The organism is Methanothermobacter wolfeii, from assembly GCF_025397995.1.
GTDB classification, from domain to species: Archaea; Methanobacteriota; Methanobacteria; order Methanobacteriales; family Methanothermobacteraceae; genus Methanothermobacter; species Methanothermobacter wolfei.
In genome coordinates this window covers 1,023,759-1,081,429 of record NZ_CP104550.1, presented here as the reverse complement: position 1 = coordinate 1,081,429, position 57,671 = coordinate 1,023,759, and the positions used below count along the sequence as shown (strand labels likewise).

The following is a 57,671-nucleotide window of genomic DNA, read 5'->3' as shown; positions in this document are numbered from 1 at the left end:
TCACTACATGACTGAATCATGGTATTCCTCATAGAAACGATTAAATGATAAATCAGTTTATTTATAATGGAGCGGATTATTATTTATATTTGATTGTTACGGTTAGAGTAGGGTGAACCTGAACCCTGATGGTCCAGGAGGATCATTATTTATATTTGTTACTTGGTGGTGGGATCATGGATGATCACAGATTAGGGGATTCCATCAGAGAATTCCTTAATAAAAGGAGACACCCTGATGGTGGTTATACCCTGTTTGAGGGGCTTCCTGATACAAAGAACACCTATTATGCCCTGAGGTCCTTTGAACTTCTGGGTGATGAACCCGGGGGACTTGAGAAGACCCTTGACTGGCTTGAAGATGTCCACAGCAGGGGGAGCTTCGCGGCCCAGGGACTCTTCTACAGGTGCAGTGTGCTGAGGGATTATGGCAGGGACTTTTCAGTGTCCGATAAATTCATCGACCTCCTGAAGGCATCCTACAGGAAATCGAAACTGGAGATAACATATTATATGGATTCTGTCCTCAGGATGCATGGCGAGTACCTTGAGGAGGTACCTGAATGGGTCCTCTCCCAGCAGAACCCTGATGGCGGTTTTGGCAGGTATGGTTCGGATATAATCAACACGTACTTTGCCGTTGAGGTGCTCAAGGGCCATGAAGTTGATGTACCCGAGGGGGTCCTGGAATTTACTGATGGATGTTTCAGTGGAGGTGTATGGAACTTCACCCCCATCTCCTATCCGCCATACATTGAAACGGTCCATGCAGGATTCCGGATCAATGAGATGCTCAGGGGGTCGGGGCTTGATGTGTCTGATTTCGTCATGGGACTAAGGAACCCCGATGGTGGCTTCAGGAGGTCTGTTTATATGGGGATCTCTGAGCCTGAATACACTTACAGGGCACTCTACATGATAATAAAATCTAAAAAAAGGTTATAAGGGGCTAGGGTTTCATTTCCTTTTCTATGAACCTTTTTATATCATTTACACTTGACATGAACTGGGCTGGGAAGATTATTGTGGAATTTTTTTCAGCGGATATTTCACTGAGCACCTGGAGATTCCTTAGCTGTAATGCTATTGGGTGTTCTGCCATAATATCAGCTGCTTCCCCAAGTTTTGCAGCAGACAGGTATTCACCTTCTGCGGTGATAATCTTAGCTCTCTTCTCCCTTTCAGCCTCTGCCTGTTTAGCCATAGCCCTCTGCATACCTTCAGGTAACTTAATGTCCTTTATTTCAACTGTTGTAACATTTATCCCCCATGGTTCGCTGTGGCTGTCAATGATCTCCTTTATCTTCTCATTAATCCTTGCGGTCTCTGAGAGTACCTCATCAAGGGCGAACTGTCCTATAACATTCCTTACCGTTGTCTGGGATATCTGGTTTACTGCTCCGTAGTAATCCTCAATTGCAACAACGGCCTTGAGGGGATCCATGACCTTAAAGTATGCTACCGCCGCAACATCGATGGAAACATTGTCCTGTGTTATTATCTTCTGTGAGGGTATTGGCATTGTCACAATCCTCAGGGAAACCTTGACAAGCCGGTCTATCAGGGGGATTATAAGACGCAGTCCAGGCTCCCTCACACCTATAACCCTTCCCAGTCTGAATACAACACCCCTCTCATACTGGTTAACTATTTTTATGGATAGTGCAGCTATTAACAGCACTATTCCAGTAATTACTGCAAGCAATATATAGTCCATTATAACAACCTCCCACTTACTGTAATTTCTCTTTTATTATTCTTATACTTAGAGAGGGACCTATCATAATATGGAGAATATTACCGAAACTTTTGGATAGACTTCATGAAGAACTGCTACTACTGTTGAAGGGGGTTAAAATAGGGCGTTCCAGGAGTCTTTAAGTGTTCTGGTTAGCATATTATTACTCCTGCTTAATGTTGTCATGGAATCCCATATGGAATGGCCTCAGAGCATCAGGATAATTATACAGGAGCCATACCTAAATATATGGTCTAGATACTCGGGAGGTTGTGAAGAACGCGCAGGGGGTCATGGAGCCATACTTAAATTAGGTCTTGAATAAAAACAGTGCAACAATTTAATATTTCCTTGTTAATGTAATTTTCTGAATTCAAACTCCGCTTCGGAAAGGAGGACTTATCAATGAAAAAATCCACAAAGTTCATAATAATCCTTGGAATTGTAAGTCTGTTTGCTGATATGACATATGAGGGTGCCAGGGGTATAACGGGCCCCTTCCTGGGCTTTCTCGGCGCCAGCGCATTCATGGTTGGATTTGCAGCCGGCTTCGGGGAGCTATCAGGTTACCTTGTAAGGTTCATTTCAGGCCAGATCTCAGAGAGGACAGGACGTTACTGGCTTATAACCTTCACAGGCTACCTCGTTAACCTCATAGCTGTCCCACTACTTGCACTTGCAGGCAACTGGCAGGTAGCAGTTTTACTGATAATACTTGAAAGGCTGGGTAAGGGCCTCAGAACACCCCCCAGGGATGCCATGCTATCCTATGCAGCCTCTGAGATGGGTCATGGAACAGGCTTCGGAGTACATGAAGCCCTGGACCAGATAGGGGCGGTTGCAGGTCCGCTGGTGGTGTTCGCAGTACTGGCCCTTGGAGGGGACTGCAGGGACGGTTTTTTAGCCCTTGCAGTCCCTGCGGTTATTGCTATTTCTGTCCTGGCCCTCGGCTACCTTACCTTCCCACGTCCACGTGAACTTGAAGCATCAACAGAACTTGAGTACAGGGAATTCAGGGGATCCTACTGGATCTACATGGCGGCGGTATGCTTCATAGCACTGGGATATGCGGACTTTCCACTGGTGGGCTATCATCTCGGGATAACAGGGACAATGGAAGCCTCACTGATACCCCTCATATACTCAACCGCCATGCTCATGGATGCCGTATCAGCAGTTCTTTTTGGCAGATACTTTGACAGGTACGGTTTCAGGGTAATGGCCCTGGCGGTCCTTGTCTCAATGTTTTACGCACCATTATCCTTCCTTGGAGGCCCGGCCCTTGCCTTCACTGGCGCCGTCCTCTGGGGTGTGGGTATGGGTGCCCAGGAGTCAGTTATGCGGGCTGCTGTTTCAAGGTTTTCACCTCCAGAGAGGAGGGGTTCTGCCTACGGCACCTTCAATACGATCTTTGGGGTGGCATGGTTCTCAGGGAGTCTCATTATGGGATACCTCTATGGTCTATATTTGCAGGGACTTGTGATTTTCTCAATCACCATGCAGACCGCAGCAATTATCATCATACTCTCCCTTGAGAGAATAAGGACTTGAAGGCTTTCTTCAGCAATCAGGGGTGTAATGAGCAACTGGAGCTGAATGATGTTAAATTTTTTTATTCTTTCATGAAAGCCTTCAGAACCGAAAGGTTTATATGAGATTTCATAGAAGTAAGATACCTCGAGGTGATGGAGTCCACCTTTAAATGCTCTTTTTTGGCTGATGACTCCTGGAAGAAAATTTAGGAGGATCTTCCATAAAGGAGGCATTAAATGGAATACGTTGCATTTAGCGTAGCTATTATCATACTGCTTGGACTTCTATTCAACAGGATCTTCAGCAAAATCAAACTTCCGGGCATACTGGGGATGCTGATACTGGGTATCATAATAGGTCCCCATGGACTGGACCTTATATCAAAGAGCATAATGGAGATTTCGCCCGACCTGAGGGTTATAGCACTTATAATAATTCTGCTGAGGGCAGGGTTCGGTATAAACCTTGAAAGCCTAAGGAAAGTGGGGATGACTGCGGTCAAGATGAGCTGCATACCTGATATCACCGAGGGTTTTGCGGTGATGCTGGCAGCACACTACCTGCTTGGTCTGCCACTTGTTGAGGCCGGAATTCTGGGCTTTGTTATAGCGGCAGTTTCACCTGCAGTTATAGTCCCCCAGATGCTTTCATTCATTGAAAGGAGAATGGGAACAGCCAAGGGGATACCCACCATCATACTTACAGGGGCTTCAGTGGATGACGTGGTTTCGATAACTCTCTTCTCGGTTTTCCTTGGAATCTACCAGGGACAGCAGGTCAACCTGCTGGTGGAGGCCATTGGTGTACCTTTATCCATACTTATTGGCATAGTCTCTGGTCTGGCCATGGGCCTTTCACTGGTTTACCTCTTCAGAAGGTTCAGCATAAGGAACAGTGAGAAGACCCTTATAATTCTCGGAGCCGCCATTCTACTTAAGAATGCGGGGGACATTATCAGCGCCTACATCCCGGTAGCTGCACTTATAGGTGTAATGGTAGTTGGCCTTGTTATTCTTGAGAGGATGCCGGATACTGGGATGCAGTTATCTAAAAAATTCAACAAGGTCTGGATCTTTGCTGAGATACTGCTCTTTGTCCTGGTTGGTGGACAGGTCGATATCAGGCTTATAATCCAGCTGGGCTTTGCCGGTCTTGCTGTGATAGTCCTTGGACTTGCAGCAAGGAGCATCGGGGTACTGATGTCCCTGAAGGGTTCAGACCTCAACCTTGGAGAGAAAATATTCTGTGTTGCAGCATATATACCAAAGGCAACTGTGCAGGCAGCTGTAGGTGCAATACCCCTTGCAGCGGGAGTCGCGGCAGGTGAAACCATACTGGCAATGGCTGTACTTGCAATAATCTTCACAGCACCCCTGGGGGCCATGGCAACAAGGGTTGCCGGAGAAAAATTCCTGACAGTCGATGAGGACTATGAGAGGCCCTGATTCTCAGCCCCCCTTTTTACTGGAACCTGTCAGGATTTTTCCTGACAATCTCCTGCCTTTCACCTTCAAGTTCCTTCGCACTCTTCATGTAACTGTTTGCCAGTTCTATATTTGAGTTTCCTTCTTCGGTCTGGTTGAGCCTGAACATCTCGATGGCACTTTTAAGTTGAGAAGTCGCGTTTATCTTCGCCTCAAGTTCAGATACAAGGAGTTCAATGTAATTGATTATAACAGGGTCGCCATCGTTCCTGGCATAACCAAGGGCCTCAGACGCGAGGTTCCTTGCAGAATTGTATTCTGAGGCTGCAAGTTCACACTTTGAGAGGGCATCATCAAGTTTAAAATCATTGGCTGCCATGGCTGATTCATTGAAGTAGGAGTCACCATTCTTTATATGCTCGTTTATCTCGGGTATCAGCTGGTTAATGTTACCTTTACCTGAGTCTATACAGCCACTCACACCTACAATGGCAAGAAGCAGTACCAGAATATGGATCCTTTTCATGGAGGAGATTTTTGGTGTTTGGGAAATAAAAGTTTTGGGTTGGAACTCCCACAGGCCTTGGGATTCATCCAGGCCCCTCTGATTCATTAGAAAACTTATAATGCATGGAACAATAGATGATCATGGGGTAGTGCAATGAAAATCAGATACACCACATTAATTGTAAAGGATATGGGGGAGTCAGTCGCCTTTTACACGGGGTCATGGGCTTCAAGGTGGACAGTGAATATGATCTGGGACCTCATGGAAGGATCACCCTCTTAAGGGTGAAGGAGATACCTTCATTGAACTCATAAGCAACCCTGTGCATGAACCCGGCCTGTTTTCAGTGGACATGGAGGTTGATGACCTTGAGGGTACATTAAATGAACTTAAATCAAGGGGTGCAGGGGTTACCATGGAGCCCGTTAAGATAAGCGTGGGATACCTTGCATTTATAGAGGACCCAAATGGAGTCAGAATAGCACTGATTCCAGCACACCGATAGATGAAGAAAAAATTAGGTGGTTTTAGTACCACAGTCCATGTATGTTGCAGTAGGCCCTGACCATGAAGTCTGATTCCGGGTCAACACTGAATTCAGCCTCTGCCCTATCCCCTGGTTTCAGGTCAGCCCTGCAGACACCCTCAGATGTAACCAGTTCTATCCACTGTATATGGTGGTTCTCCTCCATCGGATGGGGTACCTCACCAACCTTTACATGAACACCACTTTCGGTCTTTTCAATGACCGGCACATGCTTCTCAGGTCCAACATCGGTTCTCCTTGCAACCAGGAGTTCCATGGGCTGGTTGCAGCATACAAGCTGTCCATGGCCTGGATTCAGGATCTCAACTATGTTCCCGCATACACTGCAGCGGAATATCTGGTTCCTTTCTGTCATTCACAACCCTTCAGTATTCCTCACATTTAATCTGGAAGTACCTGGCGGGGTGATCACATGATGGACATTTCTCTGGGGGCTCCGTGCCCTCATGGGTGTAACCGCACTTCCTGCACACCCATGTTACGGGTTCATCCTTCCTGTATACCTTTCCTGTTTCAACAAGTTTCAGGAGCTTTCTGTAGCGTTCTTCATGGTGTTTCTCTGCATCAGCTATTGCCCTGAGCCTCTTTGCAATTTCAGGGTACCCCTCCTCCTCTGCAGTATCTGCAAATTCAGGGTACATTTCAGTGTTCTCATAGTGTTCGCCTTCAATGGCGGCTATGAGGTTCTCATCGGTGGTTCCCAGGGTCAGGGGTGCTTCAGCATCCACGACGATTGAGTTAAGATCCTCACCGGCCTCCTTTTTGAGGTCATTTATCATGCGGAACAGCCACTTGGCATGTTCACGTTCATTGTCTGCGGTGGTCAGGAATATTTCTGATATCTGTTCAAATCCTTCCTTCTTAGCAATTTTGGCATAGAAGGTGTACCTGTTCCTTGCCTGACTCTCACCAATAAAGGCCTTTGTAAGGTTCTCAAGGGTCTTTTTCATAGTTTTCACCTATACCTATTTACAGATTAAGATTGTCCCTTATTCTATAAATATTTATCTCATGATTTTTTTATTAAGCAGGGGCATATGGGTTTATTTTAATATTCCTTCGCTCAGGTTCATCTAAAGGGGGAAGTCACCTGGCAGAGCCCCTGAAGGTGAAGGTCCTTGCATTGAGGGCGACTATCACGGTACTTGCCGACATTAGTATGGCCCCCATTGCAGGTGTGAGCAGTATGCCCTGCTGGTAGAGGACCCCGGCTGCTAGGGGCAGTGCTATTGCATTGTAACCCGTTGCCCAGATGATGTTTTCCTTCATCTTACTGTAGGTTGCCCCTGCAAGGTCCATCAGGTCAACGAAGTCCAGGGGGTTGCTCCTTACAAGCACTGTATCAGCACTCTCAATTGCAACATCGGTACCCGCCCCTATTGCAACACCGATATCTGCCTGTGCAAGGGCAGGGGCATCGTTCACACCATCCCCCACCATCGCAACCCTCCTGCCATCCTCCTGCATCCTCCTGATGACCTCATACTTCTCCTGGGGTGTAAGCTCCGCATGGTACTCCTCCAGGCCGAGCTCCCCGGCAACCCATTCGGCAACCCTCTGACGGTCACCCGTTAACATGACGCACTCCACGCCCCTTGATTTAAGTATCCTTATGGCATCGGCTGCCTCAGGCCTTATGATATCTGCAAGTCCAATGCAGCCGACGGGTTCATCGTCAACCGTGACAATTACAAGGGTCTTCGCCTCCTCCATGAGGTCGTTGATGATGGTTTCAGGGATGCTGAAACCCAGCTTCCGGGCGTAAGCGTAACTCAGGACCTTGACCCTGGAATCATTAACGTAACCCATAACACCCCTACCAGGGATTGTGCTGAACCTATCAACAGGGAGTAATTCGTCAACGGCTTCAACTATCCCCCTTGCTATGGGGTGGCTGGACTGGGACTCAACGGCCGCAGCGTAACTCAGCACCTCACCCTCATCGGTTTCAGGGCTGAAGGATATGACGTCTGTTATCCCCAGCTCACCCACCGTAAGGGTGCCTGTTTTATCAAAGACCACTGTATCGACTTCCCTGGCACTCTCAAGGGTCTTTCTGTTTTTTATCAGTATACCCCTCCGCGCTGATATTGCGGTGGATACCGCCACCACCAGGGGCACTGCAAGGCCAAGGGCATGGGGGCAGGCGGTGACCATGAGGGTTACCGCGCGTTCAACAGAAAACAGGGCCCCCATTCCAAGGAGGTACCATACCATGAAGGTTAAAAATCCACCCCCAAGGGCTATTAGGGTCAGCCAGAAGGCAGCCCTGTCTGCAAGGACCTGGGTCCTGGTCCTGCCCTCCTGGGCCATCCCCACAAGTTCAATCATCTGTGAGATGAATGATTCCTCACCCATACGTTCAACTTCAATGGTGAGGGACCCTCCGGTGTTAACCGATCCACCGATGACCCTGTCCCCCCTGGACTTTTTGACGGGAGAGGATTCACCGGTAAGCAGTGATTCATCCACATGGGACTCCCCCTTTATAACGGTCCCGTCTGAGGGCACCCTCTCACCGGACCTTACAAGTACAAGGTCTCCTAGCTTCAGGGATTCGATGGGCACATCAATGACTTTCCCATCACTCAGGAGGTGGGCTTCAGCCGGCAGGAGCCTCGCAAGCCCTGCAATGGTATCTGAAGCCCCCTTGACGGATTTCATTTCAATCCAGTGTCCCAGGAGCATCACATCAATAAGGGTTACAAGTTCAATGAAGAAGACCATACCCTCAACACCAGCTGCAACAGCGAGGCTGTAGATGTATGCAACAGTCACTGCAACCGCAATGAGGGTCATCATACCCGGGCTTTCTCTCATTAACTCCTCCAAAGACCCCCTGAGGAAGGGGTAGCCCCCGTAGAAGAATATGATTGATGAGAGTACAGTTACAGCCAGTTCGCTACCGGGAAAACTCAGGATAACGGTCCCTGTTGGAAGCTCACCAAGGAGGATTACGGGCACGGTGAGGATAAGGCATACTATGAATCTTTTCCTGTAGTCCATGGCATGGTGATGGTGCATATCCATATTCAAACTCCCCTTATGTATTCAAGTATCTCATTATCATCCGTGGATGGTGGATAACATTTTTCAGGGTCACAGAGGTAGTAGGTGCATTTACCATTAACCATCCCCTTGCTCCTGAGGTGCCCTGGTGCAAAGGACCAGTCAGAGGCCTCATCCTTCAGGGTGATGGTGAAGTCAGGGATCAGCTCCCTCCTGAGACCCTCAAGGATCCCTGGGGTATGGGGGCAGATCACGGTGAGGGATCTTCCACCCTTCAGGGCCCATTCCAGGTGGCTCAGGAGGAAGGTGTGGGCTGATGGCGCTGACTTAATCCTTGATGCGAAGGCCGATACTATTCCACGAGCCATCCCGGTTAATTCATCATCCTCCAGTATTGAACCAAGCCTGAGGAGGTTTAACATATGCACCGAGTTACCTGAGGGGATTGCACCCTCAAGGCTGTCCTTCCTCCTCACAATAAGGCCGCAGGAGTCATTGGTAAAGTAGAAGCCCCCGTCAGGGGCCATGAAGTTTTCCTTAAGGACTTCTGAGAGCTCCAGCGCCATTTTAAGGTACTTCTCTTTGAACGTTGCATCGTACATCTCAAGGAGTCCCCATATAAGGAAGGCATGGTCATCAAGGCTGCCCCCTATGGCTGCTTCACCTTCACGGTAACGGTGCATAAGCCTCCCATCAACCCACAGATTATTTCTTATGAACCCGAGGCACTTCCTACTGGATTTCAGGGCTTCAGGGCTTCCGGTGATCCTGTGGCACCTCGCAAGGGCCCCTATCATGAGGCCGTTCCAGTCGGTAAGCACCTTATCATCCCTTGAGGGCGGGGTGCGCTCAAGCCTCCTTTCAAGGAGGACCCTTCTTGCATTATCTATCCTCTCCCTGAGTTCATCGGTGGTGATCCCATACTCCTCAGCCACCTTCTCAGGGGATCTTACGTGTAATATGTTCTCACCCCTCAGCTCCCCTGCACAGTTCCCGTCCTCAAGGACATTGAAGTAGCTCATCACCAGGGGCGCCTCATCACCGAGGAGTTCCCTTATCTCGGAAGCCCTCCAGAGGTAGTATTTGCCCTCAACACCCTCACTTTCAGCGTCCTCTGCAGAATAAAAGCCCCCTGCGGGTGACTGCATATCCCTTAACACGTATTCAGTTATTTCAAGGGATGTGTCCCTGTAGAGTTCTCTCCCTGTAACCGAGAAGGCGTCGAGGTATGCTGTGAGGATCAGGGCCTGGTCATAGAGCATCTTCTCAAAATGGGGTATGGTCCATGATGGTTCAACCGCATACCTGTGGAATCCATAACCGAGATGGTCGTATATGCCACCGTACCTCATCCTCTCAAGGGTCAGGTTCACCATTTCAAGGGCCACTTCATCCTTCCTTTTAATATGGTGCCTCAGGAGGAAGTGGATGTGCTGGGGCACCGGGAACTTCTGATCGGAACCAAAACCTCCATGTGTCCTGTCAAACCCCCTTTTCAGAGCTTCGAAGGCCCTTTCAACGATTTCCAATCCCACATCCCCGGGCCTGGATTGTTTCTTAAGGGCCCTCACAACGTCCCCTGCAGTTTCAATTACGGTTCCTGGATCCCTCTCCCACAAGAGGGCCACCCTCTCAAGTATGGTTTTAAGTCCGGGCATCCCTGCCCGGTCCTCGGCTGGAAAGTAGGTCCCTGCAAAGAATGGTTCGCCTTCAGGTGTTGTGATAACGGTGAGGGGCCATCCCCCTGTCCCTGTCATCATCTGACAGGCCTCCATGTATACGGCGTCGATGTCAGGGCGCTCCTCCCTGTCAACCTTAACCGCAACAAATTTTTCATTAAGCATATCGGCGATTTCAGGGTCCTCAAAGGACTCCCTTGCCATCACATGGCACCAGTGGCATGTTGAATAACCTATGGATAGAAAAACTGGTTTATTATGTTTCCTGGCAGTTTCAAACGCCTCTTCACCCCATGGATACCAGTTAACAGGGTTATGGGCGTGCTGCAGGAGATACGGACTTTTCTCATGGATCAGGCGGTTTGTGAATTTATCATCCTTCATGGGTTCCCCCCTCAGGTTCATTTATGTTTATCAAGGGTTATTAATATTAACATGGCCCTCCCATAATCCATTTACCAGTCAGTAAAATCCCCCTTCTTTTCGAATCATTTATTTATCCGTCCGGTCAAAACATCCTTAGATAATGGATGCAGGTGATCCTATGAGTCTCATAGTAACCTATATAAGCACCAGGGGATGCGTTATAATCGGAGATAAACGCAGAATAGCCTACTTCGGTGACAGGTCAGCCAGGGAAAAACTTGAGGAGGAACTGTACAGCGGCAGGATAAAGAGTGATGAGGAACTTCAGAGGAGGGCATCCGAGCTCGGCCTCAACATAAAGGTCACTGACGATGCATGCAAGGTGAGGAGCATAGGGGATGTTGTTGTTGGTGAGATAAGCCAGAAGACACCCTTCGAGACAAAGAGGAGGAGGATCTATGCAACAACAGGCGCCTACCAGATAATCGAACTTACAGGGTCAAGGATAACCAGCATGGAGAAGGGTGATACAGCCATAATAGTCTTCGGAAATAGGATAGCCAAGGAGATCACAAACGGTTTCCTCAAAAAGAGGTGGAAGACCAGGACAACCCTCAAGGAAGTTTCAGAGCTTCTCACCGAGCTCATGGAGCATGTTTCATCAAGGACACCATCGGTCGGAAGCGAATATGACCTTTTCATGAAAAGCCCTGCCCTGGATAAGAAGAGCGCCCACAGAATCCTCAGCGAGACCATCGTAAGGGACGTGAAGGTGCTTCAAAAGTGGAGGGCTAAACTCAGACAGGAAATGCTTGAAAGGAGCGAGGAAATCAGACTTGCATCTAGGATACTTACCGAGGGCGAGGTTGGAAGGGTTACCGGCCAGGATGGCAGACACATTGAGGTTAAACTTTCAGAGGGTGTTGAGGCCTATGACACCCGCTGGAAGCATGTTGCAGGTGCCGGTGAAAAGGTACTCATGAGAATTCCTGGTGAGGGCAACGTGGATGTGGGAGACAGGGTCGTTGTGAAGGATGAAAACCTCTGCGTTGACGGGAAGGACCTGAGCCTTGAATGTGATGTTATAATCTGCAGGAAAGAGTCATAATAGCCCTCTGATGTCCCTCAATGGCTGATGGGTCCTCTGAACCGGTTTGCGGTCTCAGCCCCCCAGGGAGAAACCTTTATAGATGCTTTTACAGAATTAAAGGAAGGTGATCAGATGAAGTTAACATTTCTTGGAAGTGGTGGTGGACGATTTCGCCACCATAACACAGAAGAGGATGACCGGCGGATTAAGGCTTGATGATATTGCCGGGATGAACATCCACATCGACCCCGGCCCAGGAGCCCTTGTAAGGTCCTACCAGTTCGGCCTTGACCCCAGGAAGCTTGATGCTGTGATGGTATCACATTCACACACAGACCACTACACCGATGCAGAGGTGCTGATAGAGGCCATGACCCGCGGGATGACACGCCACAGGGGTGCCATGATCGGGAGCCTGAGCGTCATGGAGGGCTACCGGAGCTGGGGGCCGTGCATATCAGATTACCATAAGGGAAGATCTGAATGCCTGACCCTTGCCCCTGATGAGACCCTCAGACTGGGCGGACTTGAGATCAGGGGTACCGAAACGGTCCATGGCGACCCCACAGGGGTAGGTTTCCAGCTGAAGACAGAGGAGCTTACGGTCTCATACACATCGGATACAGAGTACTTTGATGGTCTTCCAGAGGAGCACATGGGTGCTGATGTCCTTATCTCAAGCGTGATAAGACCTGAAAATGAGCATATAAGGGGACACATGTGCACGGATGACTTCATAAAACTCGTGGAGGAAGTGAGTCCAAGGGTTGCCGTAATGACCCACCTTGGGATGAAGATGATACTTGATAACCCGGAAGGGGAGGCGATGAGGGTTCAGGAGGCCACGAAGACGCGCGTACTTGCAGCCAGGGATGGTATGTCCCTTAAATTTGATGATGGAGACCTGGTGGATGTCCATGTTAAACTGTAGTATTTATCCTTTTCATTGTGACGTGGACCCCCCGGTCCCCATCCAGGGGAAAATTTTATTAAACAGAAACTATACTGATTCAATCATGCCTCGATAGCTTAGGTGGTAGAGCGCGGGATTCGTAATCCCGAGGTCGCGGGTTCAATCCCCGCTCGGGGCTCTATTTTTTTCATGCAGCGGCTCTGTTAAAAGGGCTCCTACCAGTAACCCAAGGGCTATTGCAACAACTGTCATTGCAAATAGGCCAATCTCTGCGATAGATGTCAGATAATTCTTTCCAATCAGATTTGCAAGTCCTATGAACCCTATTGATCCGGGTGCAAGGAACCAGAACGCCGGGTAAAGGGTGACAAAGTGGGATGTTTTACTAAACGAGCCGCGGGGGGCTCTCCTGGATGAGAACGTGGTAAAGGGTGACAAAGTGGGATGTTTTACCCGCAATTTCAATGCCCCTTGCAGTGACCGTCATTGACAGGGCGCCAAGGAAGGCCCCCAGGAGCCCCCCAGCAATAAGGTTACCTATCTGCTGTCCCAGGAGAGCTGTGTAGAGCACAAGGAGAATCCAGGGGAAGTCACTCCTCCTGACTGACAGGAACAGGTATATGCCTGTTGCAAAGAGGACAGCTCCCAGGTAGGGGCTGTAGATGAATGAACTGGTGATTTTGATTGCTGTAAATTCCTGCTGGGGGAACCCGTTCAGCTGCATCCCCATCAAAACTCCAAAGAGTAAAAGAAGAAGCAGCATACACGCATATATAACCCTGCTTGACCCTGAAACCAGTTCCTGGCTTGCAAGTTCATACATACCCGTGGTGATGGTAACCCCCGGGATGAAGTATATGAGGGGAGGTACAAGGAGGCTCAGGTTGCCTGTCATGAGGCCCTCACAGATCATGAAGAACGCAACACTGGACACTGTAAATGATGCAAGGACAGGCATTATAAGGGATAGCCTCTCGTTACCATAGCTCATGACTATGAGAAAACCTGCAATCAAACTCAGGAATGATGAATAGGTTATCAGGCTGAGGTCAGGCTGTATAAGGAATGCTATCCCCACCGAGAGGAGTATGTAGCCTGAAAACATCCCCAGCCTTCCAGAGCGGTGAGGACTTCTTCTTATACTAACCAGTTTATCCAGGGCAGATTCAGGGTCAACATGTCCCTCCTTAACGTCATCGATGAGCCTGTAGATCTCCGTGACCTGGTGCAGGGGAATGAAACCAGGGGACTGGGCCGCCAGGCTCATCCTTGAGACATCCCCTCCCATCTTTATTATCAGCATGGTGGGGAGGACAGAGACCTCCACCATGACACCCAGGGACCCTGCAATGGACCTCAATATCCTCTCTGTCTCGGTCACAGAGTTCCCTGATGCTATAAGGGCTCTGCTGAGCTCTTCAAGGAACTCCATCAGCTTCCCGGTCATTCTATCCATCGTACCCTATCTGTTTATGTCTGTGGGGTGTATGTAGCCGGCCCTTATCATGTGGTCAGCAAGGACCATTGCAACGGATGCCTCGGCCACCGGGACAACCCTGGGACATATGCATGGGTCATGTCTGCCATGGATTTCAATCTCGGTCTCTTCCATGGTTTCAAGGTCCACCGTCCTCTGGGGGAGTGATATTGATGGTGTCGGCTTTACGGCTATCCTTGCAGTTACAGGCATCCCGCTGGATATGCCTCCCAGTATACCGCCTGAGGTGTTCGTGTTCGTCTTTATGGTTTCACCGTCAAGGTAGTACTCATCGTTTATTTCACTTCCACGGTGCTCCGCAACCCTGAATCCCATCCCTATTTCAACACCCTTAACGCTCCCTATTCCCATGAGGATGCGGGCAAGGTCAGCGTCTAGTTTGCCAAAGACAGGATCCCCGAGGCCAGGCGGCACACCCGTTGCAACCACCTCAACCACGCCTCCAACAGAGTCACCCCTCTCCCGAGCCTCAAGGATAAGTTCCTCCATTAGCCTGGCTGCCTTCGGGTCAGCGCAGCGCACAGGGTTCTTCTCGGCGTATTCACCTATGAGTTTAAGGTTAACCCTGCTGGCCCTTATATTCCCTATCTGGATTACATGGGCATTTACACGGACACCCCACCTTTCGATGAGCTTCTTTGCAACGGCTCCACCGATCACATGGCCCACTGTAACCCTTCCACTGCCACGGCCACCCCCACGGTAGTCGTAGTGTCCGAACCTGGCCTTCCATGTGTAATCACCGTGCCCGGGTCTCGGCCGGTTTTTCAGGTCAGTGTAGGCTGATGAGTCAACGTCCCTGTTTCGCACGATACCTGTTATGGGGCTTCCGTCGGTTTTACCCTCGAACACGCCGGACAGTATCTCCACCCTGTCAGTTTCACCCCTGGGAGTTGTTATGCTGCTTGTACCGGGCCTTCTCCTGTCAAGTTCCCTCTGGATGTCCTTTTCAGACAGTTCAAGACCGGCGGGGCAGCCGTCAATAACGGCTCCAAGGGCAGGGCCATGGCTGGATCCAAAGGTGGTCACCCTGAAGATTTCACCTGTACTGTTCCCTGCCAACAGGAAGCACCCCTAATTTCTTGATGGCAGCATGGGTATTAACCAGCCAACAAAGCTGTCAACACTCCTTGTCTGCATGTAAACGGTTCCGGTACCCTCAAACTCAGCAACAAGGCCCTCGCCACTCAGGAGGGTGCTCTTAAGTCCGCCGACCTTCCTGATTTTGAAGTCAAGACCTTCTGTGAATGCAACTATATGTCCTGTGTCAACCACGAACCTTTCATTGTTCAGTTCACGGTTATAGATGGCACCGAAACTTGAAAGGAAGACCGTACCCCTGGCTGTGAGTTTAAGAAGGAAAAGTCCTTCCCTTCCAAGCAGTGTTTTAACTCCACCGAACTTTGTATCGATATCCATGTCCTCCGGTCCCGCAAGGAAGGAGCCGCTCTGGGCATAGATTGTCCCGTTCACATCAAGGGCCTCTATGTCACCGGGGTAGGATGGGGCCAGCTGTATGCTCCCATCACCCCTGGACCTGAAGGTGTTGAGGAATATGCTTTCCCCTCCAAGCAGGGATCTTTTAGCAGCCCCGAAGAGGCCCCCTGTCTCTGTCTGGATCTCTATGCTAGGGCTCATACTAACCATTGCACCTGCCTCGGCCTTTATGGCCTCCCCATCCGAGAGTTCAACATCCACCATACTGAAACTGGGTCTATCTGTGATTTCATATCTCATAGAGTTATCTCTGTCTCTGCTGGTTAATATAACCTATTAATGTTCTATGGAGATGAACGCTTCCATGTCCTGTCTCTGGATTTTATGGAAAGCTTTAATTTGCTGTTCGTATCTACCGGTATAATATGAGGATTATATGGAAGGTCTATTCCTGGCTCCTTGACCATTATGGACCCCAGGGGTGGTGGCCCCTCCTTGACAGGGATACCATGACACTAAGGTACCATCCAGGGGACTACACTCCACCCTCAAACCCTGATGAGGTCTTCCAGGTGATGGCAGGGGCTGTCCTGACCCAGAACACATCATGGAATTCTGCGGCAATGGCACTCATCAGACTGGCTGATAGGGGTGCCCTTGATGCCCGATCCATCCTTGAAATGGATGACCATGAACTTCAGGAGGCCGTTAGATGCGCAGGATTCTACAGGCAGAAGTCCTCCTACCTCAGGGGGGTCGCGGAGTTCTTCCTCTCCCTTGATGGATCATCACCCACAAGGAAGGAGCTCCTGGGTGTGAGGGGTGTTGGGGAGGAGACCGCTGATTCAATCCTCCTCTACGGATACAGGAAGCCGGAATTTGTTGTTGACGCCTACACCAGGAGGATATTCTCCCGCCTCGGAGTTATAGATGGGGATGAGAGATACTCCAGGATAAAGGAACTCTTTGAGGGATCACTTGAAGCTGACTTCAGGGTCTTCCAGGAGTACCATGCACTCATTGTCAGGCACGGGAAGACCCATTACAGAAATAAACCCTACGGCGAGGGAGACAGACTCCCCCTGCAGTTAAAGGGGGTAGAAGCCCCTGATTCAGGGGTCCGGGGTGATTAACCTGATTGACTTCACTGACATCAGCGTGGCCATCATAAAGAGAACATTCAAGGGCAGGTTCCGGCTTGCAGCACTCACAGGAAGGTCAGGGATCTTCAGACGGATCGTAGACAGGCTCTTCTTTGAAGGTGATGATATACAGGTCATACCGAGGAACGCCTCCATTGAGATAAACAGGAGTATCCCGGGGGCTCAGGGCACGGTTGTTCCTTCCGATGTCCTCAGGGAGATGATAGGGCGCTCAAAGTACATATTCAGGATGGACTTCTGCATCTGCAGGGAATCCTCTGGCTGCAGCAGGTACCCCCGGGACCTTGGGTGCATCTTCCTTGGCAGGGGAGCTGCAAGGATATCCGATAAGGTTGGAAGCCTTATTTCAGCCAGGGAGGCCCTTGAACATATAGACAGGTGTCAGGAGGCGGGCCTGGTCCACATCATAGGCAGGAACAGGATAGACTCGGTATGGCTTAACACGGGCCCTCATGATGAGCTCCTCTCCATCTGTAACTGCTGTGAATGCTGCTGCCTCTGGAGGATGACACCCTACCTGCATGAAGACATCACATCCATCACACCAATGGAGGGCGCGAGGATGCTTGTTGACGGTGAGAGGTGCACCGGCTGCGGTGCCTGTGAAGAAATCTGCTTCACGGGCGCCATAAGAGCGGGTGATGGAATTGAACATGACCGGGACAGATGCCTTGTATGCGGGCGCTGCGCTGAGAGATGTCCTGGAAAGGCCCTCAGGGTGGTTGTTGACCCTGAAGCGGTTGATGAAGCCATAGGGAGGGTGGAGGTCCTTGTTGATGTTGAGTCGTAGAAGGGGTATGTTTTTTTACCGGGATGTCGTAATAAAGAATAGGTCTAACAGATCCCGGCCATAATTATACCTGTGAGTGATAGTATGGAGTTTCCCAGAAAGAGGATGCGAAGGTTGCGAAGAAGTCCGCAGATAAGAGAAATCATTAGAGAGACCCGTATTCATCCATCAGACCTTATCTACCCCCTCTTTGTGAGTGAAAGGCTGAAAAGGGGTGAGCTTGAAGAGATAGGGACAATGCCAGGACAGTACAGGTACTCTGTGGATGACGCAGTTGCCGAGGCATCCCGACTTGAGGACATGGGCCTCTCATCCGTCCTTATATTTGGAATGCCTGCAGTTAAGGATGAACTCGCATCATCGGCCCATGAACCGGATGGTGTTGTTCAGAGGACCGTGAGGAGACTGAAGGAAGAAACAGACCTTGTTGTCATGACGGATGTGTGCCTCTGCCAGTACACAAGCCACGGGCACTGCGGGGTTGTGGTTGATGGAGAGATAGTTAACGATGAAACCCTTGAAATAATCTCAAGGATAGCCCTCTCCCATGCAGAGGCCGGGGCGGATGTCGTGGCACCATCGGACATGATGGACGGACGGGTTGCCGTCATAAGGAAGACCCTTGATGACGCAGGATTCCAGGACACCCTGATAATGTCATATGCGGTTAAGTATGCATCATCATTCTATGCACCCTTCCGTGATGCAGTGTCATCGGCACCTTCCTTCGGTGACAGGAAGTCCTATCAGATGGACCCTGCGAACCTTGAAGAGGCTGTCGTCGAGGCCGAACTGGACCTGAAGGAGGGCGCTGATATAATCATGGTGAAACCGGCCCTTCCCTACCTTGACGTGATAAGGACCCTCAGGGATAACTTCAGGGCCCCCATCGCAGCCTACAATGTCAGCGGGGAATATTCGATGCTCAGGGCAGCCATAAGCATGGGCTACCTTACCGATGAATCAATACATGAGGTGCTCCTGTCAATAAAACGTGCAGGGGCGGGTCTTATCATTTCCCACTTCGCACCGGACGTGCTGGAGGTGATCTAGATGGACCCCCTCTATGTTTCAAGGATCGCCCAGCTTGCAGCTGTACTGGAGGTGAGCGGATACCCCAAGCCCGGAAACGTCCACAGGACCCGTGACTTTGATGACATGGTCTTCGAGGACTTCCTTGTAAGCGGGGTAATCATTGGGGATACCATGAGACTTGCAGCAGAGAGGGGTGAGGACCTCAGTGACCTAACAGACCTTTCAGTGGCAGGCATTGGAGAGCTGATACTCAGGGCTGTTGAGGAGACCCGCAGCTGGGTTTCCACCAACACGAACCTGGGTATAGTCATGCTGCTCACACCGCTCTCTGTCGCCGCAGGAATGGTTGATGACAGGGACCTCCAGGGTTTAAGGGAACACGTTAACAGGATAATCCTCCAGACCACCTCTGAAGACGCTGTTAACCTCTACAGGGCCATTTCAATTGCAGACGCCGGTGGCATGGGTGAACATGAGACCCTTGACGTCAATGACCCGGAGTCACAGGAGAGGATACTTAAGGAGGGGATAACCCTCTTTGACACCCTGAAGATGTCGGCCCCATGGGACCTCATCGCAAGGGAATTAACATCCTCCATGCCCGTAACATTTAATGTAGGGTTCCCTGTATTCAGGGAAACAGTAGGGGAGTATGGGATGAACCTGGCCGTTGTCCAGACATTCATGACCATACTCTCAAGGTTCCCTGACACGCTCATAGCAAGAAAGTACGGTGAGGATGTTGCAGAGGAGGTCAGGGAGGAGGCCTCTGATATTGTTGAAAGGGGAGGCGCTCTTACAGATGCAGGCCTCAGGAGGGTTGAAAGGTTTGACAGGAAGCTCCACAAGAACGGCTGGAACCCGGGGACAACAGCCGATTTAACGGCATCATCCCTGATGGTGGGGCTGCTTGACTATTATTCGGATCAGTGAATGTATCACCTGAATTCAGATGATGAAGGCGTATGTAAATTAGATCGTTGAAAGGAGTAGAGGGATTGTATGGATACTGACAGGATCATTGACCAGCTACACATCTATGAAAAAAAGGTCTTGAAGGCATTTGAAGACTCAGACAGGCCATTAAAACCTGAAGAGATAGCAGAAAGTCAGGAAATGGATATAAAATCTGTTATGAGTGCAGTGGGGGCCCTTGAATCGCGTGGATTTGTGAGGGTCATCAAGGATGTCCAGGAATACGTATCACTCACCGATGATGGGCGGGTCTATGCAGAGGAGGGCCTTCCCGAGAGAAGACTCATTGAGGTTCTTGCAGGGGAGGGTGAGCTTGATGTGTCAGAGCTTGCTGAAAGGGCGGGCCTTGACAGAAAGGAGTCAGGGATTGGTATTGGCTGGCTCATGAGGAAGGGGTGGGCAAAGATAGATGATGGCAGGGTTTCCCCGGTCCAGGAAGGGACCCCAGGGAGGGGTGCTGATGAGGAGCTCCTCCAGATTCTCCTCAGGGGGCCGGTAAGACCCGATGAACTTGATGACAGATTAAGGGCGGCCTACAGGGACCTTGCAGGAAGGAAGGGGATAATTGATATCCGGAAGGTCAAAAGTCACACCATAGAACTCACACCCGAGGGCAGGAGGCTCCTTGAGAGGGGTGTTGAGATTGTTGAAGAGGCAACACAGCTCACCCATGAGCACCTGAAGACAGGGAAATGGAGGGAACTCCACTACAGGGGATATAACGTTGATGCAGAGTATCCTATGGTCTATCCGGGCAAGATACATCCCCTGAGGCGTATAATCAATGAGATCAGGTCAATATTCCTGGCCCTTGGATTCACGGAGTCACGCGGACCCGTGGTTGAATCCGCCTTCTGGAACTTTGACTGTCTCTTCCAGCCCCAGGACCATGCTGCAAGGGAGATGCAGGACACCTTCTATGTGAAGAACCCACCATTCGCCCAGCTCCCCACTGATGACCTTGTAGGGAGGGTTCAGAGCGTCCATGAGGATGGTGGATCAACCGGTTCCGAGGGATGGCAGTATGAATGGGACGTTGACGTTGCAAGGCAGAGCGTCCTCAGGACCCACACAACATGCGTATCTGCAAGGTTCCTCACTGAAAACAGGCCGCCCCTCAAGATGTTCTCTGTGGGAAGGGTCTTCAGGAGGGAGACCATAACCTACAAGCACCTGCCAGAGTTCCACCAGGTTGAGGGAATCGTTGCAGGTGAGGATGTGAACTTCAGGAACCTCCTGGGCATCCTGCGAGAGTTCTACAGAAAACTTGGATTCAGGGTGAGGTTCAGGCCGGCTTACTTCCCCTACACTTACCTCTCCACTGAATGTGAGATCTACCTGCCTGATAAGAAGAGCTGGATAGAACTCGGCGGAGCAGGAATGTTCAGACCCGAGGTGCTGGAACCCCTGGGGGTTGAAACACCTGTGGCTGCCTTTGGCCTAGGCATAGAGAGGCTTGCAATGATAAGGCTGGACATAAGGGATATAAGGCAGCTATATCAGAGCGACCTTGGATGGCTGAGGAAACTCCCGGTCACAGGGGATCTCCAGCTATAATAAATTTATTTATTAAATGGGTTTCTGATGATCCCGGCGACCTCAATTGTATTCATTTTGATGCCTGTGGCTCACTGATAAGGTAGTACTCCCCATCATCACGGAGAGTCCTCCTGATTAGTCCTTTGTTCTCAAGGGATACTATGATACTGTACATCCTCCTGGTGCTGAGCTTAAGGGGCCCGTAGAGGAGGTGGCCCTCAAGGATGTATCTTGGAACGGCCCCGTCTGCTGAGATTTCTTCTATTAGCCTGAGGGCTTCCTCCTCGACGTGGTTCAGCTCGGCTTCCCTGACCTCACTCTGGGTCTCCATCACCTTTATCTCTTCATCCAGGTTCTCCGCCTGAATCTTACCATTATCCCTTGAAACGAGCCCCTTCCTTTCAAGGTTAAGGGCTATTTCATGGTATTCATGTTCAGGGAGGTCAAGGTTCCTTCTGAGCATCTCCTCGGATACGGCCGTGTTCATGTCCATTTGCATGTACTTTAGTTCCCTGTAAACCATGTTCTCCTTTCTTGTTATGATCTTCAACTGGAGCCTCCCTTAAGGGTTGTCACGTAGGGGGGATTATGCCGGTACGAGTATCTCCGCTGCCACCAGCCTGCAGATGTCGGTCTTTGTTATTACACCCACGGGTTTATCATCTTCCATCACCAGCAGGCCTGAAATATCCGCCCGCAGCATGAGGTTTGCAGCATCCTCTATGTTGTCGTCTGCTGAGATGGTTATGACCTCGTCAACCATTATGTCCCGGACCTTCAGGTCCCTCTCAGGGTGTTCGCTGTCAGGTTTTATGGATCCAAGCACCCCTATAAGGTCAGTGTAGGATACGACACCAGCAGGGTTACCTTCATCATCAAGGACAAAGAGTCTGCGGACCCCATGTTTGTACATCTTCTCAAAGGCTTCAAGGGGCCTTGTATGGAGGCTTATCGTTATAACCTCAGGGTTCATTGCTTCTTTAATCTTCATTATCATCCCTCAAAAGTTCGGATGTAATTAATATGTTGTCGTGTATTCATATGTTTTGTGATGTTGCCTCCATGACCAGAGCAGACAGGCGCCACCGGAAGTCTATTCGTATGTTTTGTCATGTACACCTCCAGTAGATTTGGAGTTCCATCCGGTCACCGGCTGGCAGCGCCATACCATTATAAATAAAGGAGACATATTAAGGTAATAATCTGTTGTTTTCTGAAGACAATATTGCATGATAACAAAAGTTTAAATATGACTTTAGATTATTAATATAATAAGTTAATATAAATCTAATCAGAGGGTAATATTATGATGAGAATAAGCATGTCTCTACCAAAGAAGTTGCTGAACGAGTTTGATGAGGTTCTAAGGGACCGCGGATACCAGTCAAGGTCAAAGGGTATAAGGGACGCCCTTAAAGACTACATCGTCAGGTATCAGTGGATGAATGAAATGGAAGGAGAAAGGATAGGTATCATTGCAGTCATCTATGACCACCACTACACGGGGGTCATGGAGGACCTTGCAGACATACAGCACGACTACCGGGAATACATCAACGCAGTCATGCACGTCCACATGACCGAGAAGCACTGCCTTGAAGTCATCGTGGTCAAGGGTGATGTTGCAAAGATCAGGGAACTCACAGAAAAGATGATGAGGCTCAAGGGCGTAGAACACGTGAGGCTCACCAGCACATCAACAGAACAGAAGATAGAACACGAGCACTAGTATCAATGAGATTCAGGGTCACACCCTACCATCATAACCTTCTAATGGACCACCAGCGCCTCTCAGCCTTTTATGAAGCAATATCCTCCAGTGCACGGGGAGTGACATATGACCTTGGCGCTGGAAGCGGGGTCCTTTCATACTTTGCAGCGGGAGTCTCGGAGAAGGTCATAGCGGTTGAAAAGGATCCGAAGATAGCAGCCTGTGCATCAGAGAACCTCTCCCATCTTGAGAATGTCAGGGTTGTCAACCAGGACGCCCTGGAATTTGAGTTCACCGAACCTGCAGATACCATAATCTGTGAGATGCTTGACACGGCACTCATAGATGAAGAACAGGTGCCGGTCCTTCAGAGGGCCATGGATTTCCTTAAACCTGACGGTAGGGTTATACCATTAGGGATCCTAAATGCAGCTGAACCCGTCCTGATGAATTCTGATAACATAATCTATGATGAGCGGGGATCTGATTCCAGGTCTGCTGGTCCACTGAGGGTCTACAGCCGTGTTAACTTTAAGGGGAACCTGGATGACAGGTTCAGGGGACGGTTGAAGCTCAGGGCAACAGGACCCTTCAACGGTATCAGGATAACAACCTTCACCATCCTCCAGGATGATATAATCTGCGGACCAACACCCATGATGAACCCACCCCTCATGATACCCCTGGGTTCGGCTGAAGAACCTGGAGAGGCTGAAATAGAACTCTCATACAGGATGGGCGGGGGTCTAGGTTCCATCAGGGCCGAGGTCCTCTGAGTGCCGGGTTATAGGTTGGAGTAACGGCTGGCTGAAGGGGACTCTGAGTTGGAAGCCGAGACCCCTTCATGGGGATGTTCACAGACAGGTTCCGGTAATCCCATGCCCGTGACAGCCTATTATAAAGAGTTCGGGGTTATTTCCGCAGCTTGTCCAGATAAGATTCCAGTTTATGATGGCGGTCTTTTCCATGTTAAAGAAGAAGCTTGATGATTTCCTCACAGACTGCAGAAGGCTCCTTGTACTTACAGTCGGGAATGAACTGAGGGGAGACGATGGTCTCGGACCCTACCTCGCATCCCTCCTCAGGGAGCCCCTCACAGGGATGGGCCATGTACTCATAGATGCAGGCACCGTCCCTGAAAACTTCACAGGGAGCATAAGGAAGGAGAAACCCAGCCACATCCTCATCGTCGACGCGGTTCAGATGGAGGCTGAACCAGGAACATCAGGCTTCATTGAAAGGGAACGTATCTCAGAGTACAGCATCTCAACCCATGCCATGCCCATCTCATTCCTTGTAAAGTACCTTGAGGAGCAGGGAGATTACAGGATAGCCCTCATAGGAATACAGCCAGAGAACCTTGAATTCGGGAGGGGACTATCCCCACGGGTTGAAGGAGCCGTCCATGAGCTCGCATCCCTAATCCTGAAGGCCCTCGAATCATAACTTCAGGGCCTTTACTCATAAATTAACTTTTTATGGGATCCCCCATAATAGATAATTAGTTTCAGGGATTAACCTCCTATAGGTTGGTAAGTGATAGTTTATTTACGTGATAACATGAAGATCCTCTTTATCGGTTCAAGGCTGTTCAATGATGTTGCCGGCTACGCATCAGGGATGGGTGTCACGACCATACTTTCAGAGTCAAATCCCAGGGCACCGAACCTGGAACTTGCAGATGAATTTTTCATACTCCCCAGGGGAATGGAGGCCCCCATGGAACTTGCAATCCATGAGGATGTTGATGCGGTCATCCCCCTCATCGGGGTTGACGGCCCCCTCAGGGAGGTTGCCTGGATGAAACAGGAACTTGAGGGTGAATACGGGATCCCTGTGGTGGCATCGGGTCCAGAGGCAGCCTCCATATCAACAGATAAACTGAAAACCAAGGAATTCTTCACAGAGAATGATATAAGGACCCCTGAATACAGGTTCATATCATCCCCCCATGTGAAGGCTTTACCTGCAGTCCTGAAACAGAGGGAGGGCCAGGGAGGATCGGATATAAGGATAATAAGCAGTGAAGCGGAACTTGAGGACTACCTCAGGGTCCATGGATCTGCAATCATGGAGGAATACATACAGGGCCATGAAATCTCTGTGGAGGTGCTCCGCTGGAAAGGCAGGTCCCTCCCCCTGGTGGCCGTGGACAAGGGACTGACAAGCACTGAGGGAATACATCCCCTCAGGAAGATAAAGAGGGCCCCTGCAGCCATCAGGGGATTTGATAATTCAGCCGCCCTTGAAATGGCCTGCAGGATAACCGACCTCTTGGGTGCAGAGGGGAACACGGATGTTGACATGATACTCTCAGACGACGGTGAACTCCATGCAATAGAGGTCAACACAAGGCCCAACGGTACAAGGTACATTTCAGGGGCTGCAACAGGGATAAACCCGATGCACAGCCTTGTTGACATGGCCATTGGCAACTGGGCCCCTGAAAGGCTGGAGAGGAAGGCCTACCATGCCGTGGAGATACCTCTGGGCAGCCCTGACACAGAACGCGTATCCAGGATCCTGGGGGATGCTTCATGGACACTCCATGGCCCTGAAAATCACAGAAGGATAACAGTATGGGATAGGAGACCGGAGAGACTTGAAGAGGTTGTTGAAGAACTCAGGGTGATATCATGAAGACGGAGTTAATGGTACTCATTGTAAGCGCCGTTGCATCGGCCTTTTTCACGCTTTTCATACGGAATGTTCTGAGGAGTGCAGGTATAGGGGATAAGCCCATCGTCACTGAACACAGCCACAAGGCAGGCACACCCACAATGGGTGGACTTGGAATGCTCATGGGACTTCTCCTTGCAGCCATATTATACCGCGGAAACCAGTACCTGGTCATAACAGCATTCATAATGCTCACGGCAGCAATAATCGGCCTCCTCGACGACCTCCTGGGACTGAAGGTTAAGGAGTTCCAGAAGATCGTCAGGAACGTTTCAAAGAAACCCGTGGAGATAGGGCAGCTTGTTCTTGGACCTGGAGAGGAGGCGAGGGCCGCCACCAGGAAGGCAAGGTCAGATCTTAAGGCGCTGCTCTCAGAGGGCCTCGTGGAGGTTGTTGGGGAGGCACCCATAAAGAATGAGGTCAGTGAGGGTGAGAAGATACTGGCCCAGTTAATGATAGCACTCTTCCTGGTCATCTCAGGCACCATTACAGAGCTTGGAGGGTTCTACCTGGGCATTGCCGCTGTTCCCTTCATCATAGGGGGTATTGTGGGGGCCATAAACGCGGTTAACCTCATCGATGGCATGGATGGAATGGCTGCAGGCATCATACTCATTGCATCAGCATCATGCGCAGCATTCATTGGGATTTCAGGGGGCTCCGCCGGGACGGTTCCCTTCATGGTCCTTGCAGGCATATCACTGGGATTCCTTGTATTCAACAGGTACCCTGCAAGCATATTCATGGGTGACACTGGTTCATTTGCACTGGGGGCAGGATACGCCACCGCAGTCATGCTGACAGACACGGTATACTTTGGTGTTCTTGCACTGTCAGTCCCCATAGTCTCGGTAATCGTGAGCCTCCTTCACAGGGCAGGGGTAATAAGGCTTCCGGTTGAACCGCTCCACCACACACTCCACTACAGGGGGATGTCCGAGAAGAAAATCGTCCTCCTCTACTGGCTCATAACCCTCTGTGTATGTGCACTGGGCCTTTACTTCCATGGAGCGTTCCCTGCATGAAGTTTCTGAATGGCGTGGGCCCTTGAGGGTTTGAGATGGTTATGGGCTGAAGTGCCCTGAGACTGAGAATGGCAGGGCTGGAGATTGTTATAGGCTAGGGTGTCTGGAGGGGCCGTGAAAGACTTAATAAGGTTGGAGATGGTTATGCGTCTTGGGGAACTTGCAGAGAAGGTTTCAGGGAAACTCATAGGGGATGACGCCGAGTTCAGGGGTAGGTTCACCACCCTTGGAGGCGCCAGAGAGGGGGACGTGGTCATAAGGCACTGGATTGACGATAAAGGAGTTAAAATTGCCTCAGAGAAGGGAGTCTCTGCAATAATAACCCAGTACCCCAGGGGAGAGGCTTCTGAACTCCATGAAGTCCCTTTGATACTCGTGGACCGTATTGAAGTTGCCAATGCCTTCGCCCTCTCCTGGTCTGTGAAGAACTTTGCACCTTCATCACGCAGAGTGATCGTAACGGGTACCAACGGTAAATCAACAACCACCCACATGATCACCCATATACTGAGAGAATCCGGGAGATCCGCCTACACAAACACGGATTCAAGATCAGAATTCAACACCCTCATAGACCCCGTGGTTTCACAGCAGATATCCGAATCAGGAAGCCCTGAATTCCTCATAATAGAGGTTTCAGAGGTCCAGGGATGGCTTGGAAGGGTTATGAGGGACCATGCATACATGATGGCCTCTGCAGTTGAACCCGAGATGGCGGTCATCACCAACGTTGCAATGGACCATATAGGACTCGTTGACTCTCTGGATGATGTTTTCAGGGAGGTATCAGGAGCTGTTAGGGCCCTGAAGGAGGGAGTGGCTGTTCTGAACGCCGATGATCCAAGGGTCCGGGAGATGGCGGACATCAACCCCCACGCCAGGGCCGTGTTCTATGGTTCGGGCACGGAGGTGAGGTACGATGAAGGTATCTACTGCGGGGATGAACTACTGGTGTCTCCCCATGAACTCCCCCTAAGGGGTGAGCACTTCATACAGAACACCCTGGCAGCGGTTGCAGCATGCAGGGGACTCCGGTTATCCCTTGATGATATCAGGGATGGTGTAAGGACCTACAGGCCGCTTAAGAGGAGGTTCTCGGTTCTGATGGAGAAACCACTTGTCATCGATGACTTCGCCCACAACCCGGATGGTATAAGGTCAACGGTAAGGAGCGCCCTGAAAACCCTGAAGGGGAGGCTCTGGGTTGTTAATGCCATAAGGGGGTCGAGGGGTGAGGAGATCAACCTCCTGAATGCAGGGGCCCTTGCAGAGTCATTGAAGGGTGCCGGGGCAGAGCTCATAGTAACCGCAAGCAGCGACCTTGTGGACAGGCAGAACACGGTGCTTGAAAATGAGAGGAGGGCTTTCCTGGGCGTCCTTGAGGATAACGGAATAGAATACAAGTATATTGAAACACTCAGGGAATCCCTCAAAACGGTTCTTGATGCAGCATCACCGTCTGACACGGTACTTCTCCTTGGAGCCCAGGGTATGGACCCGGCATCCAAGGTTCTGAAGGAAATAATGGGAAATTCATGATCTGAATCCATCTCCCATGAATCATTTTTTATTCATGATTCAGGTCGATCCCACCATAAGTTTATAATGAATGTTCATACTTGCAGACATAACTAAAGTTCCTATAAGAGTCTGCCACCATAAGTTTATAATGAATGTTCCTAAATAACTAGTCTCCAGAGCTCAAACATAATACAAGGAACCATAAAACAAAGGTGAAGCCGATGTTCATAAAGATCAGAAGGGATACCCTTGTGATACTCCTGCTGGCATTCATCCTCATCCTATCGGGTCGTGTGATGACCTACCTTGCCTATGCATCATCAACAGAGGATGTGAACGGCGTGCCCATAGCAGGCATAATCGTTAAGGGTAATGATATAGTCCCTCTATCATCAATAAAGGCCAATATATATGAATCAGGACTCAGGCCTGGAAGCTACATCAAGGGAGATGTGCTTGTAACTTCAAAGAGAAAGATCCCTCTCAGTGAAGCCATTGAGAATGCTGAAAAGTTTGTCAAGAAAACAACCATACCCGGTACGCGCGTGACCCCGATAGCCGCTGCAGATGTTAAGGTGGATACGAAAACAGGCATAGTAACGGTTAATGTTATTGAAGACTTTGCAACAGTAAAGATTACCAACAGAACCGGAGGTAGTGGTTAATGCAGAAATTTAGCAAGTTACTGCTGCTTCTAATCATATTCAACCTGCTCATAGGGCCGGTGTCTGCAACGATGAACGTCATAGTTATAACCGATCCTACAGGCGCCGACCCCAATGGCGCGGCTGCAGGGAGTATGTCCTTTGCCCAGAACATGTTCCAGTCAACCTTCCTCATGTCAAAGGAGAAGAGATTCGCTGTTCTCTCAGGGGGTGAGGGTGCCTCCACTCCAAGGCTCATGGCCATCATGGATGTTATAAATCGACTTGAGAATGGTGCAACAGCAGCAGAGGCAGCATCCGCAGCCAACAGTTATCCCGGTATAAGGGTCATGTGCGGAGGTCCGGGCATAGGGGCGGCAGTCGGTGGTTCCTTCGATGCCTACGTCGTGATTGTGGAGGATGATGGCACCATAACCGTCACACCCTACTCAGGGGGCCTTGCAGTGCTGCCGCCTGGAAAGAAGGGTGCCATCATACACCTCAGGAACACCCATGGCAACCCCAAGTACGGTACGGCCACCCGTGTAAGGCAGGAGACAGCCATTAACATCGGTAAGATGATAAGGGATGGTTACTCCGCCACCTACATTGTCGGTAAGGTCTTTGAGGAGGTTGCCAAGGATGCGGGTGAGAAGTATGGTGGTGGTGCGGTTAACCTGGCCTCCGGTGTATCAACAGGGGACATGTTCACACCCGAAAACCTCAATGAGACAGGTTACCCCATGGATGAACCCTATGTGAAGGTCTGTGATGAGTGCGGCTGGAGTGTGGGGTACCCTGCAGCCGAAAACTATCAGGTATGTCCGGTGGATGGAAGCAAACTCAAGGTAATATACGCATATGAGGCCCTCAAGAACGCCATAACGGTAACCAATGGATCAGTCTCGGTTTCTGTTTATGGAACCGACGAGGCGGGAGTGGTGCAGACGACACAGGAGATTGTAAGGGCATCGGTGAGGAAGAACGGTTACAGCTCAGAGGCAATAGCACGCTCGATAAACAGGGCCATAAAAAACGGGTTCCTTGTGGGGGTGAATTATGTTGAACCAAAGGACATCAATGTGAAGCCCAGCTCAAGGGCCGTGGGGGTTTACTACACGCCACTTCCCGGTGAAAGGACCTCACCGCCCATGGAGCTTCCTGTAAGCTCGTCTCTCCTTGAGGCGCTGGGGAACATACAGACAGCCCTCGGTTTCATCATGGTGCTCCTTGTGCTCTTCAGGAGCAGCCTTATAAGTTCATTCAGGAGGAGCTAGGGATGTCTCTTATAATCATAAGGGCTGACAGCAATGAGAAGATCCTCAACGCCATAGCTGACCTTGAACGTCATGGCGGACTCAAGGTCATCGGAAAACCCCGCCTGATGCGGAGGGAGCTGGCTGACAGGCTGGCATCCTCCATACTTGGAGGTCCGTTAAGGAGCAGGGCCTCTGCCGCTGCAGTTGTGGAGGTTGAGGAGGATGATACAGAGAGTATAATGGCCGTCAGGAGGATACATCCCCCGGCGCATCTGATCGTTGTAAGCAGTGAGTACGATGAGTACGGTGAGCTCAGGGATATATTCAGAAACCTCAGGGTTATGAGGGGGTATTATTCCCATAAGGGGTAGAATAAGTTGTTTTTTGATAGTGTTGTTCCCTGAGGACGAGTTCATCTTGTAGGGGATAAAATGAGGGGGGTTATCAGCTCCTCTTTATCCTGGCAATATCACCTATGGTGGCTCCCCTGAAGCCTCCAGCCTCAATTTTATCGGTTTCATCCCCTTCGAACTTCTCAAGTAACTGGATATTAAGGAGCCTTTCAAGTTTCTTTGCGAGTTTAATATCAGGTTCCATCCTCTCGGATTCGATCCTGTTTATAACGGATACCTTTTCATTTATCCTTTCTGCGAGATCCTCCCTTGACCATCCCCTTGACTCACGCTCTGCCCTTATGATCTTCCCATAATCCTCAACAACTTCATAGATGGGTTCAGGTCCTCTTGAACGTGCGGGTCTTCTTTTCACAGGACTCTTTCTGGGTTTACGTGGTTCTCTCTGGACTTTACCGAACCTTGAGCATTCCTTGCAGACATCCATAACTGAGCTATCGATTTTTGTCTTTATAGGTTTTCCAACAATTCTTTTACCGCAAATCTCGCATCTCATGAAGATCCCTTTTTATTTTATTCTAGATTTATTCCACCCCAATATTTAAATATTACTAGGGACAAGATAGTATACAACAAAATTTAAATAGGAGTGTTCTAAAATCATGGAAAATAACTCCCAGAATGTAATGAAAAAGATTGAAGACCTCAAAAAAGAAATTAGAATGCTTAAAGAGGAAAATTCCAAGACAAAAAGGAATCTGATGTGGAAAATCAGAAAACTTGAGAAGGATAAACTTTTAATTGAAAATGAGAAGACAAGGCTTGACAGGGAAGTTAAATCCCTGCGTGGTGAGATAGAAAGGTTCAGGACACCACCACTGGTCATAGCCACAATCACAGAAGTACTTGATGATCACAGGGTCGCAGTAAAGAGCAGTACCGGCCCCCACTTTGTAATAAATTATTCAAGATTCATTGACAGAAAACAGCTCGAGCCAGGTGCAAGGGTTGCATTAAACCAGCAGACCTTCAGCATAGTTGATGTGCTGCCATCAGAGAAGGACCCTGTTGTAACTGGCATGGAAGTTGAAGAAAAACCAGAAGTCTCCTACGATCAGATAGGCGGCCTTGAAGAGCAGGTCAGGGAAGTCAAGGAGACGGTGGAGCTTCCACTTAAAAAACCAGAACTCTTCGAGAAGATAGGTATAGAGCCACCTAAAGGCGTGCTTCTCTACGGCCCGCCGGGTACGGGTAAAACACTCCTTGCAAAGGCGGTTGCACATGAAACCAACGCCACATTCATAAAGATAGTTGCATCTGAATTCGTGAGGAAATACATCGGTGAAGGTGCAAGACTCGTCAGGGGAGTCTTTGAACTTGCAAAGGAGAAGGCTCCGAGCATCATATTCATAGATGAGATTGATGCAGTGGCAGCTAAGAGGCTTAAGAGTTCAACAAGTGGCGACAGGGAGGTTCAGAGGACCCTCATGCAGCTCCTTGCAGAGCTTGACGGGTTTGAGTCAAGGGGTAACGTCGGTATTGTCGCTGCAACCAACAGACCTGACATCCTTGACCCTGCCCTCCTGAGACCTGGAAGGTTTGATAGGTTCATAGAGGTCCCGCTTCCAAATGAGGATGCCAGGAGGGAGATCCTCAAGATACACACATCTGGGATGGCCCTTGCAGAGGAGGTCGACATAGAACTCCTTTCAAGGATCACTGACGGAGCATCAGGCGCTGACCTCAAGGCGATATGTACCGAGGCAGGTATGTTTGCAATAAGGGAGGAGCGCGATGAGGTCACAATGGCCGACTTCATGGACGCCGTTGACAAGATAATGGGTGTTGAGAAGGAAGAGGAATACAAACAGGAAACCGGAGTAATGTTCGGTTAATCACCGATTATGGCCTGTGATGAACCCTATGAGCTCTGAAAAGTGATGATTGATGGGCGATCTGAGGCTGTAATCATAAAACACCTTTTTTCCTGATAAATTCTGACATGGAACATCCTTTTTTTGATATTCTTTTTGATCAAGTTAAATTCTGAAGTTAATCTGATTTCATTCGCAGATTCGTTCCGAGTCTCTAATTATGAGCTTGTTTTCAGGAATTCAGACTTCCTCCCAGAGGCTTCCAAGGACGGCTTTCTTCCTGGTTTTAACTAGTTTAGGGATCCTTCCAGCAGTCCCTGCATGCTCCCCAACCACAACCATAACCCCCCGGAAGTGCTCACGGAAGTCATCAGCCCTTTCAAGGGCAGACTCAACAGCAGACCTCTCATCAGGACCCCCTGCACTGTTCGCTATTGATGTGGCCAGGGCATCTGCTACGCTGGCTTCAGATGCAAAAACCGTCACAGAATCCGCCCTCCCGAAACTTATCGAGTGACCCACTGTTCCCGATGAGGTGCAGATCCCCCGCGCCTTTCCGGGCTTTATAAGGAAGCCCACCTCACCTGAAAGGGATGAAGAACCCGCATAGAGACCCACGGTAACCTTACGGTCATTTATAAGGGCTATGTCGCCTCCGTTATCAACTATCGTGCATCTTGAGCCGAGCTTCATGGTGTGCATCAGTGAGAGCTGTGATATGGTCCCTGCAACTGCAGCCATCGGGCCGACCTCAGCCTTCCTCGCAGCCCGGGACATCATCCTCACAATAAGGGGGCCCTCCTCAACATGCACCGGCTCAAGGGAGGTTAGAAATTCCGGATCCCTCCTTATGTATTCCTTGAGGAGCATCCTCTCCCCCAGAATAAACCCGGCAAGACCATGGTCAGTAACGTCTGTTACAAGTTTTATCCTTGTCTCATCAATATTTATCTTCTCACTGATCATCATATCAACCAGCATATTAATTGAGGCTGTTTCATCATCAAAGAGTCGGGGTACACCAGCATAATTTCAAGACCCCAGCATCCGCCCATACCAGTAAATATAAAAAGATGAACCACATACCTAATCTTAGTCAGCTAACTGTTTTACAGAATATCTTGGCTTCACTGTGATTAATATGTTTGGCAGAGACAGATTCTATCCTGGTGAAAGGATCCTCTACGAGGCACATCCAAGGTTCATTCTAAACTCCAGATCAACGCTTATTAAGGTGATACTCTCACTCATAATAGTCTACTACTTCCAGAGGACGGTTGAATTCGCAGGGAGCCTCTCAAGGGTATTCCTTGAAAGATACGGGTTCAACTTCGCCAGCACTGCGGTGATCATCCTCCTATCACTGCTGTTCATATTACTTATCAGTATAATGTGGGACGTGCTCTCTTGGAGGAACAGGAGATACCTGGTGACGGACCAGAGGGTTATTGTTGAATCAGGCGTCATCAGGAAGAAAAGGTTTTACATCCATCACGATAAAATAGTTGACGTCGTATTTTCACAGGGCCTCACCGAGAGGCTGCTTAACTCCGCTGACGTTGAGGTCTACGGGGGCCATGAGGGGACGCACATAGTCCTTCAGGATGCACCATCACCCTCAAGGATAGAGAATTATATCAACAGATCCACCGGAGGAGGGGCAGCGGACCATGCAGCCGAGATAATAAGGGAGCTCTCAGATGAGACTCCGGATAAACCAGGGTTCTCAGACCCATCCTTCTGGGAGTCCGATGAGGAAGAGGAACAGGAAGAGGAGTACGCAGGTAACATGGGTTCCGTTATGGAGAGACATTCAAGGAAATTTAAAAGGTTAAGGGAAGAGGATGGTGAAGAATGAGGGACTATGATGTTATCATAATGGGGGCAGGACCGGCCGGATCAACCCTTGCAAGGCACCTGGTAGAGAGGGGATTCAGGGTATGCATCCTTGAAAAGAAGAAAATAATAGGGGTGCCCCTCCAGTGCGCGGGCCTGGTCTCACACAGGATAAGGGAGGTTAACATGCTCCCCGATGAAGTCATAATAAACAGTGTAAGGGGTGCGTTCCTCCATTCACCCTCCGGGGTAACCCTTAAGGTTTCAAAGGACAGGCCGGAGGCACACGTCATTGACAGGACAGCATACGACCAGTACCTTGCAGACCTGGCCCGTGAAGCAGGGGCAGAGATCAAACTCAAAACATCTGTCAGGGGCTTCAAGGAGAAAACAGGAACGGTATACGTGAAAGGCCAGGAGTTCAGTGCAGGCGTAATAGTGGATGCCAGGGGGTCCAGGGTAGCCAGAGGGAAGTACCATGCACTGCAGTGCCTTGTAAGGTTCAATGACCATGAAATGGACACTGACTTCGTTAACCTGAAGGTGGACTCCAGACTCTCACCGGGTTTCATCTGGAGGATACCCCTGGATGAGAGAACCGCAAGGGTGGGGCTTTTCGGACCCCTCAGGGATGCAGGAGACATCCTCAGGGATTTCCTCTCAGGTATCAGTTCGGACTTCCAGGTCCTTGAACGGTACCATGGCTTCATACCCCTCCATGATAATAAAATGGAAACCCTAAGGGACAGGCTCCTAGTCATAGGTGACGCCGCAGGACAGGTTAAACCCACAACCGGCGGCGGCATAGTCCTCAGTTCAAGGGCGGCCCTTGCCGCTGCAGACGCCATCCAGATGGCCCTTGAGGATGACATAAAGCTACTTGAAACCTACAGGGAGGGGTGCAGGAGAATCTACAGTGAGGAGATAAAGAACCAGTTAAGGGTCCAGAAGACCTTCGCCATGCTCTCAGATGATGACCTGGACCACATATTCAGGAAGATGAAGGAGTACGGTGCAGAGGATATAATATCAAGGTACGGTGACATGGACATACAGACACCCCTCATAAAGGAGTTCATAAGGAGGGGGCTCCTCTTCAGGATCATTCCATCATTCCTTCTTAAAAGGGTGGCCGGCATATGGAAATACTAGTGATACTCTCACAGGAACACCCCAGCCTCCCCCTGGCAGAACTCAGGGCAGTCCTTGAGGCAGAAAAGATCAGCTTCAGCATAAAGGAGGCAGGGAAGGGCCACGCAATTATAGATGCACCCTCCCCGGCCCACAGGATCCTTAAGGAGAGACTTGCATATGCACATGAGGTATGCCAGCTCCTCACATCCTCAGGGGTCGATGATATTGAGGACGCCTTCAGATCAATTGAATGGAAGGACATCATCGAGGGCAGCTTCGCGGTGAGAATAAGGAAACTTGACGGGGAAATCGATTCGCAGGAACTTGAAAGAAGACTCGGAGCCATCATTAAGGAGGATACCGGTGCAGCCGTTGACCTTGAGGATCCATGGACACTCATAAGGCCAGTGCTTGCAGGTGAAAGGTTCCTGATAACAAGGAGACTTGCAGAGATCACCAAGGACCACTTCAACCAGGCAAAACCCCATCTGAGGCCATTCTTCTACCCCGGCTCCATGAGCCCCAAGCTTGCAAGGTGCATGGTTAACCTCTCAGGTGTCAGGGCCGGTGACAGGGTGCTCGACCCCTTCTGCGGCACCGGAGGCATCCTCATAGAGGCAGGGCTCATGGGAATCTACGTCATCGGGGCGGATATAGACTGGAAGATGGTTGAGGGGACAGAGCAGAACCTCAGACACTACGGGATAACAGACTTCGAGGTTATAAGGTCCGATGCAAGGGACCTGAAACTCCAGGAACCTGTAAATGCCATAGTAACAGACCCTCCCTACGGCATATCCGCTTCAACAGCAGGCGAGGAGAGCGAAAAACTCTACAGGGAGTTCCTTGACTCGGCACACCCACTTCTAAAGGATGATGGGACCATATGCATGGCGGCCCCCCACTACATAGACCTTGAGGCCCTCATGGATGAAAGGTTCCATGTAAGGGAAAAATACAGTATAAGGATGCACAGGAGCCTCACACGGGTTATAAGGGTTATTGAGAAGATCTGAACACACAGTTACCCTGCCCGGGAAGCTGTGAATGGATGATATCTACATTTATATAGACTTAGAAACTAAGAGATCCCATGGAAACATTTATGAAAACTTGAAAGGGGATGCAATTGCAGGTTAGAGTACTTGACACCACACTGAGGGATGGAGAGCAGACACCGGGGGTATCCCTGACCCCCGAGGAGAAACTTAGAATAGCACTTAAGCTCGACTCACTGGGCGTGGACATCATCGAGGCAGGCTCAGCCATCACATCAGAGGGTGAAAGGGAGGGCATCAGGATGATCACCTCCGAGGGCCTTAATGCAGAGATATGCAGCTTCGCAAGGGCTGTCCAGGATGACATAGACGCGGCCATCTCATGCGACGTTGACAGCGTGCACCTGGTGGTACCAACCTCTGACCTGCACCTCCAGCACAAGCTCAGGAAGACCGAGGAGGAGGTCCTTGAACAGGCAGTGCAGTGCACGGAGTACGCTGCAGAACATGGCCTCACTGTGGAGCTCTCTGCAGAGGACTCAACAAGGAGCAGGATGGAATTCCTCAGGAGGATATTCACCGAGGGGATCCAGGCAGGGGCAGATAGGATATGTGCCTGCGACACCGTCGGCATGCTGACACCCGAACGCTCCTATGAATTCTACGGTGAACTCTCAGGACTCGGAGCACCCCTCAGCATCCACTGCCACAACGACTTCGGACTGGCGGTTGCAAACTCCCTTGCAGGGCTGAGGGCCGGCGCCTCAGAGGTCCATGTAACCATAAACGGTATAGGTGAAAGGGCAGGGAACGCAGCCCTCGAGGAGGTGGTGGTGGCCCTCTACTCACTCTATAATGTGAAAACAAACATCAACATAGAGATGCTCTATGAAACATCAAGGATGGTTGCAAGGATGACAGGGGTCTACCTCCAGCCAAACAAGGCAATAGTCGGGGAGAACGCCTTCGCACATGAATCAGGGATACACGCCGATGGAGTGCTTAAAAAGGCCGAAACCTATGAGCCCATAACACCCGAACTGGTAGGGCACAGGAGAAGGTTCGTCATGGGCAAACACATAGGCAAACATGCCCTGAGGAAACGCCTCCATGAGCTCGGCCTCAAGGTGAGCGATGAAAAGCTCATGGAGATATTCAGGAGGGTGAAGGCCCTGGGGGATATGGGTAAATGCGTCACCGACGTGGACCTCCAGGCAATAACCGAGGACGTGCTCGGCCTGATGGAGGACAAGGTGGTTGACCTTGAGGAGGTCACCATAGTCTCGGGTAACAGGGTTACGCCGACTGCATCCGTTAAACTGAAGGTTGATGGTAATGAGGTCCTTGAGGCAGGCACAGGTGTTGGACCTGTGGACGCCGCCATAGTGGCCATAAAGAAGAGCCTCGCTGACTTTGCAGATATAACCCTTGAAGAGTACCACGTGGATGCCATAACAGGGGGTACCGACGCCCTCATCGATGTTATCATAAAACTTAGACGCGGGGACAGGATAATAAGTGCCAGGAGCACACAGCCAGACATCATCATGGCAAGTGTGGAGGCATTCCTCAGCGGGGTTAACCGTCTCCTTGCCTATGAGGACTGAGACCATTCATGGTGATTGAGGGTGAAGATAGAAGTTGCAGGTTACAGGGGGAGAATAGGGAGTGTTGAAGGCATACTATCTGAACTGAGGAAGTTCAGGGGCACCATCCAGCTCCTTGATGCCAGGGCAGTGGCAGGGAGGGACCACGCCCTACATGGAGCCCTCCATGCAGTAAGGGCCTTTGAGAGGGGTAACAACATATCCTCTGACACCGGTATTGAGGTCTGCCTCAGGATAGCCGGGATGAGGCAGATAAGCAGGGCCCTTGAACTCCTCGGTATACGTGAAGGTGAAATGGAGATCTGCGCGGTCCTCATTGACTGCGATGAGGGATTGGAGTTCCTTGATTCAAGATTCCAGAGGGATGACGGTGTCCTTGAACCCGATGAAGAGTACCTCAGGAGGCTCTACGGCCTTGGCACTGAGGCGGATCTTCTTGGAGTTGAGGACGCCCTCATCGAGAGGACAACCATGCTGATTATTGATTCATAGGTCCTCTTTCCATGGTCTTATGTGGATTCTCATGCTACGGGTTCAGTATCCATGAGATAGTCTAAGATTACTTTTCATGATTTTCAATATGGATTTTCATGCTGATTATTTATTCATCTGGGTCATGCTGAGTAGCTGTATGGGATGTTATGATGGTTCCGGGATGACGCCCCTGATTATCTCAACAAGCCCTTCAAGGTTTTCATCTGTAAGGCACCTGACATCAAGGTTTTTAACCTCAACCGCAACCGCATCCTCAAGAACCCTGTCATAGAGGGGGCAGGCAGTGAATATGCTTCTGCCATCAGCATTCACAAGGCCCCTTAGCACCCTGGCATCCCTCCTCGGATCCTCCGAGGGGATGATAACATTCACACCCCTCCTTTCAGGGTGCAGGGCCCCTTCAAGGTTCTTCTTAAGGTAACTGCACGCCCTCAGGGTCTCCCTGAGGTTGACCCCGGCACTTTCAAGTTCAAGGGCGACGGCAGCCCTCACATAGGGGTCTGCCCTGAGGCATGAGACAAGGGCGTCCCTCTCAAGGAAGCCGGGGATGGATGTTGATACGAATCCGCCGCCACCAGCATTGACGGTCTTCGGGGAACCCGTTGATGCAAGGATGATGTCACTGTACCTCCCGTTGCACAGCCTCCCCTCAGGGTCCGAGACGCTGCCTGAGGCATCCTCCACGAGGATGGCGCCATGGGACCTGCACACCTCCCCCAGTTCCTTGATGGGCTGTTCAGCGGTGTAACCTGCGAAGCTTGTTACAAGGAGTGCCGAGGCCCCTGTCTCTTCAAGGGCCGATTCAAGGGTCTCGGGGCTGATCAGACCCCTTTCTGTCTTAAGGGGGATGGTTTTCCTTCCAGGTATCGGCGGAATCCTCCTGAAGCCACGCCACCCACCCTGGTCCGGTATAAGTATGGAACCCTCGAGGCGTGATGCAACAAGGAGTATGGTTGCGCTGCCACTGTTCACCAGGAGGGCAGCCTCATGTCCGGTGATCTCCTTTATCCTCTCTTCAGGGTTGGGTATATCATCGTAGAGCGCTGCCCTGCAGACAGCCCTCCTTGTTTCAGGGGATGGTCTTCTGAATCTAAGTTTCATGTTCATCACATTCTTTATCAAATTTCTGGATCCTTAATACATGAAGTGAGGTCTAATTTTCCTTTGAATCATGGGGGTCCCGTCGGGGTCAGCTGAAGAATGAGTCCAGCGTGGTCTGCCTTGAAGCCCCCAGGTCCTTAAGGAGGCTGCTCCTCTTCATGAAGCTTTCAAGTCCAAGTCGCAGTTTACTGTCCATGACCTTAAGGGCGTCTTTAAGGTCATTGAATATGAGCGGCTCCTCCTTCATGGCATTCTTGACGTTCTCCCTGACGTTGAAGACACCCAGCGGCACGTATCCAGGGTATGCCTCCCTGAGTATGAATGCGCCTGCCTGTCTCCCGATCCTGTCAAGGGCCTCAAGGACAGCCATCTTTGCACTGTAGTAGCAGCCACCCACCCTTGAGTACTCCCTCTTACCGGGTCCTGTTTCATGGTCCGAGAAGATCATTGCATGTTTATCAGACTTCATGAAGGCCTCCATCCACTCGTACTGCCATTCTGATGGTGTCAGGAGTACCAGGTAATGGTTCTGGAGGCTTTCAAACTCGTAGAGGTGATATGCATCCAGGACTTCATATTCGACCACCCTTTTCATGAAGTGGTCTGCCAGTGTGCTGTCACAGGCGGTTATGGACCACCTTGTGGGGACCAGCCTCCTTCTCCTGCCATCACCGAGGGCACCCACCGAGAGGGCCTTCTGGACGGCTGAAAATGGTACCTCCCTGCTGTGGAGTTCTATTATGGCTTCCGAGGCCTTCAGGTCGGTGTCATAGTAGGCCCTTTCAAGCTCACGGTCCCAGCGGACGTTATCTATCTCGAAGTTTTCTATGACTGCGCTTGGACCGTGGGGGGTCTGTTCCTCACTGAAGAATAGTCCCCTGGGTTTTTTCCTGAATCTTGCTTCGCTTTCAATAGCCCCTGATGAGAGGGATATCTCCTGGAGCTTCTCGACGAGTTTAGTGTCAAGGTCCCTTACCCCCACAAGCTGTTTTCCCCTTACAAGGTTGAGTCGGTAGTCTATGATCTCCTCCTGGGTCTTCTCTTCAGGTATCCATCGTTCAGGGGAGTCGAATATCTCCACTTCCCCCTGGAGAGGGGCTATCATGGGTCCGGCGTATACCTTCGGGTAGTTCCAGCTTCCTATGAACACCGATGGAGGTGTTGCACCCTCCAGTTCCTCACCCACACTGGTTGATTTCATCTTAAGGTCCCTTGTTAGCCTCTGGAGGAATGCGTACTTTGATTTTATCATCATATGAAGGTTTCAGCTGAGGGGTTATATCTTTTATGATGCGCTTCCCTCCTTTTATCTGTCCTGAGTTTAAGGGAGTTCACCATTAACTGATGGTCATGTAAGTCCTGATAACCCCCAGGGAAGCCTATGAATGCTCAGGGCTCTGGATGATGCGGATTCAGATTATCTGATTGACCTTCAGGGGTTACTGGATGACTTTGATGATAATCTGAGCTATTAAAAATGCATAATTGATTTAAATATCCCCTTGCACGTTTTAATTCTTTTATTTTTATTTTAAGGTGTTATTGACTGTTTATTGGTTATTTTAAGGTCTCTGGTTCAGTCGTCTATCCCATGAAAATTCACAGGAAAATTTTAATAACAATAAGTTATTTTAACTCCTTTTTAACTGTAAAAGTTTGAACAGGCACCAGAGATTATTTATCTTGTCATAATTGTTTTAAAATTGTTTTAGATTATTTTTGTGTCTTATTTTTTTATTTGGAGATGTTTTGTTGAGTCGTCTTCCTTTATAAATGGAGTGCATTATTGGGGGTCGACAAATTTATATATCTGAAAGGAGAAATTTCATAGCGTTAAGGGTCAAACAGAGAAAAAATCCGCCCTGTTAAAATCAGACCAAAATGGGATTGAAATTCTCATATGGATCCCCGTAGAGGTCCTCAAAGACCTGTTAAAATCAGACCAAAATGGGATTGAAATCATGCACTATATGCACCTCTAGTATTCCTTGCGCAGAGTTAAAATCAGACCAAAATGGGATTGAAATAAAACGGAACACAAGGTACTGGGCATTGGGGTTCTGTTAAAATCAGACCAAAATGGGATTGAAATAGGTCTTACGCAGCCTGCTGAACAGGAAAAGGTACTGGTTAAAATCAGACCAAAATGGGATTGAAATTCAATGAAGGCCTCCACTGACTCCCTGGGGTGTTCGGTTAAAATCAGACCAAAATGGGATTGAAATGTTCTTCAACCGTTTTCTCTCTCATTCTTTCACCTAGTTAAAATCAGACCAAAATGGGATTGAAATCTGATTCAGGAGAGGCGTGGATCATACACTCCACCGCGTTAAAATCAGACCAAAATGGGATTGAAATCTCTATTATTTCTGTTCTCTTCATTCATATCACTTCGTTAAAATCAGACCAAAATGGGATTGAAATCTGAGAGGATATCATCTACTGTATGTAAATAACCCTGTTAAAATCAGACCAAAATGGGATTGAAATCTAGGAAGGGCGGTGAGGCTCTTGATTGGCTCGCTGGTTAAAATCAGACCAAAATGGGATTGAAATTAGAATTTCAAGTGTCTCTTCTAGGACTGTTTCTGGTTAAAATCAGACCAAAATGGGATTGAAATGGTGGGTTATTCTGAGGATGATGCTGGCTATGGTGGGTTAAAATCAGACCAAAATGGGATTGAAATGTTGTCACCACCTTCTGGAAACCATCAGGTGCGTAGAGTTAAAATCAGACCAAAATGGGATTGAAATCAGAAGGATAGAATCAGAGGCAGGAATCGAATTCGAGAGTTAAAATCAGACCAAAATGGGATTGAAATCTGGGTTCATGCAGGTGAACTCCACTACAGGTTCTGGTTAAAATCAGACCAAAATGGGATTGAAATAAGGGTGCATAATTATATGCTATCATGTAGTGTTTACGTTAAAATCAGACCAAAATGGGATTGAAATGCCAATAACCATATTTTTTTTATCAGTTTAAATGAGTTAAAATCAGACCAAAATGGGATTGAAATAATCCGCTTATGAGGTTTCAAAGGCCTCATTGGAGGGTTAAAATCAGACCAAAATGGGATTGAAATACCCCTACTTCCGGAAAAGACGTTGTTTCTATTCGTTTCCGTTAAAATCAGACCAAAATGGGATTGAAATTTCCACCTCCTTGGTTTTCTGGAGGTCGTGGAGGGTTAAAATCAGACCAAAATGGGATTGAAACAGCTCAACTTCTACGGGTTCCTCCATGGCGGGGAACCGTTAAAATCAGACCAAAATGGGATTGAAACTAGAATGTGGCGGTCTCCTCCACCATCCTGTGAAGGTTAAAATCAGACCAAAATGGGATTGAAACAAGCCAGATGCTCCTGTCTCCCTTTGCCTCGGCGTCGTTAAAATCAGACCAAAATGGGATTGAAACTATCTGAAGTCAATATCTGTCCATATCTGTCTGTATCAAGGTTAAAATCAGACCAAAATGGGATTGAAACTTCAAGGATTTCACTGTCATCATCGCGTAACTTGAGGTTAAAATCAGACCAAAATGGGATTGAAACTATCGTGATCCGTATCGTGGTCCGTATCAGAAGTCCGTGTTAAAATCAGACCAAAATGGGATTGAAACGAGATCCGTCCGCATACCCCTGAGGGCTTCATGTTAAAATCAGACCAAAATGGGATTGAAACTTAGGTCATGTGGGTCTGAAGGAAGATAATGACGTCAGGTTAAAATCAGACCAAAATGGGATTGAAACAATTTCTCGTTTCTCATTATCTCACCTCCATCTGGTTAAAATCAGACCAAAATGGGATTGAAACACCTGCACCTGTACTTCTGTGTGGGTGTGGGTGGTGTTAAAATCAGACCAAAATGGGATTGAAACGCGAAGGTCATTGAAGTAGCCGCCGTAGGAGAAGAGGTTAAAATCAGACCAAAATGGGATTGAAACACGTCCCCCATTATCCATCAAGATCACCTGTACATATCTCGTTAAAATCAGACCAAAATGGGATTGAAACCAAGAAACTAGACTACGTTGTATACCCCGTCACTGATTCGTTAAAATCAGACCAAAATGGGATTGAAACTCGCCTGGGGCCCAGAACCTGAAGACCATTTCATCCGTTAAAATCAGACCAAAATGGGATTGAAACATCAATACTTCCCACTACCTCGAAGAACATTTCGAGGGTTAAAATCAGACCAAAATGGGATTGAAACGGTATTCATCCGCATTCATCTTCCTCTGGATGGGTTAAAATCAGACCAAAATGGGATTGAAACTCGAAACCCCCATCCACCAGTCTCTCTATGGTTTTCAGTTAAAATCAGACCAAAATGGGATTGAAACGCATCCATTATTTTCTCTACCACATTCATTTTGTGTCAGTTAAAATCAGACCAAAATGGGATTGAAACAAACCCACCAAGAAAACACGTGCTCTCAGAAAATGAGTTAAAATCAGACCAAAATGGGATTGAAACCTCATCACTCCACGAACATTCATCCTCATCATGTCAGTTAAAATCAGACCAAAATGGGATTGAAACATCAATACTTCCCACTACCTCGAAGAACATTTCGAGGGTTAAAATCAGACCAAAATGGGATTGAAACGGTATTCATCCGCATTCATCTTCCTCTGGATGGGTTAAAATCAGACCAAAATGGGATTGAAACTCGAAACCCCCATCCACCAGTCTCTCTATGGTTTTCAGTTAAAATCAGACCAAAATGGGATTGAAACTAGACTCTCCAGAATTGGCCTGTCTTTCCAAGGTTAAAATCAGACCAAAATGGGATTGAAACGGTCTCCTTCCAGGGCTGTCTGAACCATGTTCTCATGGTTAAAATCAGACCAAAATGGGATTGAAACCAAGCTCCGCGTTGAACTTGAGAATCCGATCCTGAGGTTAAAATCAGACCAAAATGGGATTGAAACGGTCTCCTTCCAGGGCTGTCTGAACCATGTTCTCATGGTTAAAATCAGACCAAAATGGGATTGAAACCAAGCTCCGCGTTGAACTTGAGAATCCGATCCTGAGGTTAAAATCAGACCAAAATGGGATTGAAACGCCCGATCTGCAGGAGAAGGTACAAGTTCGGTGAGTTAAAATCAGACCAAAATGGGATTGAAACTCGAATAGGATGACCCTATCGGCCACCTCTTCGAAAAAGTTAAAATCAGACCAAAATGGGATTGAAACCTTCTTCCCATACCCTGTCAAGTCTTTCTTTTGTTTCGTTAAAATCAGACCAAAATGGGATTGAAACGCAGCTTGAACGGGCGCCAGGTAAGGATCACGAAGGTTAAAATCAGACCAAAATGGGATTGAAACGGTCTGTGAGTATGAGTTGTTCTGCGTGTGCTCCGATTTGTTAAAATCAGACCAAAATGGGATTGAAACTGGGTTTTTTCTATTCTTGTGATCCAATTTTCATAGGTTAAAATCAGACCAAAATGGGATTGAAATTTAGTTCGCTATACCGTTCTATTACGAACATATGGTCCGAATAAACACTATTTGTAATAAGATATTTAAGAGGGAGTATTAAATAATATTTTTGGAGGATGTCGTATGAAGTTCGGAGATTCGGACCAGATAGTCTTTGAGACCTGGGTACTTCGCCAGGGCCTGGAGAAGTCCACCTTCAAGACCTACCTCCAGTGCCTCAAGAAGTACTGTGAGGTCACCGGCATGACACCTGTAGAACTCATAACCGAGGCAGAGGCCGAGGAGGAATCTGGCATCAGGATGAGAAACCGCAGAATAAACCTGCACCTCCTGAAGTTCAGGAAGGCCCTTGAGGATGAGAACAAGGCCCCCTCCACCATCAACCTCTACTACTATGCCATAAGATCATTCTATGATGCGATGGACATAGAACTCCCCAGGATCAGACGGCCCTCAGGTGATATCTGCCTGGAGCAGAACTACGGGAGGCTAATCACCAGGAAGGAACTCAGGGCACTTGTGAGCATGGCACCCCCCAGGGAGAAGGCCCTTATCTACCTTATGGCACTCTCAGGGATGGCCCAGGCAGAGGCCAGGAGGCTCACCATCAGGAAGTTCCTGGACGCTGCAGGCGATGCAATCGGCCGTGAACTGAAGACGGTGGAGGACCTCTTCGAGGCCGAGGATGAACTCAGGGAAGAGATCATCACCCTGGACATCGTGAGGAAGAAGGTGAACTACCGCTACATGACATTCATACCCCCTGAGGCCACCAGGGAGATCATAAACTACCTCAAGGAGAGGATGTACGGACGCAATGAGAAGATCAGGGTCAGGGACTATGAGAGGGCCCTCTTTGTTAAGAGGAACGGAGAGGACATTGACAGGGACATCATAGTAACAAACTTCAGGCGCATAGGCCTCGAGGCTGGTTTCAAGAAGAGGGATGGTGCCTACAGTTTCTGGCGGGCCCATGCACTGAGGAAGTACTTCATATCCACCATCATAAACAAGATCGGGGACAAGATCCTTGCTGACTTCCTTGCAGGTCATAAGATATCTGATGTGGACAGGGCCTACTGGTACATGGACCCTGAGGACCTCAAGAGGAGGTACATGAAGGCCCTCCCCTACCTCTCCATTGATGGCGTTGAGGTCAGGACGATTGAGGACAGGGATTACAGGCGTCTGAGGGAGGTTGAGCGGATCTATAACCAGATGAAGGATGAGATCCGGAAGACCGAAAAGCTGATCCAGCTATTCAGGGACCATCCCGAGTTCAAGGAGATTCTCAGTAAGAGGACCAGCGGCTGATTTTTCCACCTTAACAGATTCCCTTTTCTTCAGATTCCCTTTTCTTTTTTTCACAACCCTTGATAATATTTATATATAATAAATTAATACTAATTATAGTAATAATTTCGGAGGTGTACATTATGAGCGATGTCTGTGAAGAGGATATAATGGAGGCGATAGACGCATTCGAGAGGCTTGTCAAACTCCTGAACGACGCCGAAACACTTCTGAGGGAGTGAACATGCAGATGGTGAAGGTTCTGGTTTCTGCGAGGTGTAAACCAGAGTCAAAGGTGATCATAAAGAACAGCAACTACACCTACGGCGATGCAATCGACTACTTTGCCAGGAAGATCAGCAACGAGAACACGAAGATCCTTGTTGAGATTGAGACCCTCAGGGAGAGGATCATGGAACTTGAGGACGAACTCAAAACCACGAAGAGGAGGATCGAAAGGAAAAAGGAATACCTGCAGCTCCTCGAATCAAGGTACTCAGACGAGGTACAGGTTGATGAGATGGTCATGGAGTCAATCAGGACCATAAGGAGTATAGCTGAAACATTCGACTGCGAACCGACTGAGATCGATAGGTTCACCGGCGCCGATACCCTTGAATTCCATGCCAAGAAATGTGGTATCACACGACTTGAACTTGAAGAGCTCCTGAAAATGGACCTTTAAACCCAACTTATTTTTTTATTCACAGCCCATAACCTCCATGTCCCTGGTTCTCTGAATCCATTCTGCAGTCCTCCTATTCTGGCTTTCTGCAGCAGGAATGGGGGCGGAGGGAAATTGGCGATAAATTATAAATTTTTATAAGTTCCATGTGGCAAAGGTTATGCAGAGGTGTTATCAGTATGGTTAACAGGAGACCGAAAGGAGGACTTATAAACATGGAACCTCTTGTTGTCAGACTCTACTCTGATGAAATTGAGGCCATTAAAAGCAGAGTCCCGCCAAATACAAGCATGAGCGCCTACATACGGAAAATAATCCTCAAACACCTGGAAGATGATTAGAATCAAGTTATGGGCCTTATGATAAATCCAGAATAGTGAAAAAGTTTTTTGATAGATCCTCACTCTTGTTCTACATGTTTTGAACTATGTCATGATATGTATATCCGATATAGGTTATTGTATATAACTCTGCGAGGGTGCCCTTAAGGGCGGCGTGATATAATATATGCGATATATACATCCGCTATATACATATATATGATATGTATATCAGGCGGCCCAAAGAGTAGCGCCAGCGGGCCCATCATTTCTCCAAATAATCCTCAAACACCTAGAAGATGATTAGGATCCAGGTTCATGGACATGATGATAAATCCAAAAGGCTACGAAAATTTTGACATGAAATGAAGTCTACATTACAGTTTTAGTAGGTGCAAAAAATGAAAAATCCCAAATTCACAGAAAACCAAAAAGAAATTGAAAAAGAAGAATTTGAATTTCTACAAAAGCTAAACTTTATAATAAAAGAAAGTTTGGAATTATTTAATACAAATCTAAAGAATTCAATGAAGTTTATTAATTATATAACATTGCCTATAATCATGGCAAGCATAGAATCAAAATCTTTTAATCCATTCTCTGAGATTATAGAAAAACATATAGCATTCATTTTAAATTCTAAAATGAATTCACTTGGTTATAAATTTTTACCATTAGGTTATTCTTCTGATTTAACATATGAAAATGATAATAGTATTATTCATATAGATATCAAAACTGCTAATCTTGAAAACCCTTCAGATTTTAAAGACACTGTACCTCTTGGAATTAACCAATCAAGTTATCCGGGAGTTTTAGATTGCAAAATAAGAGGTAAGAATATAAAGGCTGATTGTAAAAAAATAAAGGTATACCCAAATATTCCCACCACTTATAATAATAAGCTTACAATCACGAATGCTCTTCTATTCATCTATCCCGACTATAAAGAAATAATTGATGAGATAAGGGAAGATTATATTGCTATAAGAGAGTTAATTAGTATCAATTTAAAAGACATTCTTACTCCAATAGAAGGCTCTTTAGAAGAATTTTTGAATTATAAACCATCTAATGAAAAAAAGAGATTAGAACCTATTTTGGATAATATAGTGAGAGGGTATTTTATACATGATAAACTACGTCATGAATTCTCAGAAAACGTTGAAAAGGACTTGGAAGAATTTGAGAAAAAGATTATTGGAATAGCAAAAAAGTTAAAGGAACGAGAAATAAAACCCGTTGCCATATTATCCATTTCTATTCCCAATGGAGAATTAGCGCCTCATTATGATGATGAAATAGTGAGTGGCAAGAGCTGGGGATCTTCCTTCAGATATCATTACAAGAAAAGCGGTAACTCAGTTTTCAAAGGATTAGATAACAAGGCATCCCGTGCCGTGTTCCTACACATCAACAAAGAATACTTACCTGTTTTAAAAAAATATTTTGATCCCATTACCGTATATGAGCTAACAGAGAAAAGGTTATAGTGGTAGTATGGTTAAAGGAAAGATTTTATTTGGGGATGTTTTTAGTGCATTAAGATGTTTAGAGGATAATAGTATTTCTGTTGCATTAACTTCTCCTCCCTACTGGAGACAAAGAGATTATGGGTTTAAAGGACAAATTGGTAGAGAAAAGACTCCGGAAGAGTATATAGGGAGATTAATCGTTATATTCAGGGAGTTAAGGGCTAAGCTAAAGGATGATGGAGTGTTCTTCCTAAATATAGGTGATAAGTATAAGAATAGGTATGGTAAATCCCATCTTCTTCAGATCCCTTATAGGCTTGCAGCACATATGATCAAAGATGGTTGGAAGCTTTTAGATATAATTATATGGTATAAACCCAACCATATGCCTTCATCAGTTAAAGACAGATTCACAAACACTTATGAACCCGTCCTAGTTTTCGGGAAATCCGATGAAAACATTTACACAAAAAAACACCCAGTCCTCAAAATACCACTGCAGCAAACAAAATGGAAGCATACAGCAGTTTTTCCTGAGAAACTGGTTTCATCTTTACTCTCAAGGTGCAACCTTAAAGATGGTGATTACATTTTAGACCCTTTCGCAGGGACAGGAACCACAGGGGCAGTGGTAAAAAAAATGAAGTATCAGCTGTATCCCAAAGATTTGAATGTTATACTAATCGAGAAGGGAAAAAAATTTTTAGATATTATCACTGAAAGAACTGGTATCAAGGAAATTAAAGAGCTTAAATCTTCTGAATATACATGGGAACCAGTTAATGATAAATTAGCCTTTTCAGAGGATAAACCTCTTATAATCATCGAGGATACTCATGGTGAAACATTCATCGCTAAAAACAGTGAAGAGTTCTCCCGTATAATAATGGGAATGCTTTCAGAAGAATTCCAGGATTTTCATAGAGAGGATGCTGTCTACTTTTTCGGTGTAAAAAACTGGAAATTATCAGACCTTGTTTTACCAGGATTATTAATAGACCATGGCTTTATACTTCGAAATATGATAATAATTGAAGACGGCTCTTCATGGTATCCTGTCTTTATGCTGGTAAAAGACACAACAAGGGTCAACTACAAATTTTATATAGACAGGATTAGAAAGAAACCAAAAACCGTACTACCAGAAAAATGGAACCAAGAAGACTTTATAGGCCTCATCGTAAATGATAACCTCTCTAAAAAACCCAGGAAAGGAGAAGTTGTTGACATAATATCAACATACAGCCAGGATAATTTCCCTAAAATAGTCGCTGTATCCTGGGAGGACGACAATATTTCTCTTGAATTATGCCTAAATCCCCGAAAAGATGAATTCATCATGGAATCACTACAATTTACATGTCCTCACTGTGGGACACAACTTATAGACACCTATGACCCCTTAGGGGATAACATCTGTTATAACTGCCAAAAAGAGATATACGGAAAAAACTCCCTCCCCATCCTAAAAGAATCAAAAGAAATCATAGAATCCCTAGAATCAGTTGAAAATGGAGAATATCAAGTCGGAGAAAACATAAAACCACAGTATCAAAAAAGATGCAAGGAAAGTAAAAGTAAATTCGCAGGCATGGAACGAATGAATTGGGGCGCTTCACCAGGAGCAAGAAAAACCATAATAGGCGACTCGTTCTCCAAGATGAGATTATATCGATTAGATCAACCAACCATAGCCAGATACCTTAATATTTATATGAAAAAGAATGACCTGAGAATTAAAGACATTACCCAAGCCTTACCACCAGAATACAAACATACAGTAGGGCATTGGTTCAGAAAAGATTTTGGGGGATCCATACCACTCCCAGAGGACGTGACCCTATTAGAGGAAATCCTCAAACTGGACAAAGAATTCGCCAGAATCCTAAAAAGAAGTGTCCTCAAATTACAGACAGTAAAACATTCCCTGAAGGGTAAAAATCCAGGAGATTTCCTTGAACTTGAAGAAAACAAACTTAAGGAATATTTAACAAAAACATACATGCCACCTTCTTATTACATAAAAAAATGAAAAGGTTCTTTTTTCTTTAATTAAATCTTATTTAAATGTCCTTTTAAGTATTGCCTCTTTTTCTGGAGTTTTATTGATCTTCTAGCATGATATTTCATCCACAGTACAGTATTTAATCCGTCTACTATGCTCAGGATGGTGTAAATATCCATTCTCCTTTTTCTGGCGGCTCTACTGCACTAGGACTGTGTAATCATGGAGTTGTCTTTGTATTATTATATTGTATGGGTATGTATAATTCAATATAAATTCAATATAGATTATTGTATATAACTCTGCGAGGGTGCCCTTAAGGGCGGCGTGATATAATATATGCGATATATACATCCGCTATATACATATATATGATATGTATATCAGGCGGCCCAAAGAGTAGCGCCAGCGGGCCCATCATTTCTCCGGGATGGATATCCATGCCCCGTATATCATCCCCTGTATTACGATATATGTATATCAGCTTCACCCAAAATTTTGGGGTGCCTCCGGAGGATTATATACACAGATGTGTATCCTATATCGGCTGATGTGTATCAGACCCCTCATTTCCATCTCCTGAAAAACAGTTTTAGGGCCGCTGGAGTAAATTGTACATCCCACCCGCCCACCCCTTACCACCCCCAATACAACAATGCCATAAGGCGGGTGCGGGAGTCAGTTAAAATCAGACAAAAATGGGATTGAAATAAGAAGATACTTTACTCTTTGATTTTGAGTGTTTTCCCAATGTATTTCGACTTTGTTTTTCCGTTTTCTTTCCAGTAGGCATACCAGTAGGGGCCGTGAGGGCATTTCTTGCAGCCTTTCTTCCCGCACCTAACCTTCTCGAGCCTGTAGGTTACTGAGGCCACGACCTCCCTTTTTCCTGAAGGTTCATCCTCAGGTTGCTGGGATTCCAGGGCTCTGATCCTGGCATCTATGTATTCCTTCATCTCCTGCAGCCTTTCAATATCCCCCTGACGGTCTATTATTGCTGTGAAGGTCTTTAACATGTCACCACCAATTAATCTTATGTAACTTTTTACATATAAAATTTTGTTAATGGTTACATAAGAAACATGGCAAAGTTAGAGCCACTCGCAGGCTTTCAGTGATTCCCTACCCTGTCATTCTCTGATGATATGCTGGTCAACCTGACGTGTTCAACACCCTTGAGTCCCATCATCTTCTCTGCGAGTCCCTGGATCTTCATGATGTCTCCCCTCACCACCAGGACCTCAAGGAATCTGGCCCCTGTCAGGGGAACCCTCATCACGGCATCTATGTATTCAGTGTATTTGTGCTGTATGTCACCTATCTCGTCTATTACTCCTGTTTGGTAGTCATAGATCACTGAAACCGTACCTGTACGTTCTCCTTCCATTTCATTCATCCACTGGTACCTTACAATGTAGTCCTTAATGGCGTCCCTTACACCCTTTGATCTTGACTGGTAGCCACGATACCTTAAAACTTCATCAAACTCCTTCAAAAGCTCTTTTGGTAGAGACATGCTTATCCTTGTCACTTTACTCATGTTAACACCCCTTGTTTCCGACTTAATTGTTTAATATAAATTTAAATTAACTTACTACCAGATAGTATTATTTTAGAGATGGTTAATAAGATTAGTGCTCCTGCAGCAGGACCCTTCGCACCACTGGAGCAAGAGGGCCCGGCACAGGATGTGAAACTGAAGGGTGATGGGTATCACCGGGAAGAGGGTGTAAATAAGTTGATAATATTGATACTGCTGCCTGAAATGACACCACCCCAAGAATAAGTTAGAAACCTTTTCCATCCACAAACACCCTCTCTGAGGGTCTCTGTCAGAAAAACAAAAAATCCACCCCCTTATCCATACTTGACTCGTTTAAAGGGCTTTGGTAATTCAGGGTGTCAGGGGGTGTCAAAGCCATTACCACCATTGACCACTGCAAATAAATAATAATTTCAAGTGCAACTCCTCATAAAATATTAATATGGGATGTAATTATATTATCATCACCGGGAGGTGATAGTGATTGAAGACAGGATTATAGATGCATTGAATGACGGTAAAAGCGTTGCAGTCCAGTACCGCGACGTTAATGAGTACATGGAGCTTGACACAGGCCATGAGAAGATATACCTCGAGAATGTAAACCCTGCGAAGGAGGTGGCAACAGAAATCCTCATGGAATTTTCCACAGCATCGAGGAACACCATATACAAGAAATACACCACAAACGAAATCGTGCAGGAGATAAGAAAGAAGACAAAGAACAGGAATATCCTCCTGGTCTTCAATGACCTGCAGCAGGCCTCGAAGAGCAGTGTGAGGGTCCTCCTGGACATCATGGAAACACTGCAGATCCTCTGCAGCATCAGGGGCGGGACAAAGAAGCACCAGAGCAGGCTTCTGAAGAAACTTGTGATCCTAAAGGACCCCGGGGATGAAGTGATAGACATAACACTCCCCATGGTAATCTTCGCAGGTTCAGTCGCATTCATGGTCTACCTGAAGATAGCCCTGAGCCTTTCGGGCTTTATGGCTTATATAGTGCTTGCATCGATATGGTTCGGGACCATAATAGCCAGGACGCTTCTCTGGATTAAGAAGTGAGGAGGATCTCCGGTGAGTGATTTTGCATACCTCTTTCTATTCGGCCCCGCAGTGGTTTTCGTCCTCTTCTGTGGGTGGTATTTTCTCTGGCTTTACATGGCAGGGATAACGTGAAGTGGTATACACACGCAGTCTTTGCAGTGTTTCTGGGTGCAATACTGGGCTACATACTTGGATCGGAACTCACGGTCAGGTTCTTTATCATCACCATCACAGCGAGTATCCTCCCTGATTTTGCAGAGAAATCTGTCTACGAGACACATAAAAGGCAGCTCCACAGTGTGTTCTCTATTGTCCCCTGCATCCTGATGTATATCTTCCTCGACCTGACGGTGGGGGCGGCCCTCACGGCAGGTATGGTTTCACACCTCCTTCTTGACTGTCTCACACCTGCAGGCTGCCCTCTCCTGATGCCCCTGAGCAGGAGGAGGTACAGTGTGATGTGGAGGTACAGTGACAGCAGGGCCAGGGAGAAGAGGATAGTCGCAACGGCTGTGCTACTGGCGCTCATAACGGTCCTGACGGTTGCAGCAAGCGGCACATTCACTTCAGCCATCTCAGCATGGGCGAACAGGGACGCCCAGGGTAAAGTCAACTCAACGAATTCCACAAACCCAAGCCTCCATCTCACCATCACCAACCCACAGAGGGACACCTGGGTCCACCCTTTCCCCAACGGCAGCTACTTCATTGACGTGAGCGACTCCCCAGGGACTGATAGAACAGTTTATCACAGGTACTGCACTAAGCCGGGGCCGGAGCGTAAGGTTAGGTCCTCTGAGGGCCAGGGCAATGGGAGTGCTGGAGAAAACGGTACGGGGTGATTGTTCTGTCGGGATCTGATATCGATGATGTGGTGAAGTTCATATCGAAGCTGGATTATGATCACGGCAAGAAGATATTCCTCCAGAGGGTTTACCTTGACCTCAACACTGCCTGTAAACTGCATATACTCAGCTTCATTGAGGAGAGGTCCAGGAGTGACATCTCGCGGAGGGCTATTCAGATGATGATAGATGATTATGAGAGGGAATACGGGAACCTCATTAACCTTGTGAAGAGGGACATCCTCATGTGGATATAGGTGCAGCGGTTCCATCCCCATTTATTTTTTCTTATGTAACTTGTCCACTGATCAGCATCTACATGGTTACATAAGAATGTACCCAAAGGCATGCTTTAAAGCCCCACCCGAGTTTCCAGTGTGAATAACATAGGAGGTGAAACATGCGAAGTGCTAAATTCGTTCTTGCAGCTCTCATGGCCATCTTTGTTCTTGCAGGTTCATCGGCTGCAGCGGATGTAGGCATTGAACTTGACAAGAACATGACCGACGGGAGCGCAATAAAGCCGACGTACAATTCGACGATGAAAATCAAGGCCATAGTTAAGGCTGGTAACCAGGACGTTCAGAATGTGACTGCAACGGTACGACTGCCTGAGGGCCTCGTACTCCAGGACTACTACATGAGCCAGGGATACTATGACCTCGAGACAGGTACCTGGGAGGTTGGTTACATCCCTGCCTATGAGGAGAGGTCCCTGACATTCGTTTGCCTGCTGAACAGGACTGGCAGCATTACTGTGAACGCCAGTGTAACAGCTGATGGGGATGATAACAGTGCAAACAACAATGCAGAGTTAGGCTTCAAGGTGTTTGGTATATCAGACCTTCAGCTTAACGTCACGAGCAATAAACAGACCCCACGGCTCGGCGAAACTGTGAGACTGACGGTTAAACTTAAAAACAATGGCCCCCATGACGCGAACAATGTCAAGGTAGGTAACTTCCTCTCAGGCGGACTCGTCGTGCAGAGTTTCAGCTATGATGCCGGCTACTTCGATGACCTGACAAAGGAGTGGGTCTTTGACACCCTTGCAGCGGGTGAAGAGGCGACCCTCACACTTGATTGCCTTGTCAACAGGACAGGTGAACTCTCAGACTATGTTTCAGTAAGGGAGGTCGATGAGGGCGACGCCAACGTTTATAACAACATGGCCCGCGCCACCCTCTCGGTGAGGGGCACTGACCTTGACCTCGACGTTTCAGCGAGTAAGACAAGGGCCTATCATGGTGATGTGATCAATGTTATCTGCCGCGTGAAGAACAATGGCCCTGAGAATGCCCAGAACGTGATTGTCAACCTGCAGCTACCCGTGAACCTACAGGTCCAGAACGTCCAGGTGGACAGGGGTACTTACAGTAACGGCAACTGGTCCATCGGTGATCTTGCAGACAATGAAACAGCGCTTCTCAACATCACTGCAAGGATTGTGTCTGCAGGTAACTTCACAGTGAACGCCTCTGCAGTCTCATCTGCGGTTGATGACAGTAACTCCGTGAACAACGATGATACAGCGATGATATCTGCAGCAGTCCCCAAGAGGGCCCTCAAACTCAAGATAAAGAACAACTCTGCAGTGACGATCAGAGTACTCCTATATGTTACAGTCAATGATCACGACAAAATCACCAGGAAGACCTACAACTTCTACCTCAAGAAGGGCCTGACCAGAGAACTCAACCTTGGGTACTTCCAGATCGGTACAAGCGCCCTCTTCAAGCAGTACACCTATAATACTAACTACAGGTCAAGGACAGTGGCCTATGAGAACACCTACAACTCCACCGGTGTCAGGACACAGAGGGTGAGCGTCAGTGGTGTGAAAGGAAGGCAGAAGGCACCTGTGGTGAGGCTAACAACCTTAACGTTCGACGAAAACAGTTCAAGCATACAATAAACAACTTTCAATTTATTTTTTTGGGAGGTAAATTATGGATATAGAAGATGCTAAAAAGATGGCTTCCCTGCTGGAAATTAAAAATGAGCTAAAGGAATATGATTTTGAAATGAGGATCTTAAAGGATGAAGTGGATATTGCAATAGCTGGAGATGGTGAAACGACATATCTATTCATAATGTTATTGCCTTACAGGAAGAAGTTCAGTATACGTAAAAGACATGTCTGGAAGTTCAAGACCCTTGCCTATAAGTTTAAGGCAAAACCATACATTCTTACCTACAATATCATGACAACGATATATCCTTTACATGCACTTAATGACGCAGGTGATCATTTCGAATTGGATGTTGAAAAGGCGAAGGGATTAATGTTCTCTTTTGGTACAATAGTCTCAGAAGAATTGCAGGAAAGACTTGCAGTTTGAACATTTATTTTTTTTGAGGTCCTCAGAGTTGACTACGGTGCTGTTGACAAAGTCAAGGCAGTTATGGACAGTTTAGTGATCAGAGGTTTTTGGTCATCATCAATCAATAATACTAAACTGTTTCACTATCGTATTCTTTTGAATCTCTGACGTTCCATCCGAGAGCCTCAAAGAAGGGATCTATGAAGTCTTTCCTCACATTGGCCTCATTATAAGCCCTTTTGTCTTTCAGGTTCTCATATTTCTCATTTAAGTTTTCAAGGGCTTCTTTCAGCTGTTTGATTTCCATTGACACGCCATATAGGGTTTATTCTTTCTTTTTTTCTGCTTCGCTATTATCCACAGAAAATAGTATAGATGTTAAATTTCCAGCGACGAGTATGTTTTGTTTCTTATAAATTTAATGTGATTTTTTATAATATCATTTTTTGTAGGGGTGTGGTCCTAAAATGCCCTATCTAATATGTGATAGTTGCGGCACTCTATCTATCTGAAGATGAAAGAGCATATAGTGGGTGTGCTGGTAATTTACGCTATATAGGAGTCTTCTTGAATATTTTGAGAGTGTTAAGGGGCCAAATTATGTGAGGAAAGTTATACCGTTGCAAAGGACTTACACTGAAAACAAAGCTCATGATTATAGGTTGATGGAGATAATAGGAGATAAGCACCTAAGGACCCTCCGTCCTAGGATACTGGCAATAATTACATAGCCGAAGAAATAGTCCAGTTCTGGTGACTTCCAGGCCCTCAAGGAAAATCTTAAATAATATTTAGTCTAACAGTACTACTTAAGTGTTTATTCTGGCCGTGCGGATTCGTAACCGTTCTATTACGAAGATATCCTTCTGTAATTATACATCTTCATGAACTACCACTGCAGTTCCTGTGGCAGTCACTATAACAGCACTCCCCTGCAGTCCACCAACAGAGACATGGTCTATTATCACTTCAACAACGGCATTGGCGCCCTTGATGCAGCCCTATCAAGCATCACAGAGATGGCATCTCTACGCGCCTCCGTCAGTTTGAACCTGTTCTGGGAGGGTGGTTCAATGATCCTCATGAGGTTTGCGAACCTCCCCTCATACCTCACCTCTTCAGCCACGGCTTCACCGGCTACAAGACCCAGATAACTCTTTATCTTGTCCCCGTTCACACCAGGAACAGATACCAGAGGC

Annotated in this window: 57 protein-coding genes, 1 tRNA gene, 1 CRISPR repeat array and 1 riboswitch (2 of these 60 cut by a window edge); of the genes, 38 read left to right on the top strand and 20 right to left on the bottom strand. The window is 47.8% G+C overall.

The genetic code is table 11. The features are described 5' to 3' along the window. On the bottom strand, positions 1–20 hold the 5' end (the start) of the coding sequence (locus tag N5910_RS05850; protein WP_074359104.1) for a DHH family phosphoesterase. 2,161 nt of this gene lie to the left of the window's left edge; 20 of the gene's 2,181 nt are visible here — the first part of the coding sequence; the start codon lies at positions 18–20; its stop codon lies off the left edge, out of view. 156 nt (positions 21–176) lie between these two features. Between N5910_RS05850 and N5910_RS05845 the strand changes: the two genes are divergently transcribed. After that, positions 177–944 (top strand): prenyltransferase/squalene oxidase repeat-containing protein, encoded by a 768-nt coding sequence (locus N5910_RS05845; RefSeq protein ID WP_074359103.1) that lies wholly within the window; start codon positions 177–179, stop codon positions 942–944. Positions 945–948: 4 nt separating this feature from the next. Here N5910_RS05845 and N5910_RS05840 read toward each other — a convergent pair whose 3' ends face one another. Beyond that, complete coding sequence (locus tag N5910_RS05840) at positions 949–1,716, bottom strand: slipin family protein (RefSeq protein ID WP_191216035.1); 768 nt, start codon at positions 1,714–1,716, stop codon at positions 949–951. Between the two features lie 426 nt (positions 1,717–2,142). Here N5910_RS05840 and N5910_RS05835 point away from each other — a divergent pair, with 426 nt between their 5' ends. Together N5910_RS05835 and N5910_RS05830 are read left to right on the top strand one after the other, a co-directional pair. Then, entirely contained in the window at positions 2,143–3,288 is a 1,146-nt protein-coding gene (locus N5910_RS05835) for an MFS transporter (RefSeq protein ID WP_074359101.1), read from the top strand. A 121-nt stretch (positions 3,289–3,409) separates the two neighbouring features. Continuing rightward, positions 3,410–3,473: riboswitch (Fluoride riboswitch) on the top strand. A 33-nt stretch (positions 3,474–3,506) separates the two neighbouring features. Beyond that, positions 3,507–4,715, top strand: a complete 1,209-nt coding sequence (locus tag N5910_RS05830) for a cation:proton antiporter (RefSeq protein ID WP_191216033.1) — start codon at positions 3,507–3,509, stop codon at positions 4,713–4,715. 16 nt (positions 4,716–4,731) lie between these two features. On the opposite strand, the gene N5910_RS05825 is transcribed toward N5910_RS05830, so the two are convergent. Next, entirely contained in the window at positions 4,732–5,220 is a 489-nt protein-coding gene (locus tag N5910_RS05825; RefSeq protein WP_074359100.1) for a hypothetical protein, read from the bottom strand. Between the two features lie 304 nt (positions 5,221–5,524). Here N5910_RS05825 and N5910_RS05820 point away from each other — a divergent pair, with 304 nt between their 5' ends. Continuing rightward, entirely contained in the window at positions 5,525–5,707 is a 183-nt protein-coding gene (locus N5910_RS05820; RefSeq protein WP_261599412.1) for a VOC family protein, read from the top strand. Positions 5,708–5,729: 22 nt separating this feature from the next. Here N5910_RS05820 and N5910_RS05815 read toward each other — a convergent pair whose 3' ends face one another. The 4 genes from N5910_RS05815 to N5910_RS05800 all read right to left on the bottom strand — a co-directional run bounded on the left by N5910_RS05815 (position 5,730) and on the right by N5910_RS05800 (position 10,821). Further along, on the bottom strand, positions 5,730–6,104 hold the full coding sequence (locus tag N5910_RS05815; RefSeq protein ID WP_074359099.1) for a desulfoferrodoxin: 375 nt from the start codon (positions 6,102–6,104) through the stop codon (positions 5,730–5,732). Positions 6,105–6,114: 10 nt separating this feature from the next. Next, positions 6,115–6,699, bottom strand: a complete 585-nt coding sequence (rbr, locus tag N5910_RS05810; protein WP_315901932.1) for a rubrerythrin — start codon at positions 6,697–6,699, stop codon at positions 6,115–6,117. A 136-nt stretch (positions 6,700–6,835) separates the two neighbouring features. Continuing rightward, positions 6,836–8,779, bottom strand: a complete 1,944-nt coding sequence (locus tag N5910_RS05805; RefSeq protein ID WP_238337849.1) for a heavy metal translocating P-type ATPase — start codon at positions 8,777–8,779, stop codon at positions 6,836–6,838. Positions 8,780–8,781: 2 nt separating this feature from the next. Continuing rightward, on the bottom strand, positions 8,782–10,821 hold the full coding sequence (locus N5910_RS05800) for a thioredoxin domain-containing protein (RefSeq protein ID WP_074359776.1): 2,040 nt from the start codon (positions 10,819–10,821) through the stop codon (positions 8,782–8,784). A 160-nt stretch (positions 10,822–10,981) separates the two neighbouring features. Between N5910_RS05800 and N5910_RS05795 the strand changes: the two genes are divergently transcribed. The 3 genes from N5910_RS05795 (at position 10,982) to N5910_RS05785 (ending at position 12,984) form a co-directional block, all read left to right on the top strand. Then, positions 10,982–11,911 (top strand): DUF2121 family protein, encoded by a 930-nt coding sequence (locus N5910_RS05795; RefSeq protein ID WP_261599410.1) that lies wholly within the window; start codon positions 10,982–10,984, stop codon positions 11,909–11,911. Positions 11,912–12,047: 136 nt separating this feature from the next. Beyond that, entirely contained in the window at positions 12,048–12,824 is a 777-nt protein-coding gene (locus N5910_RS05790; protein ID WP_145924553.1) for an MBL fold metallo-hydrolase, read from the top strand. An 87-nt stretch (positions 12,825–12,911) separates the two neighbouring features. Further along, positions 12,912–12,984, top strand: a tRNA-Thr gene (locus N5910_RS05785). Positions 12,985–13,191: 207 nt separating this feature from the next. Here N5910_RS05785 and N5910_RS05780 read toward each other — a convergent pair. Genes N5910_RS05780 through N5910_RS05770 form a run of 3 tightly spaced genes read right to left on the bottom strand, consistent with a single transcriptional unit; the run spans position 13,192 to position 16,041 of the window. Then, positions 13,192–14,262 (bottom strand): threonine/serine exporter family protein, encoded by a 1,071-nt coding sequence (locus N5910_RS05780; protein ID WP_261599409.1) that lies wholly within the window; start codon positions 14,260–14,262, stop codon positions 13,192–13,194. A gap of 6 nt (positions 14,263–14,268) precedes the next feature. Further along, positions 14,269–15,366 carry a chorismate synthase gene (aroC, locus tag N5910_RS05775; RefSeq protein ID WP_074359096.1) on the bottom strand — a complete coding sequence of 366 codons (1,098 nt, stop codon included), beginning with the start codon at positions 15,364–15,366 and terminating at the stop codon, positions 14,269–14,271. Between the two features lie 12 nt (positions 15,367–15,378). Further along, complete coding sequence (locus tag N5910_RS05770) at positions 15,379–16,041, bottom strand: TIGR00266 family protein (protein WP_074359095.1); 663 nt, start codon at positions 16,039–16,041, stop codon at positions 15,379–15,381. A 125-nt stretch (positions 16,042–16,166) separates the two neighbouring features. On the opposite strand from N5910_RS05770, the gene N5910_RS05765 reads away from it, so the two are divergent. The 5 genes from N5910_RS05765 to pheS all read left to right on the top strand — a co-directional run bounded on the left by N5910_RS05765 (position 16,167) and on the right by pheS (position 21,261). After that, a complete protein-coding gene (locus N5910_RS05765; RefSeq protein WP_261599408.1) occupies positions 16,167–16,874 on the top strand; it encodes an endonuclease III domain-containing protein in 708 nt (235 codons plus the stop codon). Continuing rightward, positions 16,867–17,694, top strand: a complete 828-nt coding sequence (locus N5910_RS05760; RefSeq protein WP_238337847.1) for a 4Fe-4S binding protein — start codon at positions 16,867–16,869, stop codon at positions 17,692–17,694. The genes N5910_RS05765 and N5910_RS05760 overlap by 8 nt, the downstream gene beginning before the upstream one ends. 84 nt (positions 17,695–17,778) lie before the next feature. Then, entirely contained in the window at positions 17,779–18,747 is a 969-nt protein-coding gene (hemB, locus tag N5910_RS05755) for a porphobilinogen synthase (RefSeq protein ID WP_191216030.1), read from the top strand. Next, positions 18,748–19,662, top strand: a complete 915-nt coding sequence (locus N5910_RS05750; protein ID WP_074359092.1) for a triphosphoribosyl-dephospho-CoA synthase — start codon at positions 18,748–18,750, stop codon at positions 19,660–19,662. Positions 19,663–19,731: 69 nt separating this feature from the next. Further along, a complete protein-coding gene (pheS, locus tag N5910_RS05745; RefSeq protein ID WP_191216029.1) occupies positions 19,732–21,261 on the top strand; it encodes a phenylalanine--tRNA ligase subunit alpha in 1,530 nt (509 codons plus the stop codon). A gap of 52 nt (positions 21,262–21,313) precedes the next feature. Here pheS and N5910_RS05740 read toward each other — a convergent pair whose 3' ends face one another. Together N5910_RS05740 and N5910_RS05735 are read right to left on the bottom strand one after the other, a co-directional pair. Then, on the bottom strand, positions 21,314–21,793 hold the full coding sequence (locus tag N5910_RS05740; RefSeq protein WP_145924535.1) for a hypothetical protein: 480 nt from the start codon (positions 21,791–21,793) through the stop codon (positions 21,314–21,316). Positions 21,794–21,829: 36 nt separating this feature from the next. Then, positions 21,830–22,234 (bottom strand): CBS domain-containing protein, encoded by a 405-nt coding sequence (locus N5910_RS05735; RefSeq protein WP_074359090.1) that lies wholly within the window; start codon positions 22,232–22,234, stop codon positions 21,830–21,832. A 315-nt stretch (positions 22,235–22,549) separates the two neighbouring features. Here N5910_RS05735 and nikR (N5910_RS05730) point away from each other — a divergent pair, with 315 nt between their 5' ends. From nikR (N5910_RS05730) to N5910_RS05690, 9 genes are all read left to right on the top strand, one after another. Further along, entirely contained in the window at positions 22,550–22,972 is a 423-nt protein-coding gene (nikR, locus tag N5910_RS05730) for a nickel-responsive transcriptional regulator NikR (RefSeq protein WP_191216028.1), read from the top strand. A gap of 5 nt (positions 22,973–22,977) precedes the next feature. Beyond that, complete coding sequence (locus N5910_RS05725; RefSeq protein WP_074359088.1) at positions 22,978–23,730, top strand: methyltransferase domain-containing protein; 753 nt, start codon at positions 22,978–22,980, stop codon at positions 23,728–23,730. 190 nt (positions 23,731–23,920) lie between these two features. Further along, complete coding sequence (gene hycI / locus N5910_RS05720) at positions 23,921–24,400, top strand: hydrogenase maturation peptidase HycI (protein WP_074359771.1); 480 nt, start codon at positions 23,921–23,923, stop codon at positions 24,398–24,400. Positions 24,401–24,514: 114 nt separating this feature from the next. Beyond that, complete coding sequence (locus N5910_RS05715; protein WP_191216027.1) at positions 24,515–25,594, top strand: ATP-grasp domain-containing protein; 1,080 nt, start codon at positions 24,515–24,517, stop codon at positions 25,592–25,594. After that, entirely contained in the window at positions 25,591–26,658 is a 1,068-nt protein-coding gene (locus N5910_RS05710) for a glycosyltransferase family 4 protein (RefSeq protein ID WP_074359086.1), read from the top strand. Before N5910_RS05715 ends, N5910_RS05710 begins: the two co-directional genes overlap by 4 nt. Before the next feature lie 144 nt (positions 26,659–26,802). Beyond that, positions 26,803–28,197, top strand: a complete 1,395-nt coding sequence (locus N5910_RS05705; RefSeq protein ID WP_261599885.1) for a Mur ligase family protein — start codon at positions 26,803–26,805, stop codon at positions 28,195–28,197. 203 nt (positions 28,198–28,400) lie between these two features. Further along, positions 28,401–28,844 carry a hypothetical protein gene (locus tag N5910_RS05700; RefSeq protein WP_074359085.1) on the top strand — a complete coding sequence of 148 codons (444 nt, stop codon included), beginning with the start codon at positions 28,401–28,403 and terminating at the stop codon, positions 28,842–28,844. After that, positions 28,844–30,100: a hypothetical protein gene (locus N5910_RS05695; protein ID WP_074359084.1), complete on the top strand. Its 1,257-nt coding sequence runs from the start codon at positions 28,844–28,846 to the stop codon at positions 30,098–30,100. The genes N5910_RS05700 and N5910_RS05695 overlap by 1 nt, the downstream gene beginning before the upstream one ends. Positions 30,101–30,102: 2 nt before the next feature. Beyond that, positions 30,103–30,453, top strand: coding sequence for a DUF356 domain-containing protein (locus N5910_RS05690; protein WP_074359083.1), 351 nt, complete (start codon positions 30,103–30,105; stop codon positions 30,451–30,453). 73 nt (positions 30,454–30,526) lie between these two features. Here the strand turns inward: N5910_RS05690 and N5910_RS05685 are convergent, their stop codons facing one another. Next, positions 30,527–30,991, bottom strand: a complete 465-nt coding sequence (locus N5910_RS05685; protein ID WP_074359082.1) for a multiprotein bridging factor aMBF1 — start codon at positions 30,989–30,991, stop codon at positions 30,527–30,529. A gap of 106 nt (positions 30,992–31,097) precedes the next feature. On the opposite strand from N5910_RS05685, the gene N5910_RS05680 reads away from it, so the two are divergent. Beyond that, a complete protein-coding gene (locus N5910_RS05680; protein ID WP_074359081.1) occupies positions 31,098–32,330 on the top strand; it encodes a proteasome-activating nucleotidase in 1,233 nt (410 codons plus the stop codon). Positions 32,331–32,549: 219 nt separating this feature from the next. Here the strand turns inward: N5910_RS05680 and N5910_RS05675 are convergent, their stop codons facing one another. After that, entirely contained in the window at positions 32,550–33,275 is a 726-nt protein-coding gene (locus N5910_RS05675) for a UPF0280 family protein (RefSeq protein ID WP_261599407.1), read from the bottom strand. 175 nt (positions 33,276–33,450) lie between these two features. Here N5910_RS05675 and N5910_RS05670 point away from each other — a divergent pair, with 175 nt between their 5' ends. The 5 genes from N5910_RS05670 to cgi121 all read left to right on the top strand — a co-directional run bounded on the left by N5910_RS05670 (position 33,451) and on the right by cgi121 (position 38,376). Next, the gene (locus N5910_RS05670) at positions 33,451–34,167 is read left to right on the top strand and encodes a PH domain-containing protein (RefSeq protein ID WP_261599406.1); all 717 of its coding nucleotides are present in this window, start codon (positions 33,451–33,453) and stop codon (positions 34,165–34,167) included. Further along, a complete protein-coding gene (locus N5910_RS05665; RefSeq protein WP_074359079.1) occupies positions 34,164–35,297 on the top strand; it encodes a geranylgeranyl reductase family protein in 1,134 nt (377 codons plus the stop codon). Before N5910_RS05670 ends, N5910_RS05665 begins: the two co-directional genes overlap by 4 nt. Beyond that, complete coding sequence (locus tag N5910_RS05660) at positions 35,285–36,295, top strand: TIGR01177 family methyltransferase (RefSeq protein ID WP_074359078.1); 1,011 nt, start codon at positions 35,285–35,287, stop codon at positions 36,293–36,295. The genes N5910_RS05665 and N5910_RS05660 overlap by 13 nt, the downstream gene beginning before the upstream one ends. Positions 36,296–36,408: 113 nt before the next feature. After that, a complete protein-coding gene (locus N5910_RS05655) occupies positions 36,409–37,884 on the top strand; it encodes a 2-isopropylmalate synthase (RefSeq protein WP_261599405.1) in 1,476 nt (491 codons plus the stop codon). A 21-nt stretch (positions 37,885–37,905) separates the two neighbouring features. Beyond that, a complete protein-coding gene (cgi121, locus tag N5910_RS05650; RefSeq protein WP_261599404.1) occupies positions 37,906–38,376 on the top strand; it encodes a KEOPS complex subunit Cgi121 in 471 nt (156 codons plus the stop codon). 147 nt (positions 38,377–38,523) lie between these two features. On the opposite strand, the gene N5910_RS05645 is transcribed toward cgi121, so the two are convergent. Next, positions 38,524–39,486 carry a DegT/DnrJ/EryC1/StrS family aminotransferase gene (locus N5910_RS05645; protein WP_261599403.1) on the bottom strand — a complete coding sequence of 321 codons (963 nt, stop codon included), beginning with the start codon at positions 39,484–39,486 and terminating at the stop codon, positions 38,524–38,526. Positions 39,487–39,568: 82 nt separating this feature from the next. Further along, positions 39,569–40,732 (bottom strand): Nre family DNA repair protein, encoded by a 1,164-nt coding sequence (locus N5910_RS05640; RefSeq protein ID WP_191216591.1) that lies wholly within the window; start codon positions 40,730–40,732, stop codon positions 39,569–39,571. Positions 40,733–41,344: 612 nt separating this feature from the next. Further along, a CRISPR array of direct repeats spans positions 41,345–44,953; the repeat unit is 30 nt; unit sequence GTTAAAATCAGACCAAAATGGGATTGAAAT. Positions 44,954–45,058: 105 nt separating this feature from the next. Between N5910_RS05640 and N5910_RS05635 the strand changes: the two genes are divergently transcribed. The 5 genes from N5910_RS05635 (at position 45,059) to N5910_RS05615 (ending at position 50,740) form a co-directional block, all read left to right on the top strand. Further along, on the top strand, positions 45,059–46,249 hold the full coding sequence (locus N5910_RS05635) for a tyrosine-type recombinase/integrase (RefSeq protein WP_261599402.1): 1,191 nt from the start codon (positions 45,059–45,061) through the stop codon (positions 46,247–46,249). A 223-nt stretch (positions 46,250–46,472) separates the two neighbouring features. Then, positions 46,473–46,913, top strand: a complete 441-nt coding sequence (locus N5910_RS05630; protein ID WP_261599401.1) for a hypothetical protein — start codon at positions 46,473–46,475, stop codon at positions 46,911–46,913. 179 nt (positions 46,914–47,092) lie between these two features. After that, on the top strand, positions 47,093–47,254 hold the full coding sequence (locus tag N5910_RS05625) for a hypothetical protein (protein ID WP_261599400.1): 162 nt from the start codon (positions 47,093–47,095) through the stop codon (positions 47,252–47,254). Positions 47,255–47,634: 380 nt separating this feature from the next. After that, positions 47,635–48,726 carry a hypothetical protein gene (locus N5910_RS05620; RefSeq protein WP_261599399.1) on the top strand — a complete coding sequence of 364 codons (1,092 nt, stop codon included), beginning with the start codon at positions 47,635–47,637 and terminating at the stop codon, positions 48,724–48,726. A 7-nt stretch (positions 48,727–48,733) separates the two neighbouring features. Next, a complete protein-coding gene (locus N5910_RS05615) occupies positions 48,734–50,740 on the top strand; it encodes a DNA-methyltransferase (protein ID WP_261599398.1) in 2,007 nt (668 codons plus the stop codon). Between the two features lie 695 nt (positions 50,741–51,435). Here N5910_RS05615 and N5910_RS05610 read toward each other — a convergent pair. Both N5910_RS05610 and nikR (N5910_RS05605) read right to left on the bottom strand, forming a co-directional pair. Next, positions 51,436–51,729 (bottom strand): hypothetical protein, encoded by a 294-nt coding sequence (locus N5910_RS05610; protein ID WP_261599397.1) that lies wholly within the window; start codon positions 51,727–51,729, stop codon positions 51,436–51,438. 95 nt (positions 51,730–51,824) lie between these two features. Next, positions 51,825–52,253: a nickel-responsive transcriptional regulator NikR gene (nikR, locus tag N5910_RS05605; RefSeq protein WP_261599396.1), complete on the bottom strand. Its 429-nt coding sequence runs from the start codon at positions 52,251–52,253 to the stop codon at positions 51,825–51,827. Between the two features lie 78 nt (positions 52,254–52,331). Between nikR (N5910_RS05605) and N5910_RS05600 the strand changes: the two genes are divergently transcribed. The 6 genes from N5910_RS05600 to N5910_RS05575 all read left to right on the top strand — a co-directional run bounded on the left by N5910_RS05600 (position 52,332) and on the right by N5910_RS05575 (position 56,490). Further along, positions 52,332–52,499, top strand: coding sequence for a hypothetical protein (locus N5910_RS05600; RefSeq protein WP_261599395.1), 168 nt, complete (start codon positions 52,332–52,334; stop codon positions 52,497–52,499). Positions 52,500–52,736: 237 nt separating this feature from the next. Next, positions 52,737–53,321, top strand: a complete 585-nt coding sequence (locus tag N5910_RS05595) for a hypothetical protein (RefSeq protein WP_261599394.1) — start codon at positions 52,737–52,739, stop codon at positions 53,319–53,321. A 110-nt stretch (positions 53,322–53,431) separates the two neighbouring features. Beyond that, positions 53,432–54,145 (top strand): metal-dependent hydrolase, encoded by a 714-nt coding sequence (locus tag N5910_RS05590; protein WP_261599393.1) that lies wholly within the window; start codon positions 53,432–53,434, stop codon positions 54,143–54,145. Next, positions 54,142–54,405 (top strand): hypothetical protein, encoded by a 264-nt coding sequence (locus tag N5910_RS05585; protein ID WP_261599392.1) that lies wholly within the window; start codon positions 54,142–54,144, stop codon positions 54,403–54,405. Before N5910_RS05590 ends, N5910_RS05585 begins: the two co-directional genes overlap by 4 nt. Before the next feature lie 143 nt (positions 54,406–54,548). Beyond that, positions 54,549–56,063 carry a DUF11 domain-containing protein gene (locus tag N5910_RS05580; RefSeq protein ID WP_261599391.1) on the top strand — a complete coding sequence of 505 codons (1,515 nt, stop codon included), beginning with the start codon at positions 54,549–54,551 and terminating at the stop codon, positions 56,061–56,063. 34 nt (positions 56,064–56,097) lie between these two features. After that, a complete protein-coding gene (locus tag N5910_RS05575; protein WP_261599390.1) occupies positions 56,098–56,490 on the top strand; it encodes a hypothetical protein in 393 nt (130 codons plus the stop codon). Positions 56,491–56,602: 112 nt separating this feature from the next. Here N5910_RS05575 and N5910_RS05570 read toward each other — a convergent pair whose 3' ends face one another. Continuing rightward, a complete protein-coding gene (locus N5910_RS05570) occupies positions 56,603–56,779 on the bottom strand; it encodes a hypothetical protein (RefSeq protein ID WP_261599389.1) in 177 nt (58 codons plus the stop codon). Between the two features lie 657 nt (positions 56,780–57,436). Next, positions 57,437–57,671, bottom strand: the 3' end of a protein-coding gene (locus N5910_RS05565; protein ID WP_238337846.1) for a hypothetical protein. Its footprint extends 500 nt past the window's final position; only the last 235 of its 735 coding nucleotides appear in the window; the start codon falls outside the window, past its right edge — the gene reads right to left on this strand; its stop codon occupies positions 57,437–57,439.

Coding starts and splice junctions, on each gene's coding strand:
- N5910_RS05845 (WP_074359103.1), top strand. CDS start 177: ATGGATGATCACAGATTAGGGGATTCCATCAGAGAATTCCTTAATAAA.
- N5910_RS05840 (WP_191216035.1), bottom strand. CDS start 1,716: ATGGACTATATATTGCTTGCAGTAATTACTGGAATAGTGCTGTTAATA.
- N5910_RS05835 (WP_074359101.1), top strand. CDS start 2,143: ATGAAAAAATCCACAAAGTTCATAATAATCCTTGGAATTGTAAGTCTG.
- N5910_RS05830 (WP_191216033.1), top strand. CDS start 3,507: ATGGAATACGTTGCATTTAGCGTAGCTATTATCATACTGCTTGGACTT.
- N5910_RS05825 (WP_074359100.1), bottom strand. CDS start 5,220: ATGAAAAGGATCCATATTCTGGTACTGCTTCTTGCCATTGTAGGTGTG.
- N5910_RS05815 (WP_074359099.1), bottom strand. CDS start 6,104: ATGACAGAAAGGAACCAGATATTCCGCTGCAGTGTATGCGGGAACATA.
- rbr (WP_315901932.1), bottom strand. CDS start 6,699: ATGAAAAAGACCCTTGAGAACCTTACAAAGGCCTTTATTGGTGAGAGT.
- N5910_RS05805 (WP_238337849.1), bottom strand. CDS start 8,779: ATGGATATGCACCATCACCATGCCATGGACTACAGGAAAAGATTCATA.
- N5910_RS05800 (WP_074359776.1), bottom strand. CDS start 10,821: ATGAAGGATGATAAATTCACAAACCGCCTGATCCATGAGAAAAGTCCG.
- N5910_RS05795 (WP_261599410.1), top strand. CDS start 10,982: ATGAGTCTCATAGTAACCTATATAAGCACCAGGGGATGCGTTATAATC.
- N5910_RS05780 (WP_261599409.1), bottom strand. CDS start 14,262: ATGGATAGAATGACCGGGAAGCTGATGGAGTTCCTTGAAGAGCTCAGC.
- N5910_RS05770 (WP_074359095.1), bottom strand. CDS start 16,041: ATGAGATATGAAATCACAGATAGACCCAGTTTCAGTATGGTGGATGTT.
- N5910_RS05765 (WP_261599408.1), top strand. CDS start 16,167: ATGAGGATTATATGGAAGGTCTATTCCTGGCTCCTTGACCATTATGGA.
- hemB (WP_191216030.1), top strand. CDS start 17,779: ATGGAGTTTCCCAGAAAGAGGATGCGAAGGTTGCGAAGAAGTCCGCAG.
- N5910_RS05750 (WP_074359092.1), top strand. CDS start 18,748: ATGGACCCCCTCTATGTTTCAAGGATCGCCCAGCTTGCAGCTGTACTG.
- pheS (WP_191216029.1), top strand. CDS start 19,732: ATGGATACTGACAGGATCATTGACCAGCTACACATCTATGAAAAAAAG.
- N5910_RS05735 (WP_074359090.1), bottom strand. CDS start 22,234: ATGAAGATTAAAGAAGCAATGAACCCTGAGGTTATAACGATAAGCCTC.
- nikR (WP_191216028.1), top strand. CDS start 22,550: ATGATGAGAATAAGCATGTCTCTACCAAAGAAGTTGCTGAACGAGTTT.
- N5910_RS05725 (WP_074359088.1), top strand. CDS start 22,978: ATGAGATTCAGGGTCACACCCTACCATCATAACCTTCTAATGGACCAC.
- hycI (WP_074359771.1), top strand. CDS start 23,921: ATGTTAAAGAAGAAGCTTGATGATTTCCTCACAGACTGCAGAAGGCTC.
- N5910_RS05715 (WP_191216027.1), top strand. CDS start 24,515: ATGAAGATCCTCTTTATCGGTTCAAGGCTGTTCAATGATGTTGCCGGC.
- N5910_RS05710 (WP_074359086.1), top strand. CDS start 25,591: ATGAAGACGGAGTTAATGGTACTCATTGTAAGCGCCGTTGCATCGGCC.
- N5910_RS05705 (WP_261599885.1), top strand. CDS start 26,803: ATGCGTCTTGGGGAACTTGCAGAGAAGGTTTCAGGGAAACTCATAGGG.
- N5910_RS05700 (WP_074359085.1), top strand. CDS start 28,401: ATGTTCATAAAGATCAGAAGGGATACCCTTGTGATACTCCTGCTGGCA.
- N5910_RS05695 (WP_074359084.1), top strand. CDS start 28,844: ATGCAGAAATTTAGCAAGTTACTGCTGCTTCTAATCATATTCAACCTG.
- N5910_RS05690 (WP_074359083.1), top strand. CDS start 30,103: ATGTCTCTTATAATCATAAGGGCTGACAGCAATGAGAAGATCCTCAAC.
- N5910_RS05685 (WP_074359082.1), bottom strand. CDS start 30,991: ATGAGATGCGAGATTTGCGGTAAAAGAATTGTTGGAAAACCTATAAAG.
- N5910_RS05680 (WP_074359081.1), top strand. CDS start 31,098: ATGGAAAATAACTCCCAGAATGTAATGAAAAAGATTGAAGACCTCAAA.
- N5910_RS05675 (WP_261599407.1), bottom strand. CDS start 33,275: ATGATCAGTGAGAAGATAAATATTGATGAGACAAGGATAAAACTTGTA.
- N5910_RS05670 (WP_261599406.1), top strand. CDS start 33,451: ATGTTTGGCAGAGACAGATTCTATCCTGGTGAAAGGATCCTCTACGAG.
- N5910_RS05665 (WP_074359079.1), top strand. CDS start 34,164: ATGAGGGACTATGATGTTATCATAATGGGGGCAGGACCGGCCGGATCA.
- N5910_RS05660 (WP_074359078.1), top strand. CDS start 35,285: ATGGAAATACTAGTGATACTCTCACAGGAACACCCCAGCCTCCCCCTG.
- N5910_RS05645 (WP_261599403.1), bottom strand. CDS start 39,486: ATGAACATGAAACTTAGATTCAGAAGACCATCCCCTGAAACAAGGAGG.
- N5910_RS05640 (WP_191216591.1), bottom strand. CDS start 40,732: ATGATAAAATCAAAGTACGCATTCCTCCAGAGGCTAACAAGGGACCTT.
- N5910_RS05635 (WP_261599402.1), top strand. CDS start 45,059: ATGAAGTTCGGAGATTCGGACCAGATAGTCTTTGAGACCTGGGTACTT.
- N5910_RS05630 (WP_261599401.1), top strand. CDS start 46,473: ATGCAGATGGTGAAGGTTCTGGTTTCTGCGAGGTGTAAACCAGAGTCA.
- N5910_RS05625 (WP_261599400.1), top strand. CDS start 47,093: ATGGTTAACAGGAGACCGAAAGGAGGACTTATAAACATGGAACCTCTT.
- N5910_RS05620 (WP_261599399.1), top strand. CDS start 47,635: ATGAAAAATCCCAAATTCACAGAAAACCAAAAAGAAATTGAAAAAGAA.
- N5910_RS05615 (WP_261599398.1), top strand. CDS start 48,734: ATGGTTAAAGGAAAGATTTTATTTGGGGATGTTTTTAGTGCATTAAGA.
- N5910_RS05610 (WP_261599397.1), bottom strand. CDS start 51,729: ATGTTAAAGACCTTCACAGCAATAATAGACCGTCAGGGGGATATTGAA.
- nikR (WP_261599396.1), bottom strand. CDS start 52,253: ATGAGTAAAGTGACAAGGATAAGCATGTCTCTACCAAAAGAGCTTTTG.
- N5910_RS05600 (WP_261599395.1), top strand. CDS start 52,332: ATGGTTAATAAGATTAGTGCTCCTGCAGCAGGACCCTTCGCACCACTG.
- N5910_RS05580 (WP_261599391.1), top strand. CDS start 54,549: ATGCGAAGTGCTAAATTCGTTCTTGCAGCTCTCATGGCCATCTTTGTT.
- N5910_RS05575 (WP_261599390.1), top strand. CDS start 56,098: ATGGATATAGAAGATGCTAAAAAGATGGCTTCCCTGCTGGAAATTAAA.
- N5910_RS05570 (WP_261599389.1), bottom strand. CDS start 56,779: ATGGAAATCAAACAGCTGAAAGAAGCCCTTGAAAACTTAAATGAGAAA.